General features: G+C 72.5%; 51 protein-coding genes, 1 pseudogene and 1 riboswitch (2 of these 53 running past the window's edge). Of the genes and pseudogenes, 30 read left to right on the forward strand and 22 right to left on the reverse strand.

What is annotated here, in order from left to right:
* A protein-coding gene (locus ACIBAD_RS03325; RefSeq protein ID WP_134068763.1) for a vWA domain-containing protein crosses the window boundary here: on the forward strand, nt 1-820 show its 3' portion. The gene continues 221 nt to the left of window position 1, outside the view; 820 of the gene's 1041 nt are visible here — the last part of the coding sequence; its start codon lies off the left edge, out of view; it ends in the stop codon at nt 818-820.
* Between the two features lie 107 nt (nt 821-927).
* Here the strand turns inward: ACIBAD_RS03325 and ACIBAD_RS03330 are convergent, their stop codons facing one another.
* The 4 genes from ACIBAD_RS03330 to ACIBAD_RS03345 form a co-directional block, all read right to left on the reverse strand.
* Nucleotides 928-1185, reverse strand: coding sequence for a hypothetical protein (locus ACIBAD_RS03330; protein WP_134068764.1), 258 nt, complete (start codon nt 1183-1185; stop codon nt 928-930).
* Nucleotides 1175-1411: a hypothetical protein gene (locus ACIBAD_RS03335; RefSeq protein WP_134068765.1), complete on the reverse strand. Its 237-nt coding sequence runs from the start codon at nt 1409-1411 to the stop codon at nt 1175-1177. Before ACIBAD_RS03335 ends, ACIBAD_RS03330 begins: the two co-directional genes overlap by 11 nt.
* Nucleotides 1412-1541: 130 nt before the next feature.
* The gene (locus ACIBAD_RS03340; RefSeq protein ID WP_398904088.1) at nt 1542-1928 is read right to left on the reverse strand and encodes a hypothetical protein; all 387 of its coding nucleotides are present in this window, start codon (nt 1926-1928) and stop codon (nt 1542-1544) included.
* Nucleotides 1921-3273: a serine/threonine-protein kinase gene (locus ACIBAD_RS03345; protein ID WP_398904090.1), complete on the reverse strand. Its 1353-nt coding sequence runs from the start codon at nt 3271-3273 to the stop codon at nt 1921-1923. The genes ACIBAD_RS03340 and ACIBAD_RS03345 overlap by 8 nt, the downstream gene beginning before the upstream one ends.
* Nucleotides 3274-3618: 345 nt before the next feature.
* Between ACIBAD_RS03345 and ACIBAD_RS03350 the strand changes: the two genes are divergently transcribed.
* Both ACIBAD_RS03350 and ACIBAD_RS03355 read left to right on the forward strand, forming a co-directional pair.
* Nucleotides 3619-4812, forward strand: a complete 1194-nt coding sequence (locus ACIBAD_RS03350) for a hypothetical protein (protein ID WP_134068768.1) — start codon at nt 3619-3621, stop codon at nt 4810-4812.
* A 151-nt stretch (nt 4813-4963) separates the two neighbouring features.
* Nucleotides 4964-5635 carry a DUF4232 domain-containing protein gene (locus ACIBAD_RS03355; RefSeq protein WP_134068769.1) on the forward strand — a complete coding sequence of 224 codons (672 nt, stop codon included), beginning with the start codon at nt 4964-4966 and terminating at the stop codon, nt 5633-5635.
* Between the two features lie 336 nt (nt 5636-5971).
* On the opposite strand, the gene ACIBAD_RS03360 is transcribed toward ACIBAD_RS03355, so the two are convergent.
* From ACIBAD_RS03360 to ACIBAD_RS03380, 5 genes are all read right to left on the reverse strand, one after another.
* Nucleotides 5972-6337 (reverse strand): PRC-barrel domain containing protein, encoded by a 366-nt coding sequence (locus ACIBAD_RS03360; RefSeq protein WP_398904094.1) that lies wholly within the window; start codon nt 6335-6337, stop codon nt 5972-5974.
* A gap of 303 nt (nt 6338-6640) precedes the next feature.
* Nucleotides 6641-8785 (reverse strand): xanthine dehydrogenase family protein molybdopterin-binding subunit, encoded by a 2145-nt coding sequence (locus ACIBAD_RS03365; RefSeq protein WP_398904096.1) that lies wholly within the window; start codon nt 8783-8785, stop codon nt 6641-6643.
* Between the two features lie 29 nt (nt 8786-8814).
* On the reverse strand, nt 8815-9831 hold the full coding sequence (locus ACIBAD_RS03370) for an FAD binding domain-containing protein (RefSeq protein ID WP_398904098.1): 1017 nt from the start codon (nt 9829-9831) through the stop codon (nt 8815-8817).
* Complete coding sequence (locus tag ACIBAD_RS03375) at nt 9828-10481, reverse strand: 2Fe-2S iron-sulfur cluster-binding protein (RefSeq protein ID WP_398904100.1); 654 nt, start codon at nt 10479-10481, stop codon at nt 9828-9830. Before ACIBAD_RS03375 ends, ACIBAD_RS03370 begins: the two co-directional genes overlap by 4 nt.
* Before the next feature lie 306 nt (nt 10482-10787).
* Entirely contained in the window at nt 10788-11369 is a 582-nt protein-coding gene (locus ACIBAD_RS03380; protein ID WP_398904102.1) for a ribosome-inactivating family protein, read from the reverse strand.
* Between the two features lie 391 nt (nt 11370-11760).
* Here ACIBAD_RS03380 and ACIBAD_RS03385 point away from each other — a divergent pair, with 391 nt between their 5' ends.
* Entirely contained in the window at nt 11761-13590 is a 1830-nt protein-coding gene (locus ACIBAD_RS03385; RefSeq protein ID WP_398904104.1) for a glycoside hydrolase family 15 protein, read from the forward strand.
* 45 nt (nt 13591-13635) lie between these two features.
* Here ACIBAD_RS03385 and ACIBAD_RS03390 read toward each other — a convergent pair whose 3' ends face one another.
* A complete protein-coding gene (locus ACIBAD_RS03390) occupies nt 13636-13857 on the reverse strand; it encodes a hypothetical protein (protein WP_134068775.1) in 222 nt (73 codons plus the stop codon).
* A 247-nt stretch (nt 13858-14104) separates the two neighbouring features.
* On the opposite strand from ACIBAD_RS03390, the gene ACIBAD_RS03395 reads away from it, so the two are divergent.
* Nucleotides 14105-14857 (forward strand): GNAT family N-acetyltransferase, encoded by a 753-nt coding sequence (locus ACIBAD_RS03395; protein ID WP_398904106.1) that lies wholly within the window; start codon nt 14105-14107, stop codon nt 14855-14857.
* Here the strand turns inward: ACIBAD_RS03395 and ACIBAD_RS03400 are convergent.
* Nucleotides 14782-15426, reverse strand: coding sequence for a dihydrofolate reductase family protein (locus tag ACIBAD_RS03400; RefSeq protein ID WP_134068777.1), 645 nt, complete (start codon nt 15424-15426; stop codon nt 14782-14784). The two genes, ACIBAD_RS03395 and ACIBAD_RS03400, sit on opposite strands and share 76 nt — an antisense overlap.
* Nucleotides 15427-15985: 559 nt before the next feature.
* Nucleotides 15986-16456, reverse strand: a complete 471-nt coding sequence (locus tag ACIBAD_RS03405) for a hypothetical protein (protein ID WP_398904109.1) — start codon at nt 16454-16456, stop codon at nt 15986-15988.
* 164 nt (nt 16457-16620) lie between these two features.
* Here ACIBAD_RS03405 and ACIBAD_RS03410 point away from each other — a divergent pair, with 164 nt between their 5' ends.
* Nucleotides 16621-18981: an Orn/Lys/Arg decarboxylase N-terminal domain-containing protein gene (locus ACIBAD_RS03410; protein WP_398904111.1), complete on the forward strand. Its 2361-nt coding sequence runs from the start codon at nt 16621-16623 to the stop codon at nt 18979-18981.
* 148 nt (nt 18982-19129) lie between these two features.
* Here the strand turns inward: ACIBAD_RS03410 and ACIBAD_RS03415 are convergent, their stop codons facing one another.
* On the reverse strand, nt 19130-19855 hold the full coding sequence (locus tag ACIBAD_RS03415) for an SDR family NAD(P)-dependent oxidoreductase (protein WP_398904113.1): 726 nt from the start codon (nt 19853-19855) through the stop codon (nt 19130-19132).
* 453 nt (nt 19856-20308) lie between these two features.
* Nucleotides 20309-20716 (reverse strand): hypothetical protein, encoded by a 408-nt coding sequence (locus ACIBAD_RS03420; RefSeq protein ID WP_398904115.1) that lies wholly within the window; start codon nt 20714-20716, stop codon nt 20309-20311.
* Between the two features lie 292 nt (nt 20717-21008).
* Between ACIBAD_RS03420 and ACIBAD_RS03425 the strand changes: the two genes are divergently transcribed.
* The 9 genes from ACIBAD_RS03425 to ACIBAD_RS03465 all read left to right on the forward strand — a co-directional run bounded on the left by ACIBAD_RS03425 (nt 21009) and on the right by ACIBAD_RS03465 (nt 33439).
* On the forward strand, nt 21009-23459 hold the full coding sequence (locus tag ACIBAD_RS03425; RefSeq protein WP_398904118.1) for a SpoIIE family protein phosphatase: 2451 nt from the start codon (nt 21009-21011) through the stop codon (nt 23457-23459).
* A 138-nt stretch (nt 23460-23597) separates the two neighbouring features.
* Nucleotides 23598-24197, forward strand: coding sequence for a TIGR03086 family metal-binding protein (locus tag ACIBAD_RS03430; protein WP_398904120.1), 600 nt, complete (start codon nt 23598-23600; stop codon nt 24195-24197).
* A gap of 278 nt (nt 24198-24475) precedes the next feature.
* Nucleotides 24476-26017 (forward strand): Re/Si-specific NAD(P)(+) transhydrogenase subunit alpha, encoded by a 1542-nt coding sequence (locus ACIBAD_RS03435; RefSeq protein WP_134068784.1) that lies wholly within the window; start codon nt 24476-24478, stop codon nt 26015-26017.
* A 6-nt stretch (nt 26018-26023) separates the two neighbouring features.
* Nucleotides 26024-27478, forward strand: coding sequence for a Re/Si-specific NAD(P)(+) transhydrogenase subunit beta (pntB, locus tag ACIBAD_RS03440; protein WP_398904122.1), 1455 nt, complete (start codon nt 26024-26026; stop codon nt 27476-27478).
* Nucleotides 27479-27683: 205 nt separating this feature from the next.
* Nucleotides 27684-28223, forward strand: coding sequence for an EF-hand domain-containing protein (locus ACIBAD_RS03445; RefSeq protein ID WP_134068786.1), 540 nt, complete (start codon nt 27684-27686; stop codon nt 28221-28223).
* A gap of 156 nt (nt 28224-28379) precedes the next feature.
* The gene (locus ACIBAD_RS03450; RefSeq protein ID WP_398904125.1) at nt 28380-29978 is read left to right on the forward strand and encodes an NAD(P)/FAD-dependent oxidoreductase; all 1599 of its coding nucleotides are present in this window, start codon (nt 28380-28382) and stop codon (nt 29976-29978) included.
* A 69-nt stretch (nt 29979-30047) separates the two neighbouring features.
* On the forward strand, nt 30048-31454 hold the full coding sequence (locus ACIBAD_RS03455; protein ID WP_398904127.1) for a hypothetical protein: 1407 nt from the start codon (nt 30048-30050) through the stop codon (nt 31452-31454).
* Nucleotides 31451-32125 carry a hypothetical protein gene (locus ACIBAD_RS03460; protein ID WP_398904129.1) on the forward strand — a complete coding sequence of 225 codons (675 nt, stop codon included), beginning with the start codon at nt 31451-31453 and terminating at the stop codon, nt 32123-32125. Before ACIBAD_RS03455 ends, ACIBAD_RS03460 begins: the two co-directional genes overlap by 4 nt.
* Nucleotides 32126-32347: 222 nt before the next feature.
* A complete protein-coding gene (locus ACIBAD_RS03465) occupies nt 32348-33439 on the forward strand; it encodes a PP2C family protein-serine/threonine phosphatase (RefSeq protein WP_398904131.1) in 1092 nt (363 codons plus the stop codon).
* A gap of 62 nt (nt 33440-33501) precedes the next feature.
* Here ACIBAD_RS03465 and ACIBAD_RS03470 read toward each other — a convergent pair whose 3' ends face one another.
* Both ACIBAD_RS03470 and ACIBAD_RS03475 read right to left on the reverse strand, forming a co-directional pair.
* On the reverse strand, nt 33502-34737 hold the full coding sequence (locus tag ACIBAD_RS03470) for an MFS transporter (protein WP_398904134.1): 1236 nt from the start codon (nt 34735-34737) through the stop codon (nt 33502-33504).
* A gap of 901 nt (nt 34738-35638) precedes the next feature.
* Entirely contained in the window at nt 35639-36430 is a 792-nt protein-coding gene (locus tag ACIBAD_RS03475) for an MBL fold metallo-hydrolase (RefSeq protein WP_398904136.1), read from the reverse strand.
* Nucleotides 36431-36550: 120 nt separating this feature from the next.
* Here ACIBAD_RS03475 and ACIBAD_RS03480 point away from each other — a divergent pair, with 120 nt between their 5' ends.
* The 3 genes from ACIBAD_RS03480 (at nt 36551) to ACIBAD_RS03490 (ending at nt 39218) form a co-directional block, all read left to right on the forward strand.
* Nucleotides 36551-37144 (forward strand): CGNR zinc finger domain-containing protein, encoded by a 594-nt coding sequence (locus tag ACIBAD_RS03480; protein ID WP_398904137.1) that lies wholly within the window; start codon nt 36551-36553, stop codon nt 37142-37144.
* A 347-nt stretch (nt 37145-37491) separates the two neighbouring features.
* A complete protein-coding gene (locus ACIBAD_RS03485) occupies nt 37492-38013 on the forward strand; it encodes a cupin domain-containing protein (RefSeq protein WP_398904758.1) in 522 nt (173 codons plus the stop codon).
* Nucleotides 38013-39218 carry a cytochrome P450 gene (locus ACIBAD_RS03490; RefSeq protein WP_208328925.1) on the forward strand — a complete coding sequence of 402 codons (1206 nt, stop codon included), beginning with the start codon at nt 38013-38015 and terminating at the stop codon, nt 39216-39218. The genes ACIBAD_RS03485 and ACIBAD_RS03490 overlap by 1 nt, the downstream gene beginning before the upstream one ends.
* Before the next feature lie 281 nt (nt 39219-39499).
* On the opposite strand, the pseudogene ACIBAD_RS03495 reads toward ACIBAD_RS03490, so the two are convergent.
* A pseudogene (locus tag ACIBAD_RS03495) lies at nt 39500-39873 on the reverse strand (alcohol dehydrogenase catalytic domain-containing protein); the annotation flags it as partial.
* A gap of 121 nt (nt 39874-39994) precedes the next feature.
* Nucleotides 39995-40058: riboswitch (guanidine-III (ykkC-III) riboswitch) on the forward strand.
* Nucleotides 40059-40133: 75 nt separating this feature from the next.
* Here ACIBAD_RS03495 and ACIBAD_RS03500 point away from each other — a divergent pair.
* Together ACIBAD_RS03500 and ACIBAD_RS03505 are read left to right on the forward strand one after the other, a co-directional pair.
* Nucleotides 40134-40586 carry an Ohr family peroxiredoxin gene (locus tag ACIBAD_RS03500; RefSeq protein WP_134068793.1) on the forward strand — a complete coding sequence of 151 codons (453 nt, stop codon included), beginning with the start codon at nt 40134-40136 and terminating at the stop codon, nt 40584-40586.
* A complete protein-coding gene (locus ACIBAD_RS03505; protein ID WP_134068794.1) occupies nt 40573-41022 on the forward strand; it encodes a hypothetical protein in 450 nt (149 codons plus the stop codon). The genes ACIBAD_RS03500 and ACIBAD_RS03505 overlap by 14 nt, the downstream gene beginning before the upstream one ends.
* 140 nt (nt 41023-41162) lie before the next feature.
* On the opposite strand, the gene ACIBAD_RS03510 is transcribed toward ACIBAD_RS03505, so the two are convergent.
* A complete protein-coding gene (locus ACIBAD_RS03510) occupies nt 41163-41399 on the reverse strand; it encodes a hypothetical protein (RefSeq protein ID WP_134068795.1) in 237 nt (78 codons plus the stop codon).
* A 168-nt stretch (nt 41400-41567) separates the two neighbouring features.
* On the opposite strand from ACIBAD_RS03510, the gene ACIBAD_RS03515 reads away from it, so the two are divergent.
* The 5 genes from ACIBAD_RS03515 (at nt 41568) to ACIBAD_RS03535 (ending at nt 45889) form a co-directional block, all read left to right on the forward strand.
* Complete coding sequence (locus ACIBAD_RS03515) at nt 41568-42140, forward strand: GNAT family N-acetyltransferase (protein ID WP_398904141.1); 573 nt, start codon at nt 41568-41570, stop codon at nt 42138-42140.
* A 481-nt stretch (nt 42141-42621) separates the two neighbouring features.
* Nucleotides 42622-43881, forward strand: coding sequence for an SLC13 family permease (locus tag ACIBAD_RS03520; RefSeq protein WP_398904143.1), 1260 nt, complete (start codon nt 42622-42624; stop codon nt 43879-43881).
* A gap of 5 nt (nt 43882-43886) precedes the next feature.
* Complete coding sequence (locus ACIBAD_RS03525; protein WP_398904145.1) at nt 43887-44387, forward strand: universal stress protein; 501 nt, start codon at nt 43887-43889, stop codon at nt 44385-44387.
* Nucleotides 44388-44557: 170 nt separating this feature from the next.
* A complete protein-coding gene (locus ACIBAD_RS03530; protein ID WP_398904147.1) occupies nt 44558-45649 on the forward strand; it encodes a DUF5954 family protein in 1092 nt (363 codons plus the stop codon).
* Nucleotides 45650-45727: 78 nt separating this feature from the next.
* Nucleotides 45728-45889, forward strand: a complete 162-nt coding sequence (locus ACIBAD_RS03535; protein WP_398904149.1) for a hypothetical protein — start codon at nt 45728-45730, stop codon at nt 45887-45889.
* Between the two features lie 73 nt (nt 45890-45962).
* Here ACIBAD_RS03535 and ACIBAD_RS03540 read toward each other — a convergent pair whose 3' ends face one another.
* On the reverse strand, nt 45963-46964 hold the full coding sequence (locus tag ACIBAD_RS03540; RefSeq protein ID WP_398904151.1) for a helix-turn-helix domain-containing protein: 1002 nt from the start codon (nt 46962-46964) through the stop codon (nt 45963-45965).
* 70 nt (nt 46965-47034) lie between these two features.
* On the opposite strand from ACIBAD_RS03540, the gene ACIBAD_RS03545 reads away from it, so the two are divergent.
* The 4 genes from ACIBAD_RS03545 to ACIBAD_RS03560 all read left to right on the forward strand — a co-directional run bounded on the left by ACIBAD_RS03545 (nt 47035) and on the right by ACIBAD_RS03560 (nt 51984).
* On the forward strand, nt 47035-47673 hold the full coding sequence (locus ACIBAD_RS03545) for a DJ-1/PfpI family protein (RefSeq protein WP_398904153.1): 639 nt from the start codon (nt 47035-47037) through the stop codon (nt 47671-47673).
* 407 nt (nt 47674-48080) lie between these two features.
* A complete protein-coding gene (locus tag ACIBAD_RS03550; RefSeq protein WP_398904155.1) occupies nt 48081-49265 on the forward strand; it encodes an LLM class flavin-dependent oxidoreductase in 1185 nt (394 codons plus the stop codon).
* 54 nt (nt 49266-49319) lie between these two features.
* Nucleotides 49320-50699: an NtaA/DmoA family FMN-dependent monooxygenase gene (locus ACIBAD_RS03555; RefSeq protein ID WP_398904157.1), complete on the forward strand. Its 1380-nt coding sequence runs from the start codon at nt 49320-49322 to the stop codon at nt 50697-50699.
* Between the two features lie 103 nt (nt 50700-50802).
* Nucleotides 50803-51984 carry an LLM class flavin-dependent oxidoreductase gene (locus ACIBAD_RS03560; RefSeq protein WP_134068803.1) on the forward strand — a complete coding sequence of 394 codons (1182 nt, stop codon included), beginning with the start codon at nt 50803-50805 and terminating at the stop codon, nt 51982-51984.
* A gap of 269 nt (nt 51985-52253) precedes the next feature.
* Here the strand turns inward: ACIBAD_RS03560 and ACIBAD_RS03565 are convergent, their stop codons facing one another.
* On the reverse strand, nt 52254-52934 hold the full coding sequence (locus ACIBAD_RS03565; protein WP_134068804.1) for an HAD family hydrolase: 681 nt from the start codon (nt 52932-52934) through the stop codon (nt 52254-52256).
* A gap of 203 nt (nt 52935-53137) precedes the next feature.
* On the reverse strand, nt 53138-54829 hold the full coding sequence (locus ACIBAD_RS03570; protein WP_134068805.1) for an FAD-binding oxidoreductase: 1692 nt from the start codon (nt 54827-54829) through the stop codon (nt 53138-53140).
* Here ACIBAD_RS03570 and ACIBAD_RS03575 point away from each other — a divergent pair.
* The gene (locus tag ACIBAD_RS03575) at nt 54828-55508 is read left to right on the forward strand and encodes a TetR/AcrR family transcriptional regulator (protein WP_398904161.1); all 681 of its coding nucleotides are present in this window, start codon (nt 54828-54830) and stop codon (nt 55506-55508) included. The two genes, ACIBAD_RS03570 and ACIBAD_RS03575, sit on opposite strands and share 2 nt — an antisense overlap.
* 134 nt (nt 55509-55642) lie before the next feature.
* Here the strand turns inward: ACIBAD_RS03575 and ACIBAD_RS03580 are convergent, their stop codons facing one another.
* Nucleotides 55643-56132: the 3' portion of a hypothetical protein gene (locus ACIBAD_RS03580; protein WP_398904163.1), read on the reverse strand. It continues 239 nt past the right edge of the window; only the last 490 of its 729 coding nucleotides appear in the window; its start codon lies beyond the right edge, outside the window — the gene reads right to left on this strand; it ends in the stop codon at nt 55643-55645.

Here is a 56132-nt window from a genome sequence, read left to right on the forward strand (position 1 = left end):
GTCCCTGAAGCAGCTCTACCGGGCCGGGGGAATGACGGCTCTGCTGGCGGCCACGCTGAAGTCGCAGCGGGAGCTGGCACAGACGGCCCAGCTCTACGGCGACCACAGCTTCCTCACGTTCGTCCTGACCGACGGGCAGGAGAACGCGAGTCACCGCTGCCCGGACGCCCCTTCCCGCGCCCCGCGCGACCTGGTGCAGGCCGTTGCCACGATGATCGAGACGCAGCACGACAACTGGACGCTGGCCGTCCTCGTGCCGGACCAGATGGGCAAGCGCGAGGCCATGCAGTGCGGCTTCCCTAAGGACAACATCGCCATCTGGGACGCCACGAGTACTCAGGGCCTGGAGGAAGCCGGGCAGGTCATCCTGAAGGCCACCGAGAACTTCATGATGGGCCGCACCAAGGGCATCCGGGGATCCAAGGCGGTGTTCTCCACGGGTGCCGAGGTGGTCAACAAGGAAACCATCGCCGCGGCCGGTCTCACCCCCGTCGATCCGTCGCAGTACCAGCTGGTTCCCGTCGCCCGCGATGCGGCGATCCGGGAATGGGTCATCGCGTCCGGGCAGAGCTACCGGACCGGTTGTGCGTTCTACCAGCTGAGCAAGTCGGAGAAGATTCAGGCGCGGAAGCAGATCGCGGTGCTGGAGAAGAAGACGGACCAGGTGTACACGGGACCGGAGGCCCGGGCCCTGCTCGGCCTGCCCGACACGGAAGTCCGCGTCAAGCCGGACCACAACGACGACTTCACGATCTTCGTCCAGAGCACCAGCGTGAACCGGAAGCTGGTACCGAACACGCGGCTGCTGGTCATGGTCTGACTCCCCCTCTCACAGGTCGTTTGACGTTGCGACAAGGTCAGGGGCCGGGTCGGGTCGGCGCAGTGAGCCTCTTCAGGGGCTGCTCGGCAACTGCTACGGGTGTGCGCTCAGGCTTCGACGTAGGCCACGATCGTGATCGTCCGCAGGGCGGTTACGTAGTAGATGACGCGTATCCCGTCGATCTCGTCCGCGTAGTCGCGCAGCAGGGTGCCGGGCACCTCGGTGCCGAGCTCGGGGTTGACGCTGATGGCGACGATCGCGCGGTCCAAGCGGTGCGTCTCGTTCGCGGTGAGCTTGGCGAGCTGGGTGAGCGCGGGTTCCACCATGACGACGCGCGAGCGGCGCGCGGAGTGGTCAGGCGACACGGGGCTGCTCGTCCGCGAGGCGGTCGAGGTGGGCGTCGCGAGCGGTCTCCCACAACACGCCGGTCTCCGGGGAGGGGTAGCCGTTCGCGGCGATGTCCTCAAGCACGGAGGCGAGGACGTCGACTTTCGCCCGCTGGTCGGCCGCGTAGGCGAGGACGGAGGCGGCGGCGTGCTCGTCGAGGGGCTGGCGGTCGGGCGCGGGCGCGGTGGCCGGCTGCTGGCTCATCCGAGGCTCCTGGGCTGTCATCTGACGTGGTGCGTCCACGGTATCGCCACGCTGCGGCGCGGGAAGCCGGTACGGGCGAACCCGGTTCGAGGAGTGCGGCGCCGAAGGCGGGCCTTCGGCGCGGGCGCCCTCAGTTCCTCCGGTTCCGGACGGCCAGCACCGCGCTGACCAGCCCGGCCATCCCGCCTCCGATCAGCGGTGCGGCCTGCCCCGAGGCCTTGTGGTCCACCGCGTAGAAGCCGAGCCAGACGAAGGCCACGCCGAAGCCCACGACGATCGCGTACTCCAGCAGCCGGAAGCCGTAGCCCGTCCACTGGTCCAGGCGCTCCTGCCGTAACTGGCGCTCCACCAGGGCGCGCCGCCACGCCAGGTGGTCCGGTTCGATCTCCTTCCACTTCGAAGCCTCCTCCGCGTGGGGAAAGGAGGGCATGGCGCTCGGGGCCGGTGCCGCGGGCGCGGGAGCGGCCGGGGCAGTCGCCGGTGCCGCTGCCGGGGTGACGGGCTCCTGATCAGGCATCGATGCCCCCGTTCCGGTTCGGGCGGGGCGAGGCGGCTGCCAGTCGCTGGTCGACCCGCAGCAAGGACTCGTCCACGGCCCGCTCGGCCGCCTCGCGGCGCGCCGCGTGCTCTTGTGGCGACCACCGCGGCGGCGGCGCCAGCGACAGCCGTGTCCGTACGGGGTGCTGCCAGCCCTCCTGCCTTGCGGTCGCGCGCACTTGGTGCCCGAGTACGAGCAGCCCGAGCGCGAACACCATCCACGACAGCACGGCCGGCCAGAAGGCTGCCGCCGCGAGGGATCCTGCGTACTCCAGCACCGGACGCGCGAACAGAACGCACACCGTGACCAGGGACAGCAAGAGCATGACCGTCGCGAGCAGGGGGCTGCCGCCGCGGGATTGCGTGACGGGGAACGGATGCGACATGGGCTCCGGCATCCCTCGCACCGGGGCGTCCCAGCAGTCGGGCGCAGGAGCCGCGGGAACGGGTGTGGCCCCGGGAACGGCCTGCGCCCGGGCATCCGGGCCGGCGTGCGCGAGCGGGTCCAGGACAGCCCGGGCCTGGGGGATCGTCGGGCGAGCACCGGGGTCCTTCCGCAGGAGCCCTTCGATCAGCGGTTCCAGGGGCCCGGCGCGCCGCATCGGCGGGGGCGGCTGGTGCAGGATGGCGGCCAGGAGGCCCGCGGGAGAGTCACCGCGGAAGGGCGAGGTCGCCTCGACGGCCTCGTACAGCGTCACCCCGAGGGCGTACAGGTCGCTCGCCGGTAGCTGAGGGAGGCCCTGGATCCGCTCCGGCGCGAGGCAGTCCAGCCGGCGCACGAGCCCACTGGCTGAGGCGGGGTCGTCGTCCCCGTGTTCGCCGATGCGGACGACGGCCTCCGGATCGCTGAGCAGGAGCACCCCGTCGCCGACCAGCATCACGTTGTCAGGACAGACCGCGCCGTGCACGAACATCGCGTCGTGTACCGCCTGCAGTGCGGCCAGCAGGGCGGTTGCGACGCGTACGGCCTCCGGCACGCGCAGCGGTCCCTGCTCCCGGAGGCGGGCCGCCAGCGATTGCCCTTCGACCAGCTCCATGACGATCCAGAGGCTGTCCCCGACGACCACCACGTCGAGCACGGCAGCGAGGTTCGGATGGTGGGGCAGCCCTGCACTCCGACGGACCCGCTGTGCCGTCCGCCGTAGCCAGATCCCGCGCGCGGCATCCGACAGCGTCACGGGCGCGCTCAACGCCTTGACCGCCACGCGGGTGTCGAGGAGTTCGTCGTGCGCCTGCCAGGTCCGCCCGTGTCCGCCGGATCCGATCGGGCTCACGAGCCGGTAGCGGCCGCCGGCCAAGGGCCCTGCTCTTTCGGCGCCGGTCATCTTCCCCCCTCGGTCTCAGCCCTGCGGATGCACGCAGCGTACGGAATCCCAGAGGGGCGCGCGGGGCCCTCGACCGAATCGGCTGCGGCCGTGCGCCCTCCGCTTCCGTCCGGGAGCGACGACCGCGGCCGAACGCCCGCGGGCCGCCGGCCGACCCGGGTGGAAGGGGGCAGCCGGAGGCCGGACCCTCGACGAGCGTCTTCTCCGTGGCCGACCGCCCACTGTTCGGGCGACCAGAACTGACGTACAAGTGAAGGCTGCAACATCCGGTCGGCCCGTGGTGGGGGTAGGACGCAGCGGGCCGCCGCATCGCGCTCGTTCCGACCGAGCATTTGAGGGGGCATCATGCGCATGCGATTACGTGCCTGGATTCTGGTGGGCGCGGGCCTGCTCGCCGTGGGCGCCGGTCCGGCGTACGGGGCTGACGCGCCATCGACCGCGGCGCCGGCGGGGTCCGTGCAGTACACCGTGCAGGACCTCGGCACCCTGGGCGGTACCCGCAGCAAGGCGACCGCCATCGACAACGGCACGGTCGTCGGGAGTTCGCTGACGAGCGGCGACTCCGCCGAACATGCCTTCGCATACGACCTGCGCAGGCGCACCATGACCGATCTCGGCACGCTCGGGGGCTCCAGTCGGGCGACCGGAGTGGAGGGGGACCACGTCGTCGGCGAGTCGGACCTCGCCCCCGACGGCCCGACGCATGGATTCGCCTACAACCTCAGGACCCGCCAGCTCGTCGACATCGGCACCCTCGGCGGCAGCAGCACCCACATCACCGGCCTCAGCGGTGACACCGTGGTGGGGACGTCGTCGCTGTCCGGTGACGCGGTCACCCACGCGTTCGCGTACAGCTTGCGCGCCCGGACCATGACCGACCTCGGCAGCCTCGCCGGTCCGTCCGGCAACAGCAGCGCGGCGGCCGTCAGCGGTGCGGTCGTCGTGGGCAGCTCCTCCCTGCCGGACACACCTGCCACCACCACGCACGGGTTCGCGTACAACCTGCGCACCAGGACGATGACCGATCTCGGCACCCTCGGCGGAAGCACCAGCACCGCCCAGGACATCAGCGGTTCAACCGTGGTCGGTCAGTCTCGAACGGCCGGCAACGGCCTCACCGGCTATGCCTACGACCTCCGCACCGGCATCCGCACGGACCTGGGGTCCCGCTTCCTGACCGCACAGCTGGTCAGCGGGAGCACCGTGGTCGGCGGCGACGGCCTGCTCTCCAGCTCGTTCGACCTCATGACGCACAAGAGTGCCGTGATCGGCTCCGGGCGCGGTGTCACCGAAGCCAAGCAGATCACCGGGAAAGTCATCGTCGGTGACAACTTCGCCCCCAACTCCTTCGCCTTCGTCTCCCGCGTCGACAACGGCGACTTCACCTACCTGCCCTCCCTCGGCGGCCTCAACTCCTCCGCGGCGCAGGCCGACTCCCACGGCGTCGTCGCAGGCAGCGCAGCACTTCCGCCCGCCGGACCGTCCACTGCCAACGGCCCCTTCCACGCCGCCGTCTGGGTGCCGCACCCCGGGGCGTAGCTGCCCGGGGCCGGGGTCGGGCCGGTACGTCATGGTCGTGTCACCGGAGGGGCACAGCGGTGTATCCGCGGGAACTCCTTCAGGGCGCTTCAACGTGCCCGTTGGCGTGCGGGTCGGCGCGAGACCGGTCGCAATCCTCGGGAGGTTCCCCATGAAGTACACAGCAGGCGTCCGGACCGCGGCCGCTCTCATGGTCGCGGCCGCGGCCGCCGCCCTGACGACGGGCTGCACGCCGTCCGGCGAGGCCGGCGCGGCCGGCGGGCCTTCGCAGTCCGCGCAGTCACCGGCCCCCGGGGCCGCCGCGGGCGGCAGCAGCTCCGGCGGCACGGGGCCGGCGAAGCCCGCCTCGGCCTCCCCCACCGCGCCCGTCGGCAAGGCAAAGCCCTGTGCGATCGACGACGTGAAGGTCACGGAGGCCCGCCAGGCGGCCGTCCGGCCGCCCGGCACGGGGACCGGCGCCGCCGTCGTCGCCGTCACCAACGTCTCGAAGAGCGCCTGCACGCTGCAGGGATTCCCCACCGTCGCGGGGGCGGGCAACGGGTCCCCGGACAAGAACGTACCGCTCGCCACGACCCACACCGGATCGGCCGCCACGGTGACCCTGGCCCCGGGTGCCCGTGCCTGGACCAAGCTCACCTTCGTCAACGTGCAGGGCGAGGCCGACGGGTACTGCGAGTCCGGCGCGACGCCCGCCTCGTTCCCCACGCTCGTCGTCGGGGTCCCGGGCGCGGGCGCGCATCAGATCGCCCTGGACGACGGAATCTTCGCCCTCTGCGACAACAAGGCCACGGTCACTCCCTACGCGGCGACCAAGCCCTCCTGACCCGCCTCGATGCGTCGGCCCGGGTCGGCTCGTGGCCCGCACCGGCGACCAGAGCGCGCCCGTACGGCCTGCGTACCGGTCGGCGTCCCTCGGACGACGCCTGCGTCCCTCGGACGACGCCTGCCGTACGACGGGAGAACGGCAGGCAAGGCGGGGTACGTAGGATGTCGGCCGGGCGGGCCGTAGCGCAGAGGTCGACGCGCGCGGTCTCCAAAATCGCGAGGACGCCGGTTCGAATCCGGCCGGCACCGCCACGACAGGGCGGGGGAGCCATCAGCCCGGTGACTCCCCCGCCCTGTCCAGCCCCGGCCACGTCACCGGCGGGCCTTGAGCCCGTCAGGCGGGCGGGACGCCGAACGACATTTTGGAGAGGTAGTGCGCGCCCAGGGCCTGGCGATGGTCCGGGTTCCCGAGGTACTCGTCGCGACGGAACTCCGGGGCGGCCTTGATCTGCTCCTTCGTACGGTCCACGTAGACCTTCTCCGCCACGTGGTCGATGCGGGTGACCAGGCCGGCCGGCAGCAGGACCTCCTTGCCGAGGATCCACACGCCGGTGTCGACGACCAGGTAGGCGTCGGTGACCTCGTCGGAGTGCTTGTCGACCTTCCCGATCCTGCCGTCGAGGGCCTCGACCCCGTAGCCGGTGAGGTCGGCCGCCAGGTGGTCGACGCCGGCGCGGTAGGCCCACACGTTCTCCGTCATGCGAAACGACTCCTTCGATCGATCGGACTGTGGCCCCTCCGCCTCCGCGGCCCCGGAGGCGGAGGGGTCTGCGTCGACGGCGCGCCTGCCCCGGAATCCGCGGCTCCACTCCCCGGCCTGCGGGACCGTCGCCCGCTCCTAAAAAGATTGCGTTCCCCCCGTTTGCGCCGCCTGAGACCGGCCATAAGCGTGTTCACGGGAGTCCGTGGCGGTGAGCGGCACGGACGCCCGAGCGGGCCCGAGCCGCGTGGTGGCATCCCCCCGCCATCACGCGGCCGGCGCTCCTGCGCGCCTACCTCCACGTCACCGCTGCGGCCCGGCTTCGAGGGCGGCCAGGATCCGGTCGGGGGTCAGGGGAAGCTCCCGCAGCCGCCGGCCGGCGGCGTGGCTCGCGGCGTTGCCGATCGCCGCGGCGGCGCCGACGATGCCGATCTCCCCGATGCCCTTGCTGCCCATCGGGTTGAGGTGCTTGTCGTGCTCGTCGATCCAGTGTGCCTCGACGGCGGGGACGTCGGCGTTGGCCGGCACGTGGTAGGCGGCCAGGTCCCGTTCCGCGAAGTCGCCGAACGCCGGGTCGAGCTGGCTGTGCTCGGTGAGCGCCATGCCCAGCCCCATCACCATCCCCCCGATCAACTGGGAGCGGGCGGTGAGCGGGTTGAGGATGTGGCCGGCGGCGAAGACGCCGAGCAGCCTGCGGACGCGTACCTCTCCCGTGACGGTGTCGGCCTGGACCTCGGCGAAGTGTGCGCCGAACGAGTGGCGCGCGTACGGGGACTTCTGCTTCGCGGACTGGGTGGTGTCGGCGGACGCGGAGAGCCCGGCGGCGGGCAGCGGTCCGTGGTGCCGGGCCAGCCGGTCGGTCAGCGCGGTGCACGCGTCGTGCACCGCCCAGCCCCAGGACGCCGTTCCCGTGGAGCCGCCGGCTACCGGGCCGGGCGGCAGCGCGCTGTTGCCGATGGCCACTGAGACGGCGTCGAGCGGGACGTGCAGGGCGTCGGCGGCGATCTGGGCCAGGACCGTACGGGCGCCGGTGCCGATGTCGGTGGCGTTGACCTCGACCAGGTAGCTCCCGTCGGGCCGGGCGTGGGCCCGGGCTCCCGTAGGGGCGATGTACACGGGGTAGGTGGCGGCGGCGACGCCCGTCCCGATGAGGAGCGGCCCCTCGCGGCGGGGCGGCCGGCGGCCGGCCCAGCCGAACCGGCGTGCGCCCTCGCGCAGGCATTCCACGAGGTGGCGGGTGCTGAACGGGCGCCCGCTGTCGGGCTCGGTGGCCGGGTCGTTGCGCACGCGCAGCTCGACGGGGTCCATGCCGAGGGCGTCGGCCAGCTCGTCCATGGCCGACTCCAGGGCGTACATGCCGGGGGTTTCGCCGGGGGCGCGCATCCAGGAGGGCGTGGGCACGTCGAGCGCGGTGACGCGGTGGGTGGTGCGGCTGTCCTGGACGGCGTACATGACCCGGGCCGGCACTGCGGCCTGCTCGACGAACTCGCGGACCTGCGAGGTGTGCGTGGTGACCTCGTGGGTGAGGGCGGTGAGGGTGCCGTCGGGGCGCGCGCCGAGCCGGAGGTGGTGCAGGGTGGGCGCGCGGTGTCCGACGGTGGCGGCCATGTGCTGGCGCGGCAGGGACAGCGTGACGGGGCGTCCGCAGCGCCGGGTGGCCATCACGGCGAGGACGACGTGCGGGCGCGGTGTGCCCTTGGAGCCGAATCCGCCGCCGACGTGCTCGGCCAGGACGGTGATCTGGTCTTCCTGCAGCCGGAACAGACCGGCCAGGACGTTGCGCACCACCGTGGTGCCCTGGCAGGAGTCGTGGACGGTGAGGTGGCCGCGCTCGGCGTCCCAGTCGGCGGTGGCGGCGTGCGGCTCCATGGCGTGGTTGTGCAGCGGCGCGACCGTGTAGCGGACGTCGACGCGTACGGGCGCGGCGGCGAACGCCGCGTCGGGGTCGCCCTGTTCGCGGTGCGCGGGGTAGCCGCCGTTGACCACTTCGGGGGTGTACAGGCCCGGGTGCGCTTCGCGCAGGGTGACGTCGTGCGGCTCGCTTTCGTACGTGACGCGCACGGCGTCGGCGGCGGCCCGCGCCCCCTCCAGGGTGTCGGCGACGGCCAGTGCGACGTACCAGCCGCGGTGCGGCACCCTCAGGTCCTGCAGGAGCTGCAGGGTGGGGTCGTCGGAGGGGCCCAGGCGGGGGGCGTCGTAGGGGGTGAGGACGTCCAGTACGCCGGGCAGGGCCAGGGCGTCGGCGGTGTCGACGGCGGTGATCCGGCCGCGGGCGACGGTCGCGGGCACCGGCCAGGCGTAGGCCCGCAGGGGCAGGTGCTGTTCGGCGGCGTAGCGGGCGGCGCCGGTCACCTTCTCCCGGCCTTCGCGCCGCGGGACGGAGGTGCCGAGAGCGGCGGCGGTGGCGGCGGAGGCGGCGGATTCGAGGGTGGCGGAGGTCGGGCTCATCTTCGTCCTGTTCCTGGTCGGTGGCGCCGCTACGGCGTGGCGGGGGAACCGGGGTACGGGCCGGCCAGCTCGGCGATGGCGTCGCAGGCGAGGTTGCGGGCGAGCGGGATCTTGTACGCGTTGTCGCGCAGGGGACTCGCCTGCGCGAGTTCGGCGTCGACGGCCGCGCGGACGGCGTCGGGGTGCGGTACGGCGCCCGTCAGCCGGGCCTCGGCGGTGGTGGCGCGCCAGGGCCGGTGGGCGAGGCCGCCGAAGGCGAGCGCGACCCGGCGCACCCGGCCGTCGTCGGGATCGAGGTCGAGGACGACTGCGACCGAGGCGAGGGCGAAGGCGAACGAGGCGCGTTCGCGGGCCTTGCGGTAGAGCGAGCGGGCGCCGGGCGTGGCGGCGGGCAGGATCACCGCCGTGATGATCTCCGCGGGGCGGATGACGGTGTCCTGCTCCGGCCGGTCCGCGGGCAGCCGGTGGAACTCGGCGGCCGCGACGGTACGGGTGGTGCCCGGCGCGCCGTACAGCTCGACTTCGGCGTCCAGCGCGGCGAGCGCCACGGCCATGTCCGAGGGGTGGGTGGCAATGCAGTGCTCGGAGTGTCCGAGGACCGCGTGGTCGCGGTGGAGGCCGTCGCGGGCCCCGCAGCCGCTGCCGGGTTCGCGCTTGTTGCAGGGTTTGGAGAGGTCCTGAAAGTAGCCGCAGCGGGTGCGCTGGAGGAGGTTGCCGCCGGTGGTGGCGACGTTGCGCAGCTGGCCGGAGGCGCCGGAGAGCAGTGCCCGGCTGAGGAGGGGGTAGCGGGTGCGCACCAGCGGGTGGGCGGCCAGGTCGCTGTTGCGGACCGTGGCGCCGACGCGCAGGCCGCCGTCGGGGAGGTCGCGGATCTCGTCCAGCGGCAGGCGGGAGATGTCGATGAGGGCGCCGGGGGTCTCGACGCCGAGTTTCATCAGGTCCACGAGGTTGGTGCCGCCGGCGAGGTAGCGGGAGCCGGGGTGCGCCGTATGGGCGTCGGCCGCCGCTTGGAGGCTGGTGGCGCGTACGTAGGCGAAGGGCTTCACGCGGTCACCTCCGCGCCGGTCGCGGTGGCCGCGGCTTCGGCTCCCGCATCGGCGACGGCTCGGACGATCGCGGGGTAGGCGCCGCAGCGGCAGAGGTTCCCGCTGAGCCGTTCTCTGATCTCCTCGGCGGTCAGCGGGGCGGGGCCGGGAGCCGTCGGGGCCGAGGCGGCGGTGACGTGTGAGGGGTGGCCGGCGGCGGCTTCGCGGAGCGCGCCGACCGCGGAGCAGAGCTGGCCGGGGGTGCAGTAGCCGCACTGGAAGGCGTCGTACTCCATGAAGGCGCGCTGGAGCGGGTGCAGGGCGCCGTCAGGACCGGCCAGTCCTTCGACGGTGGTGATCTCGCAGCCGTCGAGGGCCACGGTGAGGAGCAAGCAGCTGTTGGCGCGCCGGCCGTCCACCAGGACGGTGCAGGAACCGCACTGCCCGTGGTCGCAGCCCTTCTTGGCGCCGGTCAGGTCCAGGTGCTCGCGCAGGGCGTCCAGCAGGGTGACCCGGTGGTCCAGGTCGAGATCGTGGTGGACGCCGTTGACCCGCAGGGTCACAGGGGAGCTGACGGCCCCGGCGGGTGCGCCGTCCGGTGTGCGCGGCGCCGGCCCGGGGCTGCCGTCGGGTGCGGGCCGGTGGGCGGGCGGGTCGGTCGAGTGGGCCACGACGAGCTCCCTTGGCGTCCGTTTGGGGAGGGAATATCCCTACGCCTTCCCAGCCTGGCCCCTCGCAGGCCCGAGCGCGCCGCACACCCCCGCCGGCCTCCCCCGTACGGCCCACGGCCGGGAGCGGGGACTGCTCGCAGGCACTGCGCCCACCCACCCCCCACCGGGGCAGTGGTGCGGGGCATACGGTCGCGCCCCGAGCGGCGCGAGCATCGAGCTCCCGCGCCGATCAGGGCCACGCCGAGACCTGGGTCCCCTCCTCCCTCGATGCCCCCACGCCTGCGGATTGGTTCCGGGTGGGAAATTTCAGACGGCCGCCGGGGCCGACAGTCGTCCTCCGATCATCCAGATGCGCGACATCGCATCGGCCAGGGCCGGATATCGGGCAGCCTCACAGAGCATTTCCGAGAGCACGAGCAGTCCGTGCGCGGTGCACTTCGGATCGCGGTTCTGGTGCAGCCAGACGACCGCGCTGCTCAGGGGCCGCCGTCCGAGGAAGATCCCCGATCGGCGCACCGCGGCCGCCGCCTCCAGGTCGGAGCGGCTACCGCCGAACGGCAGGACTGCGGTTCGGCGGATTCCCGGCGGCGCGGTGGAGTCCCGCACGTGGCGGACGTACGATTCCGGCGGGGCCTGTCCGTTCTCGAAGGTGTTGCGGAATCCGGCGATGCGCATTCCCGCATTCTCCAGGTGGAGCTCGATGTAGAGCTCGATCGACAGACCTCGCAGCTGAATACGGAGGGGCAGATGCGTCATCTCCCCCGGCCGGCGCGAAGCCCCGCCGAAGAATCCCTGAGCATTCTCCACCCTCGACCGGATCGTCGAGGTCAGGCGCCGATATTCGTCCACCGATGCGTGCGTCGGGGAAAACCACACAGGTTTCAGCATGGCCGCCCACATCAGGGGAGGCCGCCGGCAATCGGCCTTCTCTGAAGTAATCTGACATCGGTCGTTTCGACCGTGCTGCACGCGTGCATGCGCATCCACCGCCTTCGGCATCATCCCTATCGCAGGGTTCGGATCGGTCCTCTCCTTTGTAGTCGTCCCGGTGAAGGCCAGGCCAATAGTTGGCCTCTGTTGCTAAGAAATCGACGCGATCCCGGAAAACGGCCAACCGGCGCGCCTGCCGACGGCTGTGCCGCCACGCCACCGGTGACGACCGCCCTACTGCCGCCGGTCACGGCCCTGCCCGTGCTCAGGGCGATGGCAGCCGGGTCCGGGAAGTCCTACCATCACGAGTACGGACTATGCGCCCTGCCGTCGTAGGGAGGCCGGTATCGTGAACGCCGGATTCGGACGAACGGACCTCTCGGCCTACCTGCCGATCGCAGAACACGGCCTCATCGGCGATCTCCACAGCGCGGCGCTCGTCGGCACGGACGGCGCCATCGACTGGTACTGCTGCCCGCGCTTCGACTCACCGAGCGTGTTCGCCTCCCTTCTGGACGCGGAGAGGGGCGGGTCGTTCGAACTCGCCGCCGACGTACCGACGCGGACCCGGCAGTTCTACTTTCCCGACACGAACGTTCTCATCACGCGGTTCTTCGCCTCCGACGGCGTGGCCGAGATCCAGGACTTCATGCCGATCACCGACGACTCCGGCGCACCGGCCCGGCACCGGCTGATCCGACGGGTGATCTGCGTACGGGGATCGCTCCCCTTCACGGCGCACGTGGCTCCCCGCTTCGGGTACGGCGCCGAACCGCACTCCGCACAGGCGCGGGGCGCCCACACCGTGGTCTTCCGTTCCGGGAGCCTGTCGTTGGCGCTGACCGCCACCGCGCCGCTGGAGTGCGACGGCCTCGACGCGCGGTCCCGCTTCAAGCTCCTTGAGGGCGAGTCGGCGGTGTTCGCCCTCGACCCGATCGTTGACGACGTCATCCCGCGGGCCTGCCCCCAGGCCGAAGCCGAGCAGCAGTTCGAGACCACGGTCAGGTTCTGGCGCAACTGGCTGGCCCGCTCGCGCTACCACGGAAGGTGGCGGGAGATGGTGCACCGCTCGGCGCTCGTGCTGAAGCTGCTCACGTACGCCCCGACCGGTGCGATCGTGGCCGCCCCGACGACCAGCCTGCCCGAGCAGATGGGCGGCGAACGCAACTGGGACTACCGTTTCGTATGGGTCCGTGACGCCGCCTTCTGCGTGTACGCCATGCTCAGGCTGGGCTTCACCGGCGAAGCCGAGGCGTTCATGCGCTTCCTGTCCGAGCGGGGCATCATGCGGGGCAGCGGACCCGCAGGCCCCCTGCAGATCATGTACGGGATCGACGGGCGCGACGAGCTGCCCGAACAGGTACTGCCCCACCTGGAGGGCTACATGGGGTCCGCCCCGGTACGGGTGGGAAACGCCGCGACCGGGCAGCTCCAGCTGGACATATACGGAGCCCTCATCGACTCCGTGTACCTGTACGACAAATGGGGACAGCCCATCAGCAGCGACCGGTGGGAGGAGCTCGGCGTACTGGTGGACTGGCTCTGCGACCACTGGGACCAGCCTGACGACGGCGTGTGGGAAACGCGCGGCGGACGAAAGAACTTCGTGTACTCCCGGCTGATGTGCTGGGTCGCGATCGAGCGGGCCATCCGGATGGCGAACCGGCGGGGCCTGCCCGCCGATCTCCCCCGCTGGCGGCAGAGCCGTGACGCGATCTACCGGCAGATCATGCAACGCGGTTGGTCCCCCGAGCGGGGGGCGTTCGTCCAACACCTGGACGACCTCGTGCTCGACGCCTCGGTGCTGATGATGCCGATGGCAAAATTCATCTCGCCCACCGATCCCAAATGGCTCGCCACCCTGGACGCGCTCACCGCGGAGCTGGTGTCCGACTCGCTGGTCTACCGCTACGACCCCGAAGCCAGCCCGGACGGCCTGAGGGGGGCCGAGGGCACCTTCTCGATCTGCTCCTTCTGGTACGTCGAGGCGCTCACCCGCGCCGGACGGCTGGAGGAGGCGCGGCTCGCTTTCGAGAAGATGCTCACCTACGCGAACCACGTCGGCCTCTACGCCGAGGAGATCGGGCTGACCGGCGAACAGCTCGGCAACTTCCCGCAGGCCTTCACCCATCTCTCGCTGATCAGCGCCGCGTTCAACCTCGACCGCGCCCTCGGCTGACCCGGATCCACAACCGGCCACCGCCGCCGGGGCGGCCCCCGGCCGTCACCACGGCCCTTCCTCGCCCCAGCCCTCGGGACCGCCGCCGCGCCACTCGACGAGATCCGGATCGGTCAGATCCAGGGTGTCGGCGTCCAGGAACCCGAGGGCGGTCAGGAACACGGCGACGTCGGAAACGCGGTGGGCCACCCCGATCGGAGCGCCCTTCCAGCGGACACGCCGCCAGCCGTTCTCATCGGGCGGCTCGATGACCAGGGAAGGTCGCATACCCTCCAGCCTGGCCCTCAGGCCGCGACCGGGCGCGCGGGGACGGTCCGTACGGATGCCGTGGCCGGCCCGCCGGGTCATTGGCCCCACCAGGAAGCCGTGCGCTGCGAGGCCGAACGTCCGTGCGCCGAGTGGTCTCCATGGCCAATCCCACCTTCATCACGTAATGTTCACTTAGCAGTATCACCTATTACTATCCAGGGGGCGGGCGGCGATGCCGGACAGCAGGATCAGTGAGCTCGTACGGATGTGGATCAGCGGCTGGGTCGTGTCCCGCGGCAGCTCGGACCCGATCGACGAGCCGTGGGGGTGGACGATCGACGTCGGGCAGCCGCAACACGTCGCGCGGCACGTGCTGCCGGAGCCCACAGAGGGCGATGTGCGCAAGATCGTCGCCGCGACGAGCGCGCCCGGGACGTGGTTGAAGCTGTTCGCCGAGGACCAGGCCGTCCTGCCCTGGGTCGGGCCGGGCTGGCGGCTCGAACGTCCCGGCTTTCTGATGACCTGCCGGCTGGCGCCGGAACGCATCGAAGCTCCGGCCGGCTACACGGTCACCAGTTGGACCCGGGGCGGCGTGAGCCGAGTGCTGGTCCGCACGCCCGCCGGGCACTTCGCCGCCCGTGGACAGATCGCCCGGGCAGGCGCCCATGCCGTGGTCGATCAGGTCGAGACCGCTGCCGAGCACCGGCGCAAGGGCCTCGGCGGCCTGGTGATGCGCACGCTGCAGAGCACCGCGTACGAAGCCGGTGCCAGGAACCGGCCTCCTGGTCGGCACACCCGACGGGCGGGCGCTCTACTCCTCGCTGGGCTGGACCGTGCACTCCCCGATGGCGAGCCTCTGGTACGAACCGTCGGATGCCGCCCGTTGAGCCGAACACCCGCGTCCTCGCCGGAGGAGGCGCACCTGGCCGCCGCGGGGCGGCCTCAGTCCTCGCGCCCGGCACCGCGGTCGGGTGCGCTCATGTCCCCCGTTGCGGGCGTGCCCTCGGCGAGCCCGTAGCGCAGGTACACGGTGCCCTTCGGACTGGCTGCCGGCGGTTCGAGGAGCGTGATGTTCGTGGGCACCGCGCCGTGGTCGAACACCTTCTTGCCGACGCCGAGCACGATCGGGTGCACCCAGAGGTCGAGGCGGTCGAAGAGCTTCTCGCGCAGGAGGGTCTGCACCAGGTTCAGGCTCCCGACGACCTTCACGTGCTCGTGCCGGTCACGGATCTCGCGCACCGCGCCCGCCAGATCCGGGCCGAGCTGCGTGGACCCGGCCCACGAGAGGTCGGGCCTGCCGCGGGAGGCCACGTACTTCGGGACGCTGTTGAAGAGCGTGGCGAACTCGTTCTCCTTGCCGCCCTCCTGGTACGGCCAGTAGGCGGCGAAGATGTCATACGTCCGCCGGCCGAGCAGGAGGGCGTCCGTGCCCTCGTACGCGGCACCGATCTGCGCGCCGGCGACCTCGTCCACCAGGGGCGCCTGCCAGCCGCCGAACGGGAAGCCCACCGGGTCCTCGTCGGGGCCGCCGGGTGCCTGCCCGACGAGGTCGAGGGTTGCGAAGAGCTCGATGTGGATGAGGCCCATGGCTTGCTCCCGATGAGTTGGTCGTCCCGTTCGGCAGGGTAGACCCGTGGGCGCCGGCAAACTCATCGCCGCGACGGAACCCGGCTCACCTTGCCCGTCGGCGCCGCGGCGGTACCGTGCAGTCCGCGGTCGGGCGCATCGTCCCGGTCGCCTCGACGTCCGTCTCCCGCCAGGGCGCCAACGGCCGGTGCCCGCGGCCCCTCATCAGGAGCAAGTCGCGTGCGCTGACCGCCAAGAGGACGACACCGGATCGGGGGAAGAAGCGACCACAGCCGATGCGCGCACCCTGCGTAAGGGGAGAACACATCACATGACTGTTACCGCGAGCATCGACTCCAGCCGACCCGTCGCCACCCTGATCAACGTCTTCACCGTCCCGCCCGAGCGGCAGCAAGAGCTCTTTCCGCGTCGAATCCCACCACCCCAGGCCATAGCCCCTCGGCGGCGTCCGAAGCCTGCTCCGGCAGGGCCGGGCGGCCGCCCTTCAGGACGGACCGGCCCGGCCCTGCCGGAGCTCCACTTCGCCCCGGAGCGGCCTCGCGGCTCGGGGTGAAGCCGCTTACCCGGCCTTGCAGGCCGCGTTGAAGGCCCGGTTGGCCGCCTGGGTCCAGGCCTGCCAGTAGGCGTTGCTGTGCTGCTGGCCGGACTTGTCCGCCACCGGCTTGGTCGTGCAGCTCTTCTTGGCCGCCGCGGCGCCCGCCTGGGCGCCGTCCGTGCGACCCTGGGCGATGTCCCGCCGGGAGCCCGGCTGGACCGTGGGCGTGCTCTGCGGGTTCACGGGCTTCGGAGTCGCCTTCGAGGCCACCCTCTTGCAGTTGACGAAGACGAAGTTCTGGTCCTCGTTGACCGCGAGAACCGTGTAGTCGACGGTCTTCTGGAAGCGCTGCACGCGGAAGGTTCCGTCCGGGCCTATCGCCAGGTCCTCGGTGCTCTCGCCGTCGTTGAGCTTGCGGGGTACACCGAAGTCGAGCGGGAGGGGGAAGGGGAAGGGGCCCAGGCGGCCCTCGTGCCATGCTCCCCCACCCGCCATGGGCTGTCGGCCGGAGGCCGCGGCGTCTTCGCGGACCGGCTTTCGCCCGCGCCACGCCCACCTGCGGGTGAAGCCTGGTCGATGGTCGGCGCGGGCGGTGGCGGGGCCTGGACACTGTGCCCCGGTACGGGCTGCCGTACCCCTGCGCACGGAGAGCTGAAGAGATGACGAACGGTACGGTCCTGCTGGCACTTCGGGAGAACCCGATGGGTGGTGGCGTCAGCGCGGAGCAGCTACGCCGGATCGGCAAGGAGCTGGAGAACCAGGGGCTGGAGTTGCGCTGGGCGCCGAGTGCGCGTGACGCGCGGGCCGCCCTGCAGACCGAGGCCGGGCTCGCGGCGGCCGTAATCGCCTGGGACCTGCCCCGGGCGGCGGGGGGCGCGGTCGAGGAGGGCGGCGGCGGGGAGGTCCTGCGGCACATCGCGCGGCGTTTCAAGGACCTGCCGGTCTTCCTGGTGATGGCGGACGACTCCGATCAGGACCTGGAGCGGCTGCCGCTGTGGGTTTCGGAGACGGTGGTCGGCTACGTCTGGGCGCTGGAGGACACTCCCTCCTTCATCGCGGGCCGCGTCGCGACGGCGGCCCGCGGCTACCACCGCGACCTGCTGCCCCCGTTCTTCAAGGCCCTGCGGCGCTTCGAGGACTCACACGAGTACTCCTGGCACACCCCGGCCCACTCCGGCGGCGTCGCCTTCCTCAAGTCCCCGGCCGGGCGGGCCTTCTTCGACTACTACGGGGAGCGGCTGTTCCGCACCGACCTGTCGATCTCGGTCGGGGAACTCGGGTCGCTCTTCGAGCACAACGGCCCGATCGGCGAGGCGGAACGCAACGCCGCCCGGGTGTTCGGTGCGGACCGCACCTACTTCGTCCTGCACGGGGACTCCACCGCGGACCGGATGGTCGGCCACTACAGCGTGACGACCGACGAGATCGCACTCGTGGACCGCAACTGCCACAAGTCCGTCCTGCACGGGCTGGTCATCTCCGGGGCGCGTCCCGTCTACCTGGTGCCGACCCGCAACGGCTACGGACTCGCCGGTCCCCTGCCGCCCGCCGCGACCGCCCCGGCGGCGGTGGCCGCGAGGATCGCCGCGAACCCCCTCACCGCCGGGGCGCTGTCCCCCGACGCCCAGTACGCCGTCGTGACCAACTCCACGTACGACGGTCTGTGTTATGACACCGTGGCGACGGCCCGCGCCTTGGCGCCGAGCACTCCGCGCCTGCACTTCGACGAGGCGTGGTTCGCGTACGCCCCCTTCCACCCGCTGTACGCGGGCCGCTACGGCATGGCCGTCGGACCGGACACCTTCCCCGATGACGGCGACGAGGAAGGCGGGCCGGGCCGGCCGACGGTCTTCGCGACCCAGTCCACGCACAAGTTGCTCGCCGCCCTGTCCCAGTGCGCGATGGTCCACGTACGGTCGGCGCCGCGGGCACCCGTCGAGCACGAGCGGTTCAACGAGGCGTTCATGATGCACGGCACCACCTCACCTCTGTATCCGGCGATCGCGTCCCTGGACGTGGCCACCGCGATGATGGACGGCCCGCAGGGACAGTGGCTGATCGACGAGGCGGTCACCGAGGCGATCCGCTTCCGTCAGGCCGTGGTCCGCACCGGGCGCCGCATCGCCGCCTCGGGAGACCGGCCCGACTGGTTCTTCGGTGTGTGGCAGCCCGAGTCGGTCACCGACCCGGCGACCGGGGAGCGCATCGCGTTCGCCGACGCGCGGCCCTCGCTCCTGAGCCGCGAGCCGTCGTGCTGGCATCTGGAGCCGGGCGCCGAGTGGCACGGATTCGCCGGGCTGAGCGAGGGCTACTGCCTGCTGGACCCGGTCAAGGTGACCCTCACCTGCCCCGGGGTGACCGCCGCCGGCGAGACCGGCACCTGGGGCATCCCCGCACGGATCCTCACCGCCTACCTGGAGGCGCGCGGGATCGTCGTGGAGAAGACGGACAGCTACACGACGCTGATCCTTTTCTCCATGGGCATCACCAAGGGCAAGTGGGGCACCTTGATGGACGCCCTCATGGACTTCAAGGCCCTGTACGACGCGGATGCCCCGCTGGACCGGGTCCTGCCGGAACTGGTCCGCCGGTTCCCTCGCCGGTACGGCCGCACCACCCTCAGCGGTCTGTGCCGCCAGATGCACGAGCACCTGTCCCGCGGCGAGCTGATCGACGCCCTCGATGCGGCGTTCCACGACCTCCCGGAGCCGATCGCGCCCCCGCGCCACTGCTACCAGATGCTCATCCGGGGCGGTACCGAGCGCGTACGGCTGGCGGAGGCGGCAGGGCGGGTGGCGGCGGCGATGGTGACCGTGACCCCGCCGGGGATCCCCGTCCTGATGCCCGGAGAGTCCACCGGCGCCCCCGACGGGCCGCTGCTGCGGTACCTGCGCGCCCTGGAGTCCTTCGACCGCGGCTTCCCGGGCTTCCACAGCGAGGCCCACGGAGTGAGCATCGACCCCGAGAACGGCGATTACCTGATCGAATGCGTCCGCACCGGCCCGGCGGCCGCCGGCTGATCCGCCCGCTCGGGGACGAGGCCGGGCGGGCTCCGTCCCGGCCCCGGTGACGAAGCCGAGGCATACGCCTGGTCAGCACGCGATCGGCCCTTCGGTCCTCCCGCGGGAGGGGCGACGGGGCCGATCGCGCCGCGGACGCGCGCACTGGTCAGAGTGCGGTGCCCGTCTCCTCGGCCAGCGTCTGCAGGAGCCGGTCCTGGAACGCCTCGTCGTGGACGGCAGGGTGCGGCTCGCGCTGTCGGCGGTGGTACCAGTACCCGCCGCTCATCAGGGCCCCGGGATCATCGCCGACGGCGAGCCACTCCTGCGTGCGGTGTCCGAGCTCAAGATCGTCCGGCGCATGGGGGCCGCCCATCCTGGTCGGCACCCATCCCGGATCCACGGCGTTGCTCAGCACGCCGGCACGCAGGCGGGCCACCGCGGCGGCGAGCGTGGTGACGAACAGCTTGCTGTCGGCGTACGACCCCGGGCCGTTCCCCCGCCAGTCGATCCCGGCGAGCGAGAGGCGCCCGTCGTAGTGCGAGCCGCTGCTCAGATACACCAGACGGCGCGGGCCGCGGAGCAGGGCCGTGAGCAGGTACGGCGCGATGACGTTGACCGGCATGACGTCCGGCCCCCGGTACACCCCGGCGTTGTGGATGACCGCGTCGAGCGGGCTCGTGTCGTTCAGCTCGGCGGCGATGCGCCGTACGGCGTCCCGCTCGGCGAAGTCGCCCACGACGAGGTCCGCTCCGCGGTCGACCAGCTGCCGGAGGTCCGTGGCGCGCCGCTCGTTCCGGGCGTGCACCACGACGTCGTGTCCCTCAAGCAGCAGCGATTCCGCCGCGGCCCGGCCGAGACCCTCCGCGGACCCCGTCACGAGGATCCGGCTCACCGTCGCACCGCCCCTCGCCCGCGTTCCGTGTCGTGGCCGACGCTCACGCCGGCCCGGGCCGCGTCCGCGCTCCGGTGCGGCCCCTGGATCCGTCGCCCGCTGCACGAGGGGAGCCCGGCCTGCGGGGGGATGGTCTTCGCTCGCCGCGCGGTGGGGAACTCGCGGGCCTCGTCACGGTTGTCCACACCTCGACCGTACGGCTTGCGTGCCGAAAGAGAGGTACGAGCCGCATACCTCTCGCCGCCGAACCCGCGGCCTGCGCGGAAAGCGGGTACCCGGATGGCGTAGCGCCGGGCGGACATGGCAGCGCTCCGCTCCCTCTGGGCCGCCGCCGTCCCGGGCGCATCGCCCTGCAGGACCCGGCCGGCGGGCAGGGCACGGCGGTCCTGAATCCCCGCGACCCGGCCCAAGCCCACCCGACCCGCCCCGGCCCGGCCCCGGCCGGGTGGCTGCCTACGGGATGAGCGGGTGGAGGCCCGAGCAGTCGTACCCGCCACTCGGATCCGGCGCGTACAGCCAGTAGGCCGACATGGCGAGCAGCAGCACCATCGGCACGGTGAGCAGCGCGGACGCCCCCGCGAGCCGCCGCTGCCAGGCCGCTCCGCCGATCGTCCCGGACCGCCGCGCGGCACGGCTCAGGGCGGCGTACAGCACCAGGGTGCCCAGGCCGCAGGCGACGCCGGCCCACGAAGTGACGTACATCCGCGTGGAGGGGCCCAGGTAGTGGCAGTGCCGGAAGGTGTCGGAGTCGAAGGCCGTACGGGCGGCGAGCAGTCCCGCGGAGGCGGCAGCCAGCAGGGGCACGAGGAGCACGCGGTGGGACCGGACGGGAGAGCCGCCGGGGTCGGTGGTGGTGGTCATCCGCGCCCCTCCAGGTCGGGGAAAGGGTTCATGGTGACGGCCCCCGCTTCCTTCTCGGGGCGATTCTGATCGCGTAGTGGGGCAGGACGGCTCGTTCGGCGGCCGGCCCGCAGGGCTGGGCACGAGGATCGCAGGTCGCACCTCCGGCTCGTAGGCCGGGCACCCGGCGTGCGCGCACGGCGCGCCCCACCCCCGGCTCCATGTGCTCCTGACTCGCGCCGATGGTGCAAGGCGCGACAGCATGGAGGTAGGGCGGTCGTCGTGGCTGCCCGACAGGAGGGCATTACAGACCGTGAGCAGGCAGCGCTTTGCGTTCTGCGGGGCTGAGCTGGCCGCTGTCTACGTGCTCGCCGAGGGCCGCAAGGAGCTGCATCTGGCCGAGATGACCGGAAACCGCTCCATGCTCTACGGACTGCCCGCGGTCCTCTCCGTGGACGGGCACTCCCCGGCCGCCGAGGCCTACCGCTCGGGCCGCCCGCTGTGGCTGACCCCGAAGGCCCTGGCCGCATATGTCGAGGAGGACCCCCACCACTTCCCCGGCCGGGTACGGGACGACTCCGTCAAGGCGTCGCCGGCCAAACTCTCGCTCGGCGCCCTGCCCCTCGGGCACGGTGCCAAGGAGCTGGGCTGCCTGATCGTCGTCGGCGAGGTCCCGGACGGGTTCAGCAGCGACCGCCGGAGCCTGCTGGAGCTGTACGCCGACCAGGTCGGTGCCGGGCTCGAATCGGTGGCGGCCCACGCGCCCGGGCGGACGGCCCCGCGCCCCCCGCTGGGACACTCGCTGGTGCCGCTGCGGGGCGGCGCGTTCATCCTGGACCTCGGCTCCGGCCGCATGGAGGTGCACGCGCGCGTGCTGGAGCTGCTCGGCATCCCGCCCGACCAGTTCGGCGGCAGCGTGGAGATGCTGCTCGCGAGTGCCGTGCCGGACGACCTCCCCGCGCTGATGGCCATCCTGGAGCCGGACAGGCTGACGACGGATCCGCAGCAGCTGGCGTTCCGCATCCGTCGGCCGGGAGGGGAACTGCGCTGGCTGGGCCTGCGGTGCCGGGTGATGACGGACGACGACGGCAATCCCGTGCGGGTCCTCGGTGTGGTCGCCGACGCCTCCTACCTCCGCCCGAGTGCCGACGAAGTCTCCATCGTGCAGCGGCTGTCCACCAAGCTGGCAGGAGCAACGACCATCAGGGACGTCAGCCAGATCGTCGTCAACTCCCTGAGCGGCCCGCTGGACGCGAGCCGGGTGGCGGTCGCGGAGGTGGAGGCCGACCGGCTCGTGGTCACCGTCCTCGACCCTCCCGAGCCGCGAGCCTGGCCGGGGATGTGGCGTTCGGAATGGCGATCGGAGTGGCCGGATGCCTCGATGCACGACCTGCCGACGCTGCAGAACGCACTGCGGGAGGGCCATGTGAGCCTGTGGCCTCCGGGCGCGGACCTCGAACCCGCTCTCGCGGGCATCGGGCCCGGCGGCCTCGCCGTCCTGCCGCTGCCGGCCGACGGCCGGATGGTCGGGGTCTGCCTCGTGGGATGGGACGGCGAGCACCGGTTCGGGCCGGAGGAGCGGTCTCTGCTGACCGCCACCGCGGGGCTGGTGGGGCAGGCGCTGATGCGCGCCCACGCACTGGACGCCGGCCATGAACTCGCCACGATGCTCCAGCGCAGCCTGCTGCCGCGCAAACTGCCCTCGCTGCCCGGCGGGATGGCCGTCGCCCGGTACCTGCCCGCGACGGTGGGGCTCGAAGTGGGCGGCGACTGGTACGACGTCATCCCGCTCAACGACGGCCACGTGGCGCTCGTCATCGGCGATGTGCAGGGACACAGCGCCGGAGCGGCGACCATCATGGGCCAGATCCGGACGGCCGTGAGGGCCTACGCAGTGGAGCGCCATCCGCCCGACGTGGTCATCGCCCGGGCCAACCGGCTGCTCGTCGGCATGGAGACGGACCTGTTCGCCACCTGCCTGTACGTGGACCTCGACATGGAAGAGGGCATCGCCTGGTTCGTCCGCGCCGGCCACCTGCAACCGATCCTGCGCTACCCGGACGGCAGCGCCCAGGAGTTGGCGGTCGAGGGCGGACCGCCCCTGGGAGTGGTCACGGACACCGAATTCCCGATGACGGAAGTGGGCCTGATCCCGGGGACCATGCTGGCCCTGCTGACGGACGGCATGGTCGAGTCGTCCAACGTCCGCCTGGAGGACGGCATGCGCCGGGTGTGCGACGTACTGGCCACGGCGGACCCGGCCGACCCGGGCATGGTGGCCGACGAACTGCTCTCGGGCGTCAACCGGCGCGACGACGACGTGGCGCTGCTGCTGTTGCGCTACGACGGCACCCGCGACCGTCCGACGCGGACGAACTGGACCGTCTGGCGGCTCCCCAACGCCGTCCAGCACGCTCGCCGTTTCGCCGCGCGCACCCTTCGCTCGTGGGGTGTGGAAGAGGAACTCGACATCGCCCTGCTGGTCGTCTCCGAGCTGGTCACCAATGCGATCGCCCATACGCAGGGAGAGGTGCAGCTGGATCTGACGCTGTCGGCGGACCGGCTGCGGATCGCCGTGAACGACGCCTCGCCCCGCAGCCCGGTCAAGCCCACGGACGTGGACTGGTCGGCGACCGGGGGCCGCGGGATCCTCATCGTCGAGGCGACGACGGCGTCCTGGGGGTCGGTACCGCTCAGCAGCGGCAAGCAGGTGTGGGCCGAGGTCTCGCTGGCACCGCGCGAACGGTTCGCCCAGCGCACGTAGCCGGGCCGCCCTGCCGACGGCGGCCGTGGCGGGAGTACGCCGTTGTGACGCATGTGGAACGTCCGGGGCGTGTGGCGACGCGTTCCGGCTCCACCACCCGTCTACCCTGCAGGCCCAGTACCCCGGACGGAGCGGCAGATGACCGACACGACGGCTGTCGACCTCGGACCACAAGCCCGGCTCGTGGCCCGGCTCGCGACGGCCGTCCCGGAGGCGGCGCTCGCCGACCGGACGCCCTGCCCCGACTACACGGTCCGCGAGCTCCTGGGCCACCTCGCCGGGCTCGCCGTCGCCTTCCGCGACGCCGCCCGCAAGGACCTGGGCCCCACGACGGACACGCCCCCCGGCGCCACCGCGCCCTCCCTGCCCGCCGACTGGCGCGGGGAACTGCCCCGGGTCCTCGGCGAACTGGCCGAGGCCTGGAGGCAGCCGGCCGCCTGGACGGGCATGACCCGTGCGGGAGGCGTGGACCTCCCCGCCGAGGTCGCGGTGGCGGTCGCTGCCGACGAATTGGTCATCCACGGGTGGGACCTGGCCAGGGCCACCGGCCAGGAGTACGCGCCCGACCAGGCGGCGCTGCGCGTCTCGCATGCGTTCCTGCTGGAAGCAGCCGAGGACGAAGGACGCGGCGGGGGCATCTTCGGAGCCGTCGTCCCCGTTCCGGACGACGCCCCTCTGCTCGACCGGGCAGTCGGGCTGAGCGGACGCGATCCGAACTGGACTCCGCAGTCCCGCTGACACCCTTTCGGATCGGCACCGCACCCCCCTGGTGCGGATCCGTTGTCCTGAGACCGCGCAGATGCGAAACGAGGTCGTCGACGCCTGCGTCCGGATCCCGGCGGGCACGCACACATGACGGAGTGCCGGGTGACACGTGCCCGGATGGGCGCCCGCATGTCCAAGATCTGGGCGGGCGCGTACGAGGTCATGAGGGAACTGATCGGCCGCGACCTCGGGCTGTAGCCACTGTCGGCTCCGTTCCACATTTCACGTTCCATCACAGGGGAGGTACAACCATGGGTCATCCCGCACCGCAGCGGATCGGTGTCGCAGCCGAGACAAGCCCGGGAGAGACGCGTGTGGCGGCCACGCCCGCGACCGTGCGCCAGCTGGTCGCGCTGGGCTACGAGGTCGTCGTCGAGTCGGGAGCGGGTACGGCCTCCGGTTTCTCGGACGACGCGTACGTGGCGCAGAGCGCGAAGGTCGGTGACGCCTGGAGCGCCGACATCCTACTGAAGGTCAACGCACCGTCCGGCGAGGAGATCCAGAGGCTGCGCGACGGGGCGACGCTGGTCAGCCTGATCGGCCCGGCGCTCAACCCCGACCTGGTCGAGGAGCTCGCGCGGCGTCCGATCACGGTGCTCGCCATGGACGCGGTACCGCGGATCTCGCGCGCCCAGTCCCTGGACGTGCTCAGCTCCATGGCCAACATCGCGGGCTACCGCGCGGTCATCGAGGCGGCACACCTGTTCGGCCGGTTCTTCACCGGCCAGGTGACCGCGGCCGGAAAGGTTCCGCCCGCGAAGGTGCTCGTCGCGGGCGCCGGCGTGGCGGGACTCGCCGCCATCGGCGCCGCCAGCAGCCTGGGCGCGATCGTTCGCGCCACCGATCCGCGGCCCGAGGTGGCGGAGCAGGTCCGTTCGCTCGGCGGCGAGTTCCTCGGCGTGGAGGTGGAGCACGGGACCAGCACCGACGGGTACGCCAAGGCGACCTCGGAGGAATACGACCGTCGGGCCGCGGAGATCTACAGCGAGCAGGCCGCCGACGTCGACATCGTCATCACCACCGCGCTGATACCCGGAAGGCCGGCGCCGAAGCTGCTCACCGCGCAGGACGTCGCGAGCATGCGGCCCGGCAGCGTGATCGTCGACATGGCCGCCGCGCAGGGCGGGAACGTCGCCGGCACCGTCGCGGGCGAGGTGGTCGTCACGGACAACGGCGTCACGATCGTCGGTTACACCGACCTGCCCGGCCGACTGCCGGCCCAGGCGTCGCAGCTGTACGGCACGAACCTCGTCAACCTGATGAAGCTGCTCACGCCGGCCAAGGACGGCCGGCACCACATCGACTTCGAAGACGTGGTCCAGCGGTCCATGACCGTGGTGCATGACGGTGAGACGACCTGGCCGCCGCCGCCGGTACAGGTATCCGCCGCTCCGGCGGCGCAGGCACCGGTGGCCGTGAAGCCTGCCGCACCCGAGAAGAAGCCGATGTCCGCGGCGGCGAGGTACGCGCTCACCGGTACCGGGATGGCCGCGCTCTTCCTGTTGACCGCGTTCTCCCCCTCGCAGCTGATCGGCAACTTCACCGTCTTCGTGCTCGCGATCGTCGTCGGCTACTACGTCATCGGCAAGGTCCACCACGCCCTGCACACACCCCTCATGTCGGTCACGAACGCCATCTCCGGAATCGTCGTCGTGGGGGCCCTCCTGCAGATCGGCCGCGCGGACACCACGATCACGGTGCTGTCGTTCGCCGCGATCCTGCTGGCCAGCATCAACGTCTTCGGCGGATTCGCGGTCACCCGCCGCATGCTCGCCATGTTCTCGAGAGGCTGAACCCACATGACTGCCGCCACGGCCGCGCAGGCCGCATACATCGTCGCCGCACTCCTGTTCATCCTCAGCCTCGCCGGGCTGTCCCGGCACGAAAGCTCCCGTTCCGGGCTGGTGTTCGGCACCTCCGGAATGGTGATCGCCCTCGCCGCCACCATCGGCCTGGCCTCGCGCAGTATCGCCGCGACGGGGCTGGCGCTCCTCGTCGTCGCGATGCTGATCGGCGCGGGTCTCGGGTTCTGGCGTGCCAGGGTCGTCGAGATGACCGGCATGCCGGAGCTCATCGCCCTCCTGCACAGCTTCGTCGGCCTGGCCGCCGTACTCGTCGGCTGGAACGGCTACTTCGAGGTCGAGGCGGAGGGTCCCGGGCACGTCGCGGTGGCTCAGGACCTCCTCGGCATCCACCACGCCGAAGTGTTCATCGGGATATTCATCGGCGCCGTCACCTTCAGCGGCTCGATCATCGCCTACCTGAAGCTGTCGGCGCGCATCAAGTCCAGCCCGCTGGTACTGCCGGGCAAGAACCTGATCAACCTCGGTGCCCTCGTCGCGTTCGCGGCCCTGACCGTCTTCTTCGTCATCAGCCCGAGCCTCGGCCTGCTCGTCGCGGTCACCGCGGTGGCGCTCGCCCTCGGAGTGCACCTGGTCGCCTCGATCGGCGGCGGCGACATGCCGGTCGTGGTGTCGATGCTCAACAGCTACTCCGGCTGGGCCGCGGCGGCGTCCGGGTTCCTGCTGAACAACAACCTGCTGATCGTCACCGGAGCGCTGGTCGGCTCCTCCGGCGCGTACCTCTCCTACATCATGTGCCAGGCGATGAACCGCTCGTTCATCTCCGTGATCGCGGGCGGCTTCGGCGTCGAGGCCGCCGCGAGCGCCGACACCGACCTCGGCGAGCACCACGAGATCACCGCCGAAGCCACCGCGGAACTGTTGGAGAACGCCACCTCGGTCGTGATCGCCCCCGGCTACGGAATGGCCGTCGCGCAGGCCCAGTACCCGGTCGCCGAGCTGACCCGCAAGCTGCGCGAGCGCGGGGTGAACGTGCGGTTCGGGATCCACCCCGTGGCCGGGCGGCTGCCGGGGCACATGAACGTGCTGCTGGCAGAGGCGAAGGTGCCGTACGACATCGTCCTGGAAATGGACGAGATCAACGACGAGCTCACCGGCACCACGGTCGTGCTCGTCATCGGCGCCAACGACACCGTCAACCCGGCCGCCGCCGAAGACCCCGCCAGCCCGATTGCCGGCATGCCGGTCCTGCGCGTGTGGGAGGCGGAGAACGTCGTCGTCTTCAAGCGCTCGATGGCCACCGGATACGCGGGTGTTCCCAACCCCCTCTTCTACCGGGACAACACCCGGATGCTCTTCGGCGACGCCAAGCAGCGCATGGAGGACATCCTCGGAGCGCTCGGGTCCGACTCCCCCTCGCACCGAGCGCCCGCCGTCGCGGCGTCGCGGTAGCCGCGCATCCGAACCCCGCCTCCGCCCCGGCCTCCGGCCCGTCCCAGTGGACGGGCCGGAGGCCTTCGCGGCGGCGGGGTTCGTCACCGTCACCCGGAAGGACCAGTCGGGCCGCTCTTTCCATGCGCGAGGGCCGGGCGTGTGGTTTCCTGGGCGCCGCCTCACACCGTAATCAGGTGACCACATGCAGTGAAGGGACGGCGTCGTGAGCCTTCTGGACATCAAGCTGGAGCGGGCGTTCGATGTGTTCGACTCGGACCGCGACGGGCGGCTCCAAAAGTCGGACGTCATCGGCCTCTCGGACAGGCTCGCCGAATCACTCGGCTACGCCCCGGACGCCGTGGAAGCGCTGCGGACTTCACTGGCGGATCTGTGGGACACCGTCTTCCACAAGATGGACAAGAACGACGACGGAGCGGTCGACCGGCAGGAGTTCCGGGCGGCGTTCCGCGCGCGGATCGTCACGGACCAGAACCGGATCTGGGAACGGATCAGGAACATGAGCAACGCCTGGACCGCGCTCGGCGACCGCGATGGCGACGGCATGCTCACGCGCGAGGAGTACACCTCGATGCTCCACGGCATGTTCCGCCTGCCCCGGGAGACCTTCGACGAGGCGTTCAACCAGCTGGACGTCGACGGTGACGGGCAGTTGAGCCGTGACGAGATCAGCTCCGCGATGAAGGAGTACTACACGAGCGAGAAGCATTCGGCACGCGGAAACCAGTTCTTCGGCCGTCTCTGAGCAGCGCACAGGGGGGACCCGCGACGCGCCCCCCGCGCCCCCCTGTGCCCCGCGCGCCCGCAGTCGCTCTTCGTCAGCCGATGCGTATCGCGTGCCCGCTCGTTGACCGCGAGGGGAAGACGCCCCCTCGGCGAGACCTACCTGGAGGACCTCTTGATGGCCGATGCCGCACTGCCGGTGATCGTTCTCTCCGACCCCGATCCGCTCCGCCGGCACGAGACGGCCGAGCTGGTGCAGAGCTGGTACCGGACGTCGTTCCGTGTGCTGCAGGTCGGAGGACCGGCGGAGGTGGTCCGGGCGCTGACGTCGCTGGCCGACCGGAAGGTGCCCGTCGCGGCCGTGCTCGCCGATGAAGCCCCCGCCCCCGGTGCCGCACATCCCGGTGTGCGCTGGCTGTCGCTGGCCGGGCACTGCGACCTCGTGCCCGGCGCCCGTTCCGGGGCGGCCCGGGGCGACGAGAGCCCGGCCGAGCACCTTCGGGACGCGCTGGACGACTCCCTGTGCACGTGGAACGCCGACTGCCGGGGGGACCTGTCCACCGCCGAGGTGCGCGGCAGCCGGTTCTCGCCCGCCGCGTACGCGGTGCGCGACTTCCTCGGCCGCAGCGGCGTGCTCTTCCGGTGGCTGCCCGAAGAGGACGTCCGGGAGGCCCCGGTGACCGTCCGGCTCGGTGACGGCACCGAGTTGGTGGACCCTTCGATCAGCGAGTTGGCGGAGCGGCTCGGCCTCATCCGGCCGGCCGAGCAGGACCACTACGACGTCGCGGTGATCGGCGGCGGCCCCGGAGGTCTGTCCGCGGCGGTGTACGCCGCGGCCGAGGGCATGAGCGTGGTCGTCATCGAGGACGACGCACCCGGCGGCCAGGCGGGATCGACCTCGCGGATCGAGAACTACCTCGGCTTTCCCGTGGGATTGACGGGTGGCGACCTGGCCCAGCGCGCCTTGCAGCAGGCACGCAGAGCCCGTGTCGAGTGGCAGCCCACCCGGGTGGCCGGCCGGGTGACCCCGATCGACGGGGGCGGCCATGCCGTCGAGTTCACCAAGGCCGGGACCGATGAGACGGCCTCGGTGACCGCGGCCGCCGTGGTGGTCGCCACGGGCGTGGACTGGAACCGCCTCACGGCCCCCGGGGTGGACCGCCTCCTCAACTCCGGTGTGTACTACGGCTCCTGCCTGTCCGACGCGCCGTCGACGGTCGGGGAGGACGTGTACATGGTGGGCGCGGGCAACTCCGCCGGACAGGCCGCCCTCTACTTCGCGCGCTACGCCCGTTCCGTCACCCTGCTGGTCCGGGGCACGGACCTCGGCGCTTCCATGTCGAGCTACCTGGTGCAGCGGATCGAGCGGACCCCGGGCCTCAAGGTGCTGTTGGGCACCGAAGTGGCCGGCTGCCTCGGCGGGTCCACGCTCACCGGACTCCGGCTGCGGGACCGCCAGGGCGACGAGCGGACCGTCGCCGCGCACTGCCTGTACGTCCTGATCGGCGGCCGTCCTTCCACCGAGTGGCTCGGCGGCACCCTGAGGCTCGACGACCGCGGGTACGTCCTGACCGGCAGCGGCGGAGCCGGCCCGGAAGCGCTGCCGATGGAGACCAGCCGGCCCGGCGTGTTCGCCGTGGGCGACGTACGGTCCGGCTCGGTCAAGCGGGTCGGCGCCGCCGTGGGCGAAGGCGCCGCGGTGGCCCAGTCCTTGGTCGAGTACCGGCGGCGGCACCCGGAGCGCTTCCAGGACGCGCGAACGCCCTGCGGTTTCTGACCGGGCACGGCCCATCGGAGGCGGGCCTAGGGAACCCGGAGGAGAATGGGAAGCAGCTCATGGAGGGCCATGCTTCCCCTTGCCCGATGGGCGGGCCTGTCGCTGACCGCGGTGCTGTTGAGCACGGCGTTCGCGTGGGGCGCACCCGTGCTCCCTCCTGCCGCCACCGCTCCGATGCAGGCCGCGACAGGGAGGTCCATCACGCTCGATCCGTCCCAAGGCCCGCCGGGGAGCCGGGTGGGGGTCCACGGCTACGGGTTCGGCCGTTGCGCCAGGACCGAGTCGGCGCCCGATCTGCGTCCCGCCGAGACGGCCGGCATCAGCATCGCCTGGGAGGGAGACGACACGACCGTCGTCCTGACCGTCGTCACGGCCGACGCCGACGGGGAGTTCGAGACCGACTTCGCGGTTCCGTCCGATGCGACTGCGCGCAGCCATGACGTCACCGCGCTCTGCACGGCCAACTCGAAGTTCAAGGCGACCGCCGACTTCCAGGTGACGCCCACGCAGGTGACGCCCACGCCCGACCCCGGGTCGGCGGCCCTGGCATTGGACCCCGCCGAGGGATCCGTAGGGACGTCGGTCACCGTGACCGGCTCCGGGTTCGACGGCTGTACGGCGGGCGACGACCAGGCCGGTGCGGTCACGCTGTCGTGGGACGACGTCCCGCTCCCGGAGGTCACGCCGGCGGAGGTCACGGTGGACGGCGGTGCTTTCACGGCCGAGTTCGCCGTTCCGTCCGACGCAGACGCCACCGACCACAGGGTCACCGCGGTCTGCGTCGGGTACGAGCAGCTTTCCGCCGAGCAGTCGTTCACGGTGACGGATGCGCCCGGTCCGCAGCCACAGGTGACGCTCGATCCCTCTGCGCTGCCGCCCGGTGGCGGGTCACTGACCGTATCCGGTTCTGGATTCAACTGCCCGGAAGTGGCCCTGTCGTGGGACGGCGAGCAGTGGGCAACGGCGTCTCCCGCCGAGGACGGCACCTTCGCCACCGGTGTCGACGTGCCGCCCGATACGGGCGAGGCCTCGTACACCGTACGGGCCGAGTGCACGGATGACCCCGGTGTCGGCGCCGAGGCTCCGTTCACGGTGACCGGCGGCGCGGTCTCGCCCACCCCGACGCCCGCGACGCCGACACCCACTCCGCCCACGCCGCCCACGCCGCCCACGCCGCCCACGCCGCCCACGCCGAACCCGACCTCCGAGCCCGCCCCCGTCACGGTCCCCGTCGGCCTGGTCGTCGGTTCCAGCCTGCTCGGAGTGGCTCTGCTGGCCCTCGCGGGATCCGCGTTCCTCAGCCACCGCCACCGCGGGCCGCGCTGGGTCCAGGAGCACGTCGGCTCCCGGCTCCGCCCCGCTCCGGCGGCGACGGACGTGGCCGAGCCCTCCGAGACCGGCCCGCCGTCCCGCTCCGTACGGCTGGAACCACACCCGGACCCGGGTGACCAGACGCTGAAGGAGGAAGGCCCATGACCACCGCTCCCGTCGTCGAACCCCTCACCGTCCGGGACCTGCTGCTCGGCCCCGAGGGGCAGTCCGCCGAAGCTCTCGCCGACTCGCTGCAGGCCAGCGGTGCGGCGACGGGCCTCCTCCCGGGCCCGCACGGCCTGACCACCGCCGCAGACCGGGCCGTGGGGCGCGAGCTGGCGACGGTCGTCGACGGCTTCCTCGACCTCGACCTCGTCTCCCTGGTGGCTTCGGGCTGGTCCCAGTACAAGGTGCTCAAGGAGGCGGCGCGCCGCACGCGCGGCTCCCCCGGCAGCGAGGAGGTCGTCGCCCTGGCCACCCACACCGTCAGTTCGACGCACCACCCGTCGGTGGACCTCCTCGTGGACGGTGCCCCGGCCGCCACCGTGGCCGTGAAACTCACCGTGCTCTTCCGGATCAGCGGGCTCGTCGCGGTCGTCCGCGACGGCCTGCTCGTCGCCGCCCGCAGCGGGCAGTGCACGGTGGAGGCCAGGCTCGCGGTACGGGACATCCCGGTCGCCTCGCGCGAAGGGCGGCTGGACCTCCCCGCCACGCTGCGCCTGCGAGAGCCGATCGACCTGCTGCGGCGTGAGCCGCCGGCCCCGCCCACGGCCCCGCCCCCGCCGCCCGGTCCGCCCCCGCCGCCGCCCCCACCGGACCAGTGGGGGCGCGGGTAGACCCCGGGTTGGCCTCGCGCGGCTGCCGTCACCCGCATCACCCGTGCTACCGCCGGACAGCGCGGCTCCGCTCAAGACCATCGTGCATGCGTTCGATCGCCTTTCCCCTCGGACAGCGGCTGTGCCGCCGGGCATCGCGGGGCGGTGAGCTCGGTCCGGGGCAGGCAGGCGGCCCCGTTCGCCAGAGCGCCATGCACTCGCTGCCCGGATATTGTGGGAAATGTGATCGAGTCCGGACAGCCGCGGCTCCGTCGGCGCTACGGCCGGTGGAGGCTCGTGCGGCTGTCGCCGGTCCTTCTGACCGTCGTGATCGCCAGCCTGGCCTACGCCACTCCGCCGGAGATGGCCTTCAGCCGTCTCCTGCCCGCGGCGCCGGCCCTGGCCGCGGCCATGTGGCCGGTCCTCCCCACCGTCCTGCTGGGGACGGTCTGCCTCCTCCTGATGATCGGCCTCAGCCTCGTCTTCCCCGATCTGGGTACGTGGTGGACGTGCGCGGGGATCATCGCGGTCACCGTGGCCGCCGCGTACGGAAGCCACGTGCGGCTGCAGCGGGAGCGCACCCTCTTCCAGGTGCGGCTCGTCGCCGACGCGGCGCAGCAGGTGGTGCTGAGCCCGCTGCCCCGCCGCCTCGGAAACGTCGAGATCGAGTCGCTGTACCTCGCGGCAGCGGCGGAGGCCCGTATCGGCGGGGACTTCTACGAGGTGGTCGACACGCCCTTCGGGGTCAGGCTGCTCATCGGTGACGTGCGGGGCAAGGGCCTGCCCGCGGTGGGGGCGGCCGCGGCGATCGTGAACGCCTTCCGGGAGGCTGCCTTCGGCGAGGCCGACCTGGTCGACGTCGCACGCAGGCTGGACGCCAGCAGCACCCGTTACAACGCCTCCTTTCCCCCCGACGAGCCGATGGAGCGCTTCGCCACCGCCCTTCTCGTCCAGATCCCGTACGAGGGCGGACGCATCGACATCCTCAACTGCGGGCACCCCCCGCCGATGCTCCTGCACAGCAGGAGACTCCGCGTCCTCGACCCCGCCACGCCCTCGCCGCTGCTCAGCCTCGCGGAGCTGATCGGTGGTCACTACAGCGTCGACAGCTTCGAGTTCGCCCCCGACGACCTGCTGCTCCTCTACACCGACGGGATCGCCGAGGCCCGCGCCCGCAACGGCGAGTTCTTCCCGCTGGCGGCCTGGATGAGTCGACAGCCGCCGACACCGCCCCGCGAACTGCTCACGGCACTTCACCGCGACCTCCTCCGCTACAGCAGAGGCCGCCTCGACGACGACATCGCCGCCCTCGCCGTACGCCTGCGCGAGCCCTGAGGCGCGGAATCCCGGTGGATCGGCCCGCTCGGGGGCGTCCGGTGCGGCCTTCGAGCCGCCCCTCAGGCGGCCACCTGCGACGCCGTGCTCTCGGGCTGAGGCCGCCCGCCGTGCCGTTGGTGTTCGGCCCAGCGGACGGCGAGCGGGGCTGCCAGGCCAGTGAGGGCGAACAGTGCTCCCACGACGTACCAGCCGGGGCGGCCCCACGTGATGCACAGGGAGATGAGCAGCGCGGGTCCGACGGCCTCGGCCAGGCCGGCGCCGAGGCCGAAGACGCCCAGGTACTGGCCGGTGGCCCGTTCGGGCGCGAGGGCGAAGGAGATCTCGAACCCGGCGGCGGAATGCCACAGCTCGCCGATCGTATGAACGGTGACCCCGGCCAGCAGGAGGGCCGCGGCCGCCCAGGCGGGGATGTCCGCGGCCAGCGAGATCAGCACGCAGGCCAGGAGGAAGGCGAAGCCGGAACGGCGGTAGGCGAGGGCGCCGGCCGTGGGGGTGTCGATGCTGCGACTGGCGCGCATCTGGCAGGCGACGACGACGACGGTGTTCAGCAGCATGGTGCCCGAGATGAGCCAGTGGGGGGCGGCGGTGGCCGCGATCAGCCAGAGCGGCAGGGCGACGGTGAGCACCTTGAACTGGATGGCCATGATGCCGTCCAGCCCGGTGAGGGCGAGGTAGGGCCGGTCCCGCAGTGCGATCCAGCGCGGTCCGCGCACGGCCGGCTCGGGCTTGACCGGGCGCAGGCGCAAGATGATGGCCGCGGAGGCGGCGAAGGCGACCGCGTTCCCGATGACGAGGAGTTGGTAGGCGCTGTGGGTGCCGACCTGTACGGCCCAGCCCGCCAGCACCGCGCCCAGCGAGATGCCGATGTTGGTCACGGCGCGCAGATAGGCGCGGAACTCCTGCGGCCGGTCCCCTCCGTGGTACCGGATGATCGGGCTGCGCGCGGCCAGTCCGGCCCCTTTCGCCGCGGTGGCCGCACACACCGCGACCACGAACGGCCAGAAGCTCTGCGCCAGCACGAAGCCTGCGGTGGCCAGCGCCTGGACGACGAGGGTGGCGGCGTAGACCCCCCGTGCACCGCGCCTGTCGGCGAGGTGCCCGACTGCGATCCCCACCGCGAGCGCGAGGGCGCCTGCGATTCCCAGCCCGAGGCCGACCTGGGCTGCGGGCAAGTGGACGGCCTGGGTGAAGTAGAGCACCCCCGCGGTCAGATAGAGGCCGCTGCCGACGGTGTAGACGAAGTTCGAGGCGGCGATGGTGCGCTGCGGGCCGGAGTCCGGCAGCAGGTGGGGCATGGTGTGCTCCGCATCCTGGGCAGGCGGTGGATAAGGGCCGAACCCCCAAGGCTTATTGCAACCAATAGGCAATAGCAAGATGTTTGCGAAAGTCCGGTGTTCGTGGACCGGGATCGAAGCCCTCTGTCCGGGGCTCCGGCGAACATGATCCGGCTGATCAGATGGCAGTTCAGGCCGCGCCGCCATGCTCGTCATCCCACTCGGCTCTTCCACCCCGCGGTCGCCCGCGGACGGCATCGACGACGTGCATGCCGGGCTGGGCGGGATGCTGGGCCAAGGCGCAGCGCTCGCGTTGCGATCGCGCTGCCGGCCTCCGGCTTCGCGTCGTCGCCGGTCGGCACCTATGCGGGTCAGGTGATCACGTCGGGCTTCCTCGACCGCTCGCCGCCCCTCGCCGTACGCCACGTCGATGCGACGAGCGCCCTGCGTCTTCCCTCTGCGCCGCGGGGGTTTCAGCCGGGTCGAACTCGCCCGCCGTCTGGCCCAGGAGACTCGGGACGGGGACACCGCACCGGACCCGCAATCCACCCACCGCCGCCTGGCGGAGCCGGGACTGGTCACCGAGGCCCCGGGCGGCCTCCTTGGCACCGGTCTCGCCGGCCAAGGCCGTGGAAGGGCGCGTGGAGGGCAAAGTGGGCTGGTTCCGAAGCGATTTGGAGGAGAAGGCCGCGGGCAGCGGCATCGTCGACTCGCTGCTCGCCGAGCACGAGAAGTCGCTGGACGCGGTGCTCAGACCCCCGACGTCAGCGGTACCACGCAAGACATCGAGGGCATGGCCTCGGTGCGAGCCGTCATCGACGAGCTCACCGCGATCCTCACGCGATCCGGGAAGCGGCCCTGGACCGGCGCCCCCCGCGTCGGGTCTGCGACACGGGGGGCGCCGGTCCAGGGCCGGGGTCGGTCAGCTCCGGTTGCCCAGGTCCAGGCGGTCGGCGAGGCCGGCCGCGGTGAAGGCCTCGACCAGCTGGTCCAGGCCTTCGGTGAAGTGGGCCCAGCTGTCGTAGTGGACGGGGACGACCCGGCGGGCCCCGAGGATCCCGGCGGCTTCGGCGGCCTGGGCGCTGTCCAGGACGAGCGGCTCGCCGTTGAAGAGGACGGGGAAGCGGGGAGCACCGGCGAACAGGATCGCGGTGTCCACGGGTGCGAAGCGTGCGGCGATCTCCTTGACGAGGTCGAGGGAGGCGTTGTCGCCGCTGACGTAGACGGTGGGCAGCCCTTCGCCGGTCAGGACGAAGCCGACGACCTGCCCGGCGATCGGCTCGATCTCCTCGCGCGGTCCGGGGCCGTGGACGGCGGGCACGCCCGTGACGGTGACCGAACCGCCGCCGGGGCGGTCCAGCTCGACGGACTCCCAGTCGGCCAGGCCCTTGGCGTTGCCTCCCAGGCGCTGTCCGGCGCCGGGGGTGGTGAGGGTGAGGGGGACGCCGGCGAGCAGGGCCCGGCCGGAGGTGTCGAGGTTGTCGGCGTGCTGGTCGTGGGAGAGCAGCACCGCGTCGACGCGGCCCAGGTCGTCGGGGGTGCCGCTGGAAGGGGCGGTCTTGACCAGGACCGGGCCTCCGGGCGCCGGGTAGCCGCCGGGAGCGTCGAAGGTCGGGTCGGTCAGAAAGCGCAGACCGCCGTACTCGAAAAGGGCGGTGGGGCCGCCGAAGACGCGGACGGAGAACGGTTCGGGGGTGGCGCTGGTGGCGGTCACGAAACATGCACCTCACGGATAGATAGTGGTTTATCCGTGAGTCACCGTAGGCGGTTCTCACGGTTGAACGCAAGCCCTAACGTGAGCATCATGGAAAGGGTGCAGTTGTACCATGAGGTCATGGAAGAGATCGCGACCGTCGAACCGCCTCCCGCGCCGGGCGCCGAGCAGTACCCCTCCCTCGACCTCGCCAACAGCGCCATCACCCTGCCCGGCGGGCACTCCGTCGATCTCCTCGCCACCCCCGCCGCCGCCGAACGGTGGCTCGTCGACCGGGGCCTCGCCCCGGCCGGCACCGGCCTGATCGAGACGTGCGCCACCCGGCTGCGCTCCCTGCGCGAACAGGTCCGCACCCTGTTCGCCGCCCATGCCGCCGGACTGCCCGCTCCTGCGGCCGCGTTGTCCGCCGTCAACGACGCCCTCACGCGGGCCCCCGCCGCCTCCCTGCTCCACTGGGACCCGGACCGCGGCCTCTACCGCGAGGCGGCCCACCCCGTCACCCAGATCGTGGAGCACGCCCTCGCCGTCCTCGCAGCGAACGCGGCCGACCTGCTCACCGGACCCGACGCCGAGCGCCTCACCGCCTGCGGCTCCACCCCCTGCAGCCGCTACCTCCTCCGCCACGGCCGCCGCCACTGGTGCTCCACCCGCTGCGGCGATCGCGCCCGGGCGGCACGCGCCTACGCCCGCCGCACCCAGAACGACGCAGGCTGAACCGCCCCGGCCGGTTCGGCGGGGCGGGCGCATGGCGCAAGCATTCGAACCCGGGCCACGCACCAGTGCACGCGGCGGACCCGGACCCGGCGCGCACATACGGCTTGCGAGTACACATGGGTGACCCGCGCGGAAGGCGATCGTTGAAGAGGCGTCCGGGTCAACGAAGGCGCTGTCGTGCCGGTGGGGTAGGGGTGTTGTATGGCGACGTCGCGTCGGCGGGCCGGGTCGGGTCCGGAATGCGCCATCCACCTGGTGGGCCGCCGGAGCCGTAGGCCGTGACCCTTGCCGAAGGAAACCCGACGACCGGGTACTCCCCCACCGCCACTCCGACGGCCCAGGCCGGTCTGATCGTGCCCCCCGGCGAAGGCCGTACCCTTCGTGCCGCCGCCCAGCACGTGACGTTCAAAGTGACCGGCGCGCAGTCGCGCCTCGCCTCGAGCTTCGAGGTGCTCGTACCACCGGGCTTCGACGTCGGCGCGCACGTCCACGCGCGCAGCGAGGAGTTGTTCTACGTCCTTGAGGGCGAACTCGACGTCCTCGCCTTCGAGCCGCTCGTGCGCACCCCGGACGGTTGGCGTGGATGGCGGTCACCGAACGGCGAGCGGGTGGTCCGCGCCACGCCCGGCACGGTCATCCTGGTCCCGCCCGGCTGTCCGCACGCCTTCGCCAACCCCACCGGCGTCCCGGCCCGGATGTTCTTCCAGTCCTCCCCGCCCCCGGACCACGAACGCTATTTCGAGGAACTCCTGGAGATCCTCTCCTGCGCAGGGCCCGTGGACCACGGCGCCATCGCCGCACTGCGCCGACGCTACGACATCGAGCAGCTCACGCCGCTGCGCCATGACCGGCCGGCGAGGAGCCAGTAGTGCACGACGGCACCGCCCCCTTGTACGAGGCGTCGGACTTGGCCGCGCTGGAATTCGACCCGTTCCTGCGCGAGGCGCTGCAGGCCGGACCCGTCATCCGGATCCGGCTGGCTCACGGGGCTCCCGGCGAGTGCTGGCTGGCGACGCGGCACGACGCCGTCCGGTTCGTCACCTCCGACCGCCGGTTCAGCCGCGACATCGTGGGCCGGCCGCTGCCCAGCATGAACCGGTACCTCGTTCCGCTGGACCGCGCGGTCAGCTTCGTCGACCCACCCGGCCACACCCGCGTCCGCTCCGTGGTCTCCTCGGCGTTCAACCGCTTCGGCCTGGCGGCCCTGCGTCCTCGCGCCCAAGCCGTACTCGACGAACACATCGACGCGATGGTCGCTGCCGGACCATCGGCCGACCTCGTCCGGCACGTGACCTCGCCCTTCCCCATGCACGTCATCGGCGCGGTGCTGGGTGTGCCGGAGGCCGACCGGCCGCGTCTGCGCACGTGGGCGGACACCATCCTGACCCGGGCGAAAGACGAAGCGGGAGTCGAGCGCGCCCGACAGGCCAAGGAGGAAGCAAGCGCCTGCTTCCGTGAACTGGCCCGAGCACGCCGGCTCCAACCACAGGACGACCTCATCAGCGAGCTGGCTGCCGCAGTCGAGAGCGGCAGGATCGAGGAAGAGGAACTCCTCGCCCTGGCCACACTGATGGGGATCAACGGGTGGCACGCGGTACGCAACCACACCTCCAACATGGTCTATCTCCTGCTGACCGACGACGGCCTGATGAGCCGGCTGCGGTCCGACCCGGACGCCGTGCCGGCGGCCGTGGAGGAACTGCTGCGCTGGATCCCCCACAAGCACGGCGTGGGACAGGCCCGCGTCGCCACCGAGGACGTCGAAGTGGGAGGGGTCCTCGTCCGCCGCGGCGAAGCCGTCTACGTCTCGTACGTGGCGGCGAACTGGGACGAGCGGTGCTACCCCGAGCCGCACCGGATCGACGTCGACCGCGAAGGCCCGGCCCATCTGGCCTTCGGCTACGGCCCCCACCACTGCGTGGCACCCTCGCTGGCCCGCATGGAAGCCGAACTGCTGCTGACCACCCTCCTCACGCGCCTCCCCGACCTGCGGCTGGCCATCGAACCGGGCCACGTGGCCTGGCAGAAGGACGTCCTCATCCGCGGACCGGTGGCACTACCCGTCACCTGGTAGTACACGGAGACGCCGTGGAGGTCGAGGAGGGCGTGGATCAGTCCTCCGCGGGGCGGCGCCGTCACACCGATGCCGGCGGCCGGCCGCCGGTTCGCGCCGCGCAACACGTTCGGGGGCATCGCCTGGCTGGTGCCGCCTTCGGCCAGGGTCATCACCGCACTACGGCGTCCTCCGCGGACCCGTAGGGGCCGAGGATCCGGTGCGGAAGGCAGCTGAAGAGGGTGCCGTCGGTGAGGGTCCGCGATTGGCCGGTCAGGCCGACCAGGACCAGGCCTCCCTCCGGCCACGAGGGTCTCGACGGAGCCGAGTGCGTACGGGGCCCAGCCGCCGTCGTACTCGACACCACGCGTCAGGACCCGGCCGCCGCGCACTCACCAGCCTGCAGGGCGACGCGTCGGCCCGCGGTCCAGTGCGGGACGTCCCGTCCGCAGTCGACGATGACGCCGGTGACCCCGTGTCCCAGGGTGGGGATGTCGCCCGCCAGATGGGCCGGGGTGAGTGTGCCGTCGACGAGGTGCACGTCGGACAGGCAGACGCCCGCGGTCTCCACTGTTGACCAGCACCTCCCGGGGCCCGGGGCGGGAATGGGGACCTCTTCGACGATCAGGGTGCGCGAGGGGATGTGCGGGCGCGCGGCGCGCACGGTCTGCGGCATGACGCGGCATGGCATGGCATGGGCCGGCCGGACTGGGTTGGGCCGGGCCGGCCGGGAGCCACGGGTGAGGAACGTCACCGCGGGGGCGGGCCCCGGAGGGCCGCCGCCGTTGCTAGTTTGTCGGGCGGTCGGATTCACGGCCCCGGACGAGATGCGCCGTACCCGGTTACGCACGACGACGCGCGAGGTGCTGCACGAGCAGCGCCGTGCGCTGTCCGCACCCGGGCAGCGTCCTCGTCGAGCCAGATGGGCCGAACGCCATGACCGTGCCACTCACCCGCAGCCTGTACCGGACGACCGCGCATGCCGCCGGGGGCCGTACCGGATCCGTCCGCACGGACGACAGGCGGCTCGACGTCCGTCTCGCCCCGCCGCGCAAGAACGTTCCCGGCACCACCAACCCCGAGCAGCTGTTCGCGGCCGGTTTCGCCGCCTGCTTCACCTCCGCGCTCGCGGAGGTCGCCGCCGAGTTCGGGGCGGACGCCTCGGCCGCGCGCGTCGCCTGCGAGGTGCAGCTCGGCACCACGGACACGCCCGCGGGCTACGGTCTCGCGGTGGCCCTCACCGTAAGCCTGCCGGGGTGGCGGGCCGCGGACCTCCAGCCCCTGCTGCACCGGGCGGACGCGGTCTGCCCGTACTCGCAGGCAGTGCGCGGCAACGTACCGCTGACCCTTCTGGCCGTGGACGACCCCGCCGCCGATGACCGCGCCTGAGCCGGGGCCGGAGGTCCGCTTCCCGGACCGGCCCGGCGTACCGGTGCCCGAGCACGGCGCCTGGCTGCGGCGCGGCATCAGCCGCAACGGCGGACCCCTTCTCGTGGAACGCGAAGCGGTGTGGCTGCAGACCGGCCCGTACTACGCCGACAGCCGGGGGTTCGCGGGTACCACGTCCTTCGGCGGTTCCCGGGTGCACTTCCACCACCTCACGGGCGAGCCGGGCGAAGACGTCGGCGCCTTCCGGTGGGAGGGTGATCATCTCGTCGAATGGGGCACCAACACGGACGGCAGTACCTTCCTGGAGGTCTGGGACCCGCTGCCCGGCGCCGAAGGGGCCGCCGGCTCCTGGTCCGGCCCGGGACACCACGTGGTGCGCGTCGGCCGGCACGTGGTGCACGTCGACTCCCGTGCGGGTACGTACTGGCGGCTGTGACGGTCGTGACGGCTGTGCCCTGCCATCTCGATGCCTCCGGCGTTCACGGGGATCCGCGTCTGCCGCAACAGGCGACCGGGGCGCCGGGTCACCACGCCCCGGCAGGAGCCCGGTCCGAGGCGATCGGCGGTAGCGGGCTTCTACATGGCGGAGCGAAGCATCCCCGCCGTCTTGGCCATTGCGGCCTTCGCCGCCGTGTCGGTGGCCGTCCGGGCGGCGTCTTCAAGCAGTAGGGCCGCTGCCTGGAGGAGCCCTACGTGCACGGGTACGGTCTCCAATCCGGTGAGCGCGGCCATGGCCTGATCGGTGGCGCTCTGCGGGATGAGGGTGCTGACGCCGCGTCCGGCGGTCCGCTGGGGGTGCGCTGGTGTAGTCACGAGGTGATTCTCGCGGATCCGGGTCAGGTCCGGGTCTGGTCTGGTCTGGTCTGGTCTGGTCTGGTCTGGTCGGACAGTCGGACCGGCGGGGGGCGCCGCGTGCAGTGCGGACCCGGGGGCGCGGGCGACCGGCGGGCGCTCGCCGGAGCGGCGGGGTACAGTCACCCGATGCTGCGCATCGAATCCCCCGTCACCACCGCCCGGCTGATACTCCGTCCGTTCCGACCCGGGGACGCGGAGGACGTATGCGACTACCAGCGCCGGCCCGACGTCGCCCGCTTCATGCGGTGGGAGCCGCGCGGACCGCAGGACGTCCGGGTGGCGGTGGAGCAGATGGCCCGGGAGACCGAACTCGCCTCGAACGGGGACTGCCTCAGCCTGGCGGTCGTCGAACCGGTAACGGGGACGGTCGTCGGCCAGGTCGAACTGGTCCTGCTCAGCGCGGAACACCGCCAGGGCGAGCTCGGCTATGTCTTCCACCCCGCCCACCAGGGCAGGGGCTTCGCCACGGAGGCCGCGCTCGCCGTCCTGGGCCTGGGATTCGACGCACTGGGGCTGCACCGGGTAATCGGGCGCTGCCACGGGGACAACACCGCCTCCGCCAGGCTCCTCGAACGCCTGGGCATGCGCCGGGAGGCCCGTTTCATCGGTACGGAGTTCTTCAAGGGAGCTTGGCGCGACGACCTGGTGTACGCCATGCTCCGCGAGGAGTGGCAGGGCCTCGACGGACGATCGCGCTGATGTGGAGGGCCTCGGTCACAGCCCCGGGTCGGTGCGGACGAGCCGTACCGCGGCTGCGGGGTCCGTGGCTCGGGTGACCGACCGGCCCAGGACGACGTGCGAGGCCCCCGCGGCGACGGCGGCACGCGGCGTACCAGACGCAGCACTTGCTCCTCGATCGAGGCGTGGACCCCGATATGGGCGAGGTCCGGGCCGGTCGTGCTGGTGACGACGGTCAATGCGCGGACTCGCAGGCGTGGGAAGCCGCGGGCCGCGGCAACGGCTGCGGCCACGATGCCGTGCCTCCCGTGCCGTGCACCGTCACCGTCGACGCACCGAGTGCGCCTGCGGCACGGACTGCGCCGGCGACGGAGTTCGGAATCTCGAAGAGCTTCACGTCCCGAACCGCCCAGACGTGACGTTCCCCCACAGCCCGCGGGCGATGGCGGCTTCGTATCCGGGTCGGGAGCGCTGGCGGCGGTCGACCGGGAGAAGATGCGGTGTGAGTACTGCCCTCGCGGAGGCCCTCTCCGCCGTTCTTCTCGTCATCGTGCTGGCGTGCGCGGTCATCCGTCCGTTCGGCTGGCCGGAGGCCGTCGTCGCCGTCCCGGCCGCCGGTGCCGTCATCGCCACCGGGGCCATCTCGCTCGACCACGCGGCGGACGAGGCCGCCCGGCTGGGGCCGGTGATCGGCTTCCTGGCCGCCGTACTCGTCCTGGCCCAGCTGTGCGACGACGAGGGGCTGTTCCACGCCTGCGGCGCGTGGATGGCCCGCACCGCGGCGGGACGGCCGCGCCGCCTGCTGGCGCAGGTGTTCGCCCTCGCCTCGGTGATCACCGCGGTGCTCAGCCTGGACGCCACCATCGTGCTGCTGACCCCGGTGGTGTTCGCCACCGCCGCGCGGCTCGGAGCCCGGTCCCGGCCGCACGTGTACGCCTGCACCCACCTGTCGAACACCGCCTCCCTGCTGCTGCCCGTCTCCAACCTCACCAACCTGCTGGCGTTCGCCGCCAGCGGGCTCAGTTTCACCCGGTTCGGCGCCCTGATGGCCCTGCCCTGGCTGGTGGCCATCGGGGTCGAGTACCTCGTGTTCCGCCGGTTCTTCGCCACCGACCTGGACGCCGGATCCGCGGCCCCGGCCACCGCCCCACCCCGCGAACTGCCTTTGTTCGCCCTGGCCACGGTGGCGTGCACGCTGGCCGGGTTCGTGGTCACGTCCGCGTTCGGCGTCGACCCGGCCTGGGCGGCGTTCGCGGGCGCGGCCGTCCTCGCCGTACGCGCCCTCGCACGGCGCCGCACCACCCCGGCCGCCATCGTGCGCGCCGCCGCGCTGCCCTTCCTCGCCTTCGTCCTGGCCCTCGGGGTCGTGGTCCGCGCCGTCGTCGACAACGGCCTCGACACGGCCCTCGGCCACCTGATCCCCGACGGCACCGACCTGCCGGCCCTGCTGGGCATCGCCGCGCTGGCCGCCGTACTGGCCAACATGATCAACAACCTGCCCGCCGTACTCGTACTGCTGCCGCTGACCGCCCCGTCCGGGCCCGGCGCGGTCCTGGCGGTGCTGCTCGGGGTGAACATCGGCCCCAATCTCACGTACGCCGGCTCGCTGGCCACCCTGCTGTGGCGGCGCATCGTCCACGCCCACGACGCCGAGGTGGAGCTGAAGGAGTTCACACGGCTCGGTCTGTACGCCGTACCGGCAAGCCTGGGGGCCGCCGTGCTGGCACTGTGGGTGTCACTGACCGCGATGCAAGGAGGCTGAAACCCATGGCCGTGCTGGTCTGGATCGCCGAGGGCACCTGGCCCGCCTGTGTCGACGCCGCCCGCGACCACACCCCCGACGGCGCGGACGTCGTCCTCCTCCACGTCACACCGGTCGACGTCGCCGGGGCGGCACACGGCGCGTTCGCCGGCCTGCTCGGCCGCGGCCACCCCGAACGCGACCCCGGTACACGGCTGGAGCACCTGGCCGCCGTATCCGCCGACCAACTCCTCGCGGACGCCGCGCGGCGCCTGGGCCGCCCCTGCACCCGGCAGGAGCGCACCGGCCGTGCCGAGCGGGAAGTCGTCGCCGCCGCCGAAGGCGCCGACCTGCTCGTCCTCGCCCGTGACGGCGACCGCACCCACCTCGGACCCCGCAGCCTCGGACCCGCCGGCCGCTTCATCGTCGACCACGCGCCGTGTCCCGTCCTGCTGGTCTGGCCCGAGACGGCGCCCGGTGGCGCCCCGATCCCGCCCCCGCCGCCGCGGCCTCCGGACCACCGGTAGGCACTGCTCCGCCGCGCCGGTCGTCGGTGCACACCGCACGGTGAGCGCAGCGCTCCCCCGCCCCGCCCGTCATATCGCAAGGCGCCCGCACCCTGTCACATGCGGCCGCCCGCAGGTGTGGAATCGGTGAATCCGGGGCGGGGGCGTGCGCTGATCGACAGGATGGGGGCATGGAGCGTGGGAATGTGGGGCGGTCGGCCGGACCCCGGCCGATGGTGGTGCGGGTGCCGGTGGAGCCGGTGGAGGCCGCGGTGGAAGCCGACGCGGCCGATGCCAATGCGCGTGCGGGCGATGTGGTCGTACGCGGCCCGGTGTTCGGGGTGGCGGTGCAGGGCGTCGGGGACGGGCCCCTCTGGCGGGTGGTGAGCTCCGTCACCGACGGCTGCCCGCAGCAGGCGCGCGACAGCCTGAACTCCTTGTTGTGGTTCCGCGCGAAGGACGATGCGCACGACAGGGCGGAGCGGCGCGCCCTGCTCGCGGCGGTCGCCCGCCTGGAGAGCGAACGGGTCGACAAAGTCGCGGTGGCCGGTACCAGGTACCGGATCGTGCGCGCCGAGGAGTACGCCGTCACGGGCCCGGACGGCATCGAAGGGCCTCGCCCGACCGATCCGGAACCACCTGTCCTGGACTGGTCCCGCGGCAACGCCGGCCCGGACCTCGACGACGACCTGGTGTTGGACCCCGACGCTCCGGTCACCCCGGCCCAGGCGATCGAGCAGCTCGCCCTGCGCGGCCTGTCCTACTCCGGCAGCCGGTTCCCCGAGGACGTACGCTCCGACTCGCGGCGGGCGCTGGACAGTCATCCGGACGTACTGCTGCTGCCGCCGTCGTTCATGATCGTGGAGCGGTCCGCGAGCGGCTGGACGCCGGTCAACGGCCCGCACGCCGGGGCGCACTCCGCCCGCAAGGCGCTGGAATTCTCCCTGACGTGGATGTGGCCGCGGATGCGCGGCCTCATCGCGTACGACGCCGACATGCACACCGACGCCCGCAGCGTGGCCGCCGCCGGGGCGGCCTTCGCCGGTCCGGCGGCCGCGGAGCTGGCCGAGTACGCCGCAGCCGCCGACACGCTCCGGGCGGGCGGCCGCGTCAACCGGCTGGAATTCCAGGGCAGCGTGTACGAGATCGCCCGCACGCGGCGCCTGATGCGCTGGGGCCCCGACGGCCCCGAAGGCCCGCGCCCGTCCGACGCCAACACCCAGGACCCCACGCGGATCCACCCCCCGCTCGACGAGGACGGCCGGGTCCTGACCGACGGCTGAACCCGGGGGCGGCGGTCGCTCGTACTCGAACCGTACTGCTGGAGCGAGTGGCTGGAGCCGGGCGCCAAGGTCACCGTGGTGACGGTGGGCGAGGCGGACGCGGAACGGCCGTGGTCGGGAACCAGCGCACCCGACGAGCCCTTCGATGTGGACTACTACCCGGACCAGTTGGTGGTCTGGCCCCACGGCCTCCTGGTCCTGATCCTGGACACTGCCGGTAACGAGCTGTACCGGTCCTGAGCCGCGTCCCCAGGGGGTACTCACCGGTGTACCCGGCCACCCGTCCGTAGCACCTCCACGACACCCGCATCAGTCAGGCATCGGTGGCCGCCGAGGACCCGGATGCGGTCCGGGCCGGCTCGTCCCGGAACTGGCGCCGATAGGTCGAGGGGCTGACGCCCAGCGACTTGCGGAAGTGGTGGCGCAAGCCGGCGACCGTCAGGCCCACCCGGCCGGCGACCACGTCGACCGGCTGGTCCGCGGATTCCAGCAGCACGGCGGCGGCCCGGATCCGCTGGTCCGTGAGCCAGCGCCCGGGCGGCAGGCCGGTCGCCTCGGCGAAGCGGCGTTCGAACTGCCGTACCGACAGGTGCGCGACACCGGCCAGTTCGCCGACGGCCAGACGCCGGTGCAGGTTGCCCAGCGCATGGCCGATGGCGCTGCCGACGGGGTCGTCCGCAGGGGCTTCGCCCACCACGGAATGCTCCGCGAACTGGGCTTGGCCGCCCTCGCGGTGCGCCGCCACGACCATACGGCGCGCCACGCGGGCGGCGACGGCGGAGCCGTGGTCCCTGCGGACGAGGTGCAGGCAGGCGTCGATGCCCGCGGCGGTGCCGGCCGCCGTGATGACCGAGCCTTCGTCGATGTAGAGCACGGAGGCGTTGACCGCGACCCGCGGATGGCGCGTCCGGAGCAGCTCGGCGTGCCGCCAGTGCGTCGTCGCCTCCCTGCCGTCCAGCAGGCCCGCGGCGGCCAGGGCGAACGCCCCGCTGCAGATCGACATCACCCGCGCCCCTCGCGCGTACGAGGCGCGCAGCGCGTCCAGAACGGCGGGCGAGACGTCACGGCGTACGTCCGCCACTCCCGGAACGATGACGGTGTCGGCGAACCCGAGCCGGTCCAGGCCGTGGTGGACCACGATGTCGAAGCCGCCCACGACCCGGTGCGGTCCGGGTGTCTCGGCGCACAACTCGAACCGGTACCAGCCGTCCACGTCCAGCTCCGGCCTCGGGACCGCGAAGACCTCGGCGACGGTGGCGAGCTCGAACGGCGCCATCCCGTCGAAGGCGAGGCAGGCGATCCGGTGATGACGCATGACGGGATCCTAGCGGTACCCGCCGTTTGCGACACTGTCACCGGAGCCCGTCCACCCGGAGTCTGGTGCCATGAACCGAGACACCCCCGCCCCGCTCACCTTCGGCATGCTCCTCTTCGACGAGGTCGAAGTCCTGGACATGGGAGGCCCCTTCGAGGTCTTCAGCACCGCCGGCCGACTGGCCCGTACCGCGGCCGACGAGCCCCTGCTGCGCGTCGTCACGGTCGCGGAGGCCGCCCGGCCGGTCCGCGCCCGGGGCGGACTGAAGGTCGTACCGGACCACACGCTCGACGAGGACCCGCCCTTCGACGTCCTGGTGATCCCCGGTGGGGTCACCACGGCGGTCGAGGAGAACGAGAAGGTCATCGAGTGGCTGGCCCGGCGCCGCAAGACCTCCGCGCTGACCTTCAGCATCTGCACCGGCGCCTTCCTGCTGGCCGCCACCGGCGCCCTGAGCGGCCGCCCCGCCACGACCCACTGGGAGGACCAGGAGGAACTGGCCGCCCGCCGGCCGGACATCCGGGTGCGCCGCGATGTTCGGTGGGTCGACGACGGTGACATCGTCACCTCCGCGGGAATCAGCGCGGGCATCGACGCCAGCCTGCACATCGTCGGGCGCCTCTACGGTGTCGAACTCGCTCGCCGCACCGCCCACCAGATGGAATACGCCTGGAACCCCGGACACACCGCCGAACACGGCGCTCAGTGAGCAACCGGGCTGCGCGTACCCGGCGCGCAGCCCGGCAGAACCGTGGCGAAGGCTGAGCCAGCCGATCGGCACGCCGTAGTCGTCCACTACGACGCCCTGTCCCTGTTGCATCCGGTTCTCAGGAGGGTGGGAGGACGCGGCGCCGTCGCACGGACGCGCTCCGCGCGGTTGCAGGTCAGCGCGTGGCCCGCTTCCACGCCCCGATCCGCTTCGAACCCCGCCCGCTCCCTGCTGAGAGCCTCGGAGCAGCCGGGCAACACGACTGCCAAATCCTCTTCATACTGCGGCCATTGAGTGGCGTCACCGTCCGGCGTAGCGTTTTTCGGGAGCATTTGATGACGGGTTGAATCCGCCCACCCCGCATCGGCCTCCTCGTCTCCGCACGCCGATCAGGAAGGCGATTCACCATGCCCGTTCCCGATTCCGCACCACTGCACCTCGCCGTCTCCCTGGACGGCGCGGGCGCGCACCCGGCCGCCTGGCGCGAGGTGGGGGCCCGGCCCGCCGAGCTGTTCACCGCCCGCTACTGGGCCGATCTCGTCGCGGAGGCCGAGGCCGGGCTGCTCGACTTCGTCGCCTTCGAGGACGGGCTCGTCCTCCAGTCCTCCTCCCCCGGTGGCCACGACGAGCGCTCGGACCGCGTCCGCGGCCGGCTCGACGCGGTCCTCACCGCCGCCCGGGTCGCGCCGCTGACCCGCCGCATCGGGCTCGTGGGGGCCGTGACCACCACCCACACGGAGCCCTTCCACATCTCCAAGGCCGTGGCCACCCTCGACCACGTCAGCCGCGGCCGCGCCGGCCTGCACGTCCAGGTCTCCGGACTCCCGTACGAGGAACGGCATTTCGGCCGCCGTACCGCACCACTCGGGGAGGACGAGCTGCACGAGGAGGCCGCCGACCACGTCGAAGTGGTCCGCCGCCTGTGGGACAGCTGGGAGGACGGGGCGGAGATCCGCGACGTGGCCACGGGGAGGTTCGTGGACCGCGACAAGCTCCACTACATCGACTTCGAGGGCCGCCACTTCAGCGTCCGGGGCCCGTCGATCACCCCGCGCCCGCCCCAGGGCCAGCCCGTCGTGAGCGTGCGCGCCACCGACAGCGCGGCGTACGGGCTCATCGCCCGGTCAGCCGACATCGGCCGCCTCGTGGCCCGCGACGCCGAAGAAACGCGGGCGGCCGTCACCGCCGTCCGCGGGCTGCGCGCCGCGGCGGGGCTCGCCGAGCTGCCGCTGCACCTCTTCGGGGAGCTGACCGTCTTCCTCGACGAGAGTGCCGCGGCGGCGGCCGAGCGCCGCGGCCGCCTCGACGAGTCAGCGCACGACACGTACGAGGGCGACACCGCCGTGTTCACCGGTACGCCCGGCCAGTTGGCCGAGTTGCTCCAGGAGCGCCGTGAGGCGGGTCTGTCGGGATACCTGCTGCGGCCCGCGGTCATCGCCCACGACCTGCCCGCCATCACCCGCGCCGTGGTACCGGAACTCCAGCGGCGGGGCCTGTTCCGCCGGGAGTACGAGGCGGACACCCTGCGCGGCCTGCTGGGGCTCGGGCGGCCGGCCAACCGCTACGCCGCGGCCACGCGCCCGGCCGCCTGACGCACCCCGCGCTACGCCTCGCGACGCCTCGCCTCGCCTCCGGAAGGACGAACCATGACCACCGAGCCGCTCAAGCAGATCCACCTCGCGGCCCACTTCCCTGGCGTCAACAACACCACCGTCTGGAGCGACCCGGCGGCCGGCAGTCACATCGACTTCGATTCCTTCGCCCACTTCGCCCGGACCGCGGAGCGCGCCAAGTTCGACTTCCTCTTCCTTGCCGAGGGCCTGCGGCTGCGCGAACAGGGCGGGCGGATCTACGACCTGGACGTCGTCGGCCGGCCCGACACCTTCACCGTACTGGCCGCCCTCGCGGCCGTCACCGACCGCCTCGGGCTGACCGGCACCATCAACTCCACCTTCAACGAGCCCTACGAGGTGGCCCGCCAGTTCGCCTCCCTGGACCACCTGTCGGACGGCAGGGCCGCCTGGAACGTGGTCACCTCCTGGGACGCGTTCACCGGCGAGAACTTCCGGCGCGGGGGCTTCCTGCCCCGGGAGGAGCGCTACAGCCGCGCCAGGGAGTTCCTGGCCACCGCTCACGAACTGTTCGACTCCTGGGACGGCAGCGAGATCGTCGCCGACGCCGCTTCCGGCACCTTCCTGCGCGACGCCCGGGCCGGGGCCTTCGCCCACAAGGGCCCGCAGTTCGACATCGAGGGCCGGTTCAACGTGCCGCGCAGCCCGCAGGGCCGCCCGGTGGTCTTCCAGGCGGGCGACTCCGACGAGGGCCGCGAGTTCGCCGCCTCCGACGCCGACGCCATCTTCAGCCGGTACGGGACCCTCGACGAGGGCCGGGCGTTCTACGCCGACGTCAAGCGCCGCCTCGCGAAGTACGGGCGCACGCACGACCAGTTGAAGATCCTGCCCGCGGCCACCTTCGTCCTGGGCGACACCGACGCCGAGGCCCGCGAGGCCGCCCACGCGGTGCGCCGCCTCCAGGTCAGCGGACAGACCGCGATCAAGTACCTCGAACACGTCTGGAACCGGGACCTGTCCGGCTACGACCCCGACGGCCCCCTGCCCGCCATCGACCCGGTGACCGGCGAGAACACCATCGCCCTCGGCCGGGCGAGCGTGCGCCGGTTCCGCGACCCGCTGGAGACCGCCCGCCGGTGGCGCGCGCTCGCCGAGGCCAAGAACCTCTCGATCCGGGAACTGGTCATCGCCACCACCTCCGGCCAGACCTTCGTCGGCTCCGCCGCGACCGTCGCCGAGCAGATCGACACACTGGTGCAGGCGGACGCGGCCGACGGCTTCATCCTGGTCCCCCACATCACCCCGGGCGGCCTCGACACCTTCGCCGACACCGTCGTCCCGCTGCTCCAGGAGCGCGGCGTCTTCCGCAGCGAGTACGAAGGCACCACCCTGCGCGACCACCTCGGTCTCGCAGTGCCGCAGGTGCCCTCCGGCCGACGGCCGGCGGCCTCGTGAAGCTCCCGGCCATCACCCTGATCACCGACCGGTCGGAGACCGCCCCGGTGCTGCGCCGGGAGATGCCCGACCCGCCCTCCCCCGACCTGTAAGGAGCCAGGCCATGTCCGGAATCCCCCTCGGGGTCCTCGACCTCGTCCCGGTCGCGTCCGGCTCGACCGCCGCCGAGGCCCTCGCCAACAGCATCGACCTGGCCCGCCGTACCGAGGGGTTCGGCTACGCCCGCTACTGGTTCGCCGAGCACCACCTCAATCCGGGTGTCGCCGGGACCTCCCCGGCGGTGGTCCTGGCGCTGACCGCGTCCGCCACCAGCACGATCCGGCTCGGATCGGGCGCCGTCCAGCTCGGGCACCGCACCGCGCTGTCCACGGTGGAGGAGTTCGGCCTCATCGACGCGCTGCACCCCGGCCGCCTGGACCTGGGGCTGGGCCGCTCGGCGGGGCCGCCGCCGCGCCGCCGGCCGGTGGAGGGCGAGGCCGGGGGCGCACCACCGCCCGTACCGTCCGAGGGCGCACCACCGTCCGTACCGGCCACCCCGGTCATCGACGGGTACACCGCCGGCGGGCTGCGCATCCCGGACCGGTTCTCCTTCGCCCACCTGCTGGGCCATCCGCGGGTGGCCCTCCAGCAGAAGCTGCTCAACCTGCCCGGTGCGCAGCCGCAGGACTACTCCGAGCAGGTCGACGACGTCCTCGCGCTGCTGCGCGGCGAGTACCGCACGCCGGAGGGCGTGGAGGCGCACGCCGTTCCCGGCGAGGGGGCCGACGTACAGGTGTGGATCCTGGGCAGCAGCGGTGGGCTGAGCGCGGAGACCGCCGGCCGCAACGGGCTGCGCTTCGCGGCGAACTACCACGTCAGCCCGGCCACGGTACTGGAGGCCGCCGAAGGGTACCGGGCCGCCTTCAAGCCGTCCGCCGAGCTGGACCGGCCGTACGTGACGGTCTCCGCCGACGTGGTCGTCGCCGAGGACGACGGGACGGCCCGCGAGCTGGCCACCGGGTACGGGCCGTGGGTACGCAGCATCCGCACCGCCGAGGGCGCGATCCCCTATCCCTCGCCTGCCGAGGCGCGCGCCCTTCCCTGGTCGGAGGAGGACGGCGAGCTCGTGGCGGACCGGGTGGAGACCCGGTTCGTCGGCTCGGCCCGCACCGTCGCCGACCATCTGGAGCGGCTGCAGGAGGCGACGGGCGCCGACGAGCTGCTGATCACGACGATCACCCACCGGCACGCGGACCGGGTCCGCTCCTACCGCCTGCTGGCGCAGGAGTGGCAGCGGCGCGGCTGATGGCCGGCCGCGGGAATCGCGCGATCGCCAGCATGGCCGAGCCCGCCTCCGCCCCGGCCGGAGGCGGCGGTGGGCGGCCGGTCGCCTGTTGCTGCTGGGGAAGCCGATGACGACCGCGCCCCACCGGCAGATCGGGAGACGAGGGCAGCGGCGCCACCCCGAACGAGCAGGTCCGGTGGCCCACGGCAGGCCGCGGTAGTCGGCGCGGAGCACCGCCCCGCAGCCCACGACGCGTGACGCCCAGGATCACCGGGCTGACATGCGGAGGATCACCGGTCCGCGCCCTCGGGCGCGTCGGCGAACGGGCTGCGGTCCAGCTGTTCGAGGAGGTCGGCGGCGTTCCGGTACACCGCTCGGGCTCCGGCGTCTTCCAGGTCGAGGCGTGGGATGCCGCCACAAAGCAGGCCCACGCACGTGACCCCGGCCCGCACCCCCGCCTTCATGTCCCAGACGGTGTCGCCGACGAAGACCGCACCGTCCGCCGGCGCGTCGGCGAGGTCGAGGGCGTGGTGAATGGGGTCGGGGGCCGGCTTGCCCTCGTCGACGTCGTCCGAGCTGGCGGTGGCGTGGATGGCGTCGTCGGCGTCGACGGCGCGCCTGAGCGCGCCGAGTTCCCCGCTGCCGGCCGACGTGACGAGGACGACCCGCCAGCCGCGCCGGTCGAGGGCGCGCAGCAGCTCGTCCGCCGCCTCGATGCGGGGCAGCCGGTCGAAGAACGTGCCGTAGAGGGTGTCGTGCGCGCTGCTGAGCGCATCGTCCTCGCCGGTGTCGCGGCCGTCGCCCAGCAGGTGGGCGAGCAGGTCCTCGCCCGGCAGGCCGATCGCCCGGTGGATGGCGTGCATGGAGACGTCGTGGCCGGCCTGGCGCAGCGCCTCCCACCAGCACACCACATGCAGATGATTGGTGTCGGCGAGCGTCCCGTCGACGTCGAACAACGCGGCTCGGTTCATGGGCCGCGCCTACCCCTCTCGCTCCCGTGCAGTCATTCCCCCGCTGCGCGAGGTTTCGGCGGCGCCGGAGGGGCAAGGCGCAGCCCGCAGCGGTGGGCCGGGCACGGGCGCGCTCGACCCCGGGCGTTGCGCGGTCGGCGACGGCCCGCGCCCCGGCCGACCGCCGCGCGTACACCGCCCGCCCGCCGCGCGTAACCGTCCGCTCAGCTCCGCTCCCCGTCGAACAGCACTCCGGGGTTGAGGATCCCTGCCGGGTCGAGCGCGTGTTTCGCGGCCCGCAGCGCCCGGGCGAACGGCTCTGGGCGCTGCCGGTCGTATCCGGGCCGGTGGTCGCGGCCCACGGCGTGGTGATGGGTGACGGTCGCCCCGTGTGCGCCGAGCACGTCCATCGCGGCGGCCTTGATCTCGTCCCACATCGCGACCTCCGAGCCGCGCCTCGCCGGGGCTATGACGGTGAAGTAGGGGGCGGGGCCGTCGGGGTAGAGGTGGGTGTAACGGCAGTTGATCATCCCCTCGGCGCCGGTGACCTTGCGCACGACGGCGCCCAGGTCCCGGTGCACGGCCTCGTACAGAGCCCCGGCACGGTCCCAGGTACAGGCCGTTTCGAAGGTTTCGCTGATCACGCTCATCCGTGCGAGCCCATCGCGCAGGTAGGGCATGCGCAGGAACGCGGAGCGCCACGTGCCGGCCGCGGAGTCGGCCGCCGGGCCGGCGTCCGCGGGCGGGGTCACGTCCGGCGAACCACCGTGGTCCCGTGCCAGGTCGACCAGTTCGGCGAGCCGGTCGGCGACGGGGAAGTGTGCGGACTCCACCCCGAGGACGAGTACGCTCCGGCCGCCGCCGGCCACGCCCGCGAGCGCCGCCTCGCCCGGATCGAGCAGCCGGCAGTTGGCCGGGTGCAGGCCCGACTGCGCGATGGCGCGGACCGCGCCGGCCGCAGTCTGGAAGTCGTCGAACAGGACCGATGCGGACGCCTTGTGGCGGGGTCGGTCCTGGAGTCGCATCCAGGCCTCGGTGATCACCCCGAGCGTGCCCTCCGACCCCAGGAACAGCCGGTCGGGGGACGGGCCGGCGCCCGAACCGGGCACGCGCAGCGACTCGTTGACCCCGACCGGGGTGACCACCCGCAGGGACTCGGCCAGGTCGTCGATGCGGGTCAGGAGCGTGGCGTAGTGGCCGCCGGCCCGGGTCGCCAGCCAGCCGCCGAGGGTGGAGAACTCGAAGCTCTGCGGAAAGTGGCGCAGGGTCAGCCCGTGCGGCCGCAGCTGGGCTTCCAGGTCGGGCCCGAACACCCCCGCCTGGATCCGTGCCGCCCTGCTCGCGGTGTCGATGTCGAGTACGCGGTCGAGGGCGGCGAGGTCCAGGGACACCACGCCGCGCCGCCGGTCGCCGCGGTACTCCACTCCCCCGACCACCGAACTGCCCGCCCCGTAGGGGACTACGACCACGTCCGCGCTCTCGGCCCAGTCCAGGACGTCCACGACGTCCTGCTCGCAGCGCGGGAAGGCGACCTGGTCCGGAGCAGCCCCGAGTTCGCCGCGCAGGGCCCGTACGACGTCCCGGTAGGCCTTGCCGTAGGTGTGGGACGCCCGGTCCGGCGGGGTGTCGGACATCAGGTGGGCGAGGGAGGACGGCGGGGAGACCCGGGCCCCGGGCAGATCGACGGACCGCAGGTCGGGTACCGGCAGCGGCGTGTCGGCCGCCCCGGGAACGAGCGCGCCGAGGGCGGCGCACTCGGCGTCGGGCAGGGCCTTGTCGTCGGCGCCCCACCCCCACCAGGAGCGGCGGCGTCGGGAGGAGGCGACAGGGGAGGCGGGCGGGGTCTCGGCCACGGCGATATAACCTTTCGGTAATTTACCGCTTGGTAATTTACTCCACCGTATAGTTCGGCTCATGGACTCCACAAGCGCCGGCCCCGTACCGGCCGGACCACCGACCGCCCCGCCACCGCCCGGCAGGCGCCGGGGCAGACCGGCGGGGACGAAGGGCGTACCGCGCGCCGAACGCGAGGAGCAGATCCTCGCCGCCGCGATGGAGGAGTTCGGCCGGCACGGGCACGCCTCCGCGTCGATGACCGCGATCGCCCGGCGGGTGGGCGTGACGAAGCCGATGCTCTACGCCTACTTCGACTCGAAGGACGGGCTCTACCTCGCCTGCCTCGAACACATCGCCGCCCGCGTCATCGCGGCCATCGACGGAGCCATGTCCGGCGGACCGGCCGCCGCCGCGGAGGAACAGCTCCCCCACGCCGTCCTCGCCGGGCTCTTCACGGCCCTCGAAGAACGGCGGCACGCCTGGTTCGTCCTCTACGACAGGACCTTGCCGCCCGGCTCCGAACTGCGCCTCGCCGCCCAGCGCCACCGCGAGGCCGTCGACGGTTTCGCCGCGGCGGGCACCGCGGCACTGCTGAGCGGCCGCGGCAACAAGGACCCCCTCGACGCCGATGCCCTCAAGCACGTGTGGACGGGCACCGTCAGCGCCCTGATGGGCTGGTGGATCGCCCACCCCGACCAGTCCGCCCAGGACATGAGCACACGCTGCGCCCGCCTCCTGACGGCGATCCGCAGCGTCTGAAAGGCCCGACCCCGGGTCGGGAGGGTGAAGGCATGGCCTCCGATCGGCCGTTCGGCACCCCCGGGCCGGAGGCAGAGCCGGCGGGCCCGGGGAAGCACCACGTGGTGGCGACCGCCGACGGCGGTACGGGCCGGTCAGGCGGTGGCCGGCACGGGAGTGGTTTCCGTCCCCTTCCCGGCCGCCGCCTCGTCGGCCGCGGCCGCCTCGCCGTGGTGCGGGAGGGCCGTGTAGTAGACGGTGGCGCCCTGCTTGACGCGCTCCGCCAGGCTGCGGGCCACCAGACGCTCGGTGGTCGTGCGCACCAGGTTGTCGCTGACACTGCGGTCCGCGTGCGCGCTCTTCAGGGCCTGGGCGATCTCGCGGGCCGTCTTCGGCTCCGCCTGACCGCTCAGGTGCCGGTGGATCAGCTCGGTCAGCGGGACCTGCTTCTCCTTTGAGGCGACGGCCTTCTCCTTGGAGGCGACGGCCTTCGCCCGGGGAGCGGCAGCCTTCGCCTCGGGCCCGGCGGCCTTCGCCTTCGCGGACTCCTTCGCGGGCTCCTTCGCCGCCGCCTTCACGGCGGTCGTCTTCCGGCCGGCCGCCTTCTTCGCGGTCGCCTTCTTCGCGGCGGTGGTCGTCGCGGCG

Origin of the sequence: Streptomyces sp. NPDC051109 (assembly GCF_044455885.1) — a bacterium.
GTDB lineage: Bacteria > Actinomycetota > Actinomycetes > Streptomycetales > Streptomycetaceae > Streptomyces.

Coding starts and splice junctions, on each gene's coding strand:
- ACIBAD_RS03365 (WP_398904096.1), bottom strand. CDS start 8,785: ATGAGCCCGACCTCCGCCACCCTCGAATCCGCCGCCTCCGCCGCCACC.
- ACIBAD_RS03420 (WP_398904115.1), bottom strand. CDS start 20,716: ATGACCACCACCACCGACCCCGGCGGCTCTCCCGTCCGGTCCCACCGC.
- ACIBAD_RS03450 (WP_398904125.1), top strand. CDS start 28,380: ATGGCCGATGCCGCACTGCCGGTGATCGTTCTCTCCGACCCCGATCCG.
- ACIBAD_RS03380 (WP_398904102.1), bottom strand. CDS start 11,369: ATGCTGAAACCTGTGTGGTTTTCCCCGACGCACGCATCGGTGGACGAA.
- ACIBAD_RS03390 (WP_134068775.1), bottom strand. CDS start 13,857: ATGCGACCTTCCCTGGTCATCGAGCCGCCCGATGAGAACGGCTGGCGG.
- ACIBAD_RS03405 (WP_398904109.1), bottom strand. CDS start 16,456: ATGGCGGGTGGGGGAGCATGGCACGAGGGCCGCCTGGGCCCCTTCCCC.
- ACIBAD_RS03515 (WP_398904141.1), top strand. CDS start 41,568: ATGCTGCGCATCGAATCCCCCGTCACCACCGCCCGGCTGATACTCCGT.
- ACIBAD_RS03550 (WP_398904155.1), top strand. CDS start 48,081: ATGCCCGTTCCCGATTCCGCACCACTGCACCTCGCCGTCTCCCTGGAC.
- ACIBAD_RS03430 (WP_398904120.1), top strand. CDS start 23,598: ATGACCGACACGACGGCTGTCGACCTCGGACCACAAGCCCGGCTCGTG.
- ACIBAD_RS03575 (WP_398904161.1), top strand. CDS start 54,828: ATGGACTCCACAAGCGCCGGCCCCGTACCGGCCGGACCACCGACCGCC.
- ACIBAD_RS03555 (WP_398904157.1), top strand. CDS start 49,320: ATGACCACCGAGCCGCTCAAGCAGATCCACCTCGCGGCCCACTTCCCT.
- ACIBAD_RS03395 (WP_398904106.1), top strand. CDS start 14,105: ATGTGGATCAGCGGCTGGGTCGTGTCCCGCGGCAGCTCGGACCCGATC.
- ACIBAD_RS03545 (WP_398904153.1), top strand. CDS start 47,035: ATGAACCGAGACACCCCCGCCCCGCTCACCTTCGGCATGCTCCTCTTC.
- ACIBAD_RS03525 (WP_398904145.1), top strand. CDS start 43,887: ATGGCCGTGCTGGTCTGGATCGCCGAGGGCACCTGGCCCGCCTGTGTC.
- ACIBAD_RS03400 (WP_134068777.1), bottom strand. CDS start 15,426: ATGGGCCTCATCCACATCGAGCTCTTCGCAACCCTCGACCTCGTCGGG.
- pntB (WP_398904122.1), top strand. CDS start 26,024: ATGACTGCCGCCACGGCCGCGCAGGCCGCATACATCGTCGCCGCACTC.
- ACIBAD_RS03355 (WP_134068769.1), top strand. CDS start 4,964: ATGAAGTACACAGCAGGCGTCCGGACCGCGGCCGCTCTCATGGTCGCG.
- ACIBAD_RS03505 (WP_134068794.1), top strand. CDS start 40,573: ATGACCGCGCCTGAGCCGGGGCCGGAGGTCCGCTTCCCGGACCGGCCC.
- ACIBAD_RS03570 (WP_134068805.1), bottom strand. CDS start 54,829: ATGAGCCGAACTATACGGTGGAGTAAATTACCAAGCGGTAAATTACCG.
- ACIBAD_RS03455 (WP_398904127.1), top strand. CDS start 30,048: ATGCTTCCCCTTGCCCGATGGGCGGGCCTGTCGCTGACCGCGGTGCTG.
- ACIBAD_RS03500 (WP_134068793.1), top strand. CDS start 40,134: ATGACCGTGCCACTCACCCGCAGCCTGTACCGGACGACCGCGCATGCC.
- ACIBAD_RS03565 (WP_134068804.1), bottom strand. CDS start 52,934: ATGAACCGAGCCGCGTTGTTCGACGTCGACGGGACGCTCGCCGACACC.
- ACIBAD_RS03480 (WP_398904137.1), top strand. CDS start 36,551: ATGGAAGAGATCGCGACCGTCGAACCGCCTCCCGCGCCGGGCGCCGAG.
- ACIBAD_RS03435 (WP_134068784.1), top strand. CDS start 24,476: ATGGGTCATCCCGCACCGCAGCGGATCGGTGTCGCAGCCGAGACAAGC.
- ACIBAD_RS03360 (WP_398904094.1), bottom strand. CDS start 6,337: ATGACGGAGAACGTGTGGGCCTACCGCGCCGGCGTCGACCACCTGGCG.
- ACIBAD_RS03410 (WP_398904111.1), top strand. CDS start 16,621: ATGACGAACGGTACGGTCCTGCTGGCACTTCGGGAGAACCCGATGGGT.
- ACIBAD_RS03530 (WP_398904147.1), top strand. CDS start 44,558: ATGGAGCGTGGGAATGTGGGGCGGTCGGCCGGACCCCGGCCGATGGTG.
- ACIBAD_RS03560 (WP_134068803.1), top strand. CDS start 50,803: ATGTCCGGAATCCCCCTCGGGGTCCTCGACCTCGTCCCGGTCGCGTCC.
- ACIBAD_RS03340 (WP_398904088.1), bottom strand. CDS start 1,928: ATGCCTGATCAGGAGCCCGTCACCCCGGCAGCGGCACCGGCGACTGCC.
- ACIBAD_RS03470 (WP_398904134.1), bottom strand. CDS start 34,737: ATGCCCCACCTGCTGCCGGACTCCGGCCCGCAGCGCACCATCGCCGCC.
- ACIBAD_RS03345 (WP_398904090.1), bottom strand. CDS start 3,273: ATGACCGGCGCCGAAAGAGCAGGGCCCTTGGCCGGCGGCCGCTACCGG.
- ACIBAD_RS03540 (WP_398904151.1), bottom strand. CDS start 46,964: ATGCGTCATCACCGGATCGCCTGCCTCGCCTTCGACGGGATGGCGCCG.
- ACIBAD_RS03350 (WP_134068768.1), top strand. CDS start 3,619: ATGCGCATGCGATTACGTGCCTGGATTCTGGTGGGCGCGGGCCTGCTC.
- ACIBAD_RS03335 (WP_134068765.1), bottom strand. CDS start 1,411: ATGAGCCAGCAGCCGGCCACCGCGCCCGCGCCCGACCGCCAGCCCCTC.
- ACIBAD_RS03460 (WP_398904129.1), top strand. CDS start 31,451: ATGACCACCGCTCCCGTCGTCGAACCCCTCACCGTCCGGGACCTGCTG.